The following is a 57,671-nucleotide window of genomic DNA, read 5'->3' as shown; positions in this document are numbered from 1 at the left end:
TGGTTTTTCGGACAATACCTTGTTGGGTCACAAATGTGAGGTAGTGGCTCTGTACGTACTCCTTGTTGTCTTCGTCGGTGAGGCGTTTTACTCGGAGTACGGTGGTGATACTGCTTTCGGGGTCGAGGTTGAGGATGTTTTGGATAGCCCGTCCTTTGGAGTTGCGGGAGGCTTCCGGGATCTCAAAGACGCGTATCCAGTGGACACGTCCGAGATCGGTAAAGAACATTAGGGTCGCATGGTTGGATGCGGCGTAGATGTATTCGATGAAGTCGTCGTCCTTGGTGTCGGATCCTTTGGCTCCGACTCCTCCGCGCCCTTGTGCACGAAATGCCGCCAGTGGCGTCCGCTTGATGTACCCGTGGTGGGAGATGGTGATGACCATGTCTTCGTCGGAGTAAAAGTCCTCAGGGTTCATGTCAGCGGTGGCGTATACGATGTCGGTGCGGCGGTCATCTCCGTACTTGTCGATGATCTCCTGGATCTCCTCGCTGATTACACCGTATAGCTTGTTTTCGTCAGCCAGGATTGCTTCGTAGTACTTGATCTTTTCGCTAACCTCCTCGTACTCTGCACGGAGTTTCTCGATCTCCATGCCGGTGAGCTGTCCCAGGCGCATCTCGACGATTGATCGAGCTTGGATCTGTGAGAGGTCAAAGCGTGCCATCAGCTTCTCTATTGCTTCGCTTTGGCGTGCGGATGCCTTGATGAGTGCCACCACTTCGTCGATGTTGTCGGCGGCAATGATTCGGCCTTCTAGGATGTGCAGACGCTCTTGGGCTTTTTGGAGGTCATAGCGGGTGCGTCGTGTCACCACGTCCACACGGTGTCGGACAAACTCGCGGATCAGATCCTTGAGGTTCAGTAGCTGTGGACGGTTGTCGACGAGGGCGATGTTGTTGACGCTAAAGGAGCTCTCCAGTGTGGTGTATCTAAATAGCTTGTTGAGGACCACTCCCGGTTGGGCATCGCGCTTCACATCGATCACGATCCGCATGCCGGTCTTGCCACTGGTCTCGTCTTGGATGTTGCTGATACCTTCGATCCGCTTGGTGGTGGCGAGTTCGGCAATGCTCTTGACGAGGTCTTTCTTGATCACACCGTAGGGGATCTCGGTGATGACGATCTGGCTGTGTGTCCCCTCTTCTTCGATCTCAGCACGTCCACGGAGTACGATGCGTCCGCGTCCGGTCTCAAAGGCATCTTTCACACCTTGGTAGCCGTAGATCACGCCTCCGGTTGGGAAGTCGGGGGCTTTGACATACTGCATGAGCTCTTCTATCGTGATGTCACCTCGCTTGTCGATGTAGGCCAGGGTGCCGTTTAGGACCTCGGTCAGGTTGTGTGGGGCCATATTGGTTGCCATACCCACAGCGATACCTGCGGCACCATTGACGAGGAGGTTGGGGATTCGGGTGGGTAGGACGACCGGCTCCTTCACGGAGTCATCGTAGTTGGGCACCATGTCCACGGTCTCCTTGTTGATGTCGGATAGCATCTCCATGGCCAGCGGTGCCAAGCGGCTTTCAGTATACCTCATCGCTGCAGGTCCGTCTCCGTCTACGGAGCCAAAGTTGCCGTGCGGATCTACCAGGGTGTAGCGCATCGACCAGGGCTGTGCCAAGCGTACCAGTGCCAAGTATATGGAGCTGTCGCCATGTGGGTGAAACTTACCCATCACGTCTCCCACGGTGCGGGCACACTTTTTGTATGGCTTGTCGGGGGTGTTCCCCATTTCGTTCATTCCGTAGAGGATACGCCTGTGTACGGGCTTGAATCCGTCTCGGACGTCCGGCAGTGCCCGGCTTACGATCACGGACATGGCGTAGTCGATGTACGAGGACTGCATCTGGTGCTCCAGGTTCACCGGTACTATTTTACCCTTGTTCTGATTCTCTTCTTGCATCGATCTGTATTTCGTATACTGTTGTCTTGTTATCTTGCCACTTGGCTTTTTTATCCAACTTCAAAGATAGCAAAAATATCCCACTTGGCCTGCCTGTATGTCGTCCTTTTCCTCCCTCTCGGGGCTCTGTGTGGATGGGCATGCGGTGGCTGTAGGTGAGCGATCTGCTTGCTCTTTTGGGCCTTTTGAGTCAAGCCATTGGGTGGGGGTGGGTTGCTCTTTTCTTTTCGAGAAAACATGTTGCCGTGGTACAAAAAAGTAGGCGGGATCCGGATGCCGGGTCTCGCCTACTTTTGTGAGGATGTGAGAGTCGTTGTCTCACCTCTTTTTTTGCTACTGAGGAGTGGACTTTTAGTCCTCAATGTTGATAGCGATTTGTCCTCTGTAGTATCCGCACTCTCCGCAGATGGTGTGGTACACATGCCATGCTCCGCAGTTGGGGCAGCGGGTCAGAGTGGGGGCAGTTGCTTTGTCGTGCGTTCTACGCTTTCTTGTTCTGGTTTTGGATTGACGTCTTTTAGGATGTGCCATCTCTATTACTGTCTATTTTAAGGGTTACTATTGTTTGTTCTTTATCTTGGATCGGAGGTCGTCCCAGATGCTGTCGTCCAGCCGAGTGGTCTCCTCTTGGTCGTTTTCGTCCGGGAGTTCGTTGACCAAGTACTTTACCATCTCCGGGTCGCACTCCTCCAGATGCTCATGGGTGTGCTGCGTGGGTAGGTGCAGTGCAAGCAGTGCGTAGACGAGCCACCCAAAGTCATAGACGGGGTCCATGGCATTGAGGAGGATGTGTTCGTCGTTTTCGTCATCCAGTTTTTCTCCCAGCTCTACTGTGGCCTCTTCGTGCACTTCCATCGGGAGTTGCATGGGAGCCAAGCAACGGTCGCACGGTAGAGTGACCGCTCCTTGGTAGTCAAAGGTGAGGTTGTAGAAGTGGTTGGGCATCGGGGTGATTGTCACCACCAGGTCTACGTCTCCACCTGTGATCACGGAGCCATCGGTCTCCTCAAAGAAGAGATCGGTCAAGTGATACTCCAGCTTCTCCACATCGGTCTTGATGTGGGTGAAGTCGATCACGTAGGCGTTGTTCTTGCTCATAACTCACACTGTACTAAAACGTCTGCAAAGTTACCCAAAACTCTCTAATTGCCCAACCCTCATTTTCCCCCATCGGTTTTGCTCGTGGACTTTTTAGAGTCCAAGTCCGACGTTGGGGTCGTGGGGTGGTATCTCTCCTTGTGTTCTGCTGTTTAGGCTCTCAAAGGCTTCTTTTTCGGTCACGTTGGCGGCTTCGGCTAGGCGACGGACGATGGCGTGCTCTTTGGGGGTCATGTTCTCAAAGGCCTCAAATTCGACCTCATCAAACTCGTCTTCATCGGCGTACACCCAGACCGGTATGCTGATGTTGAGGTCAAATGCATCTCTGGATTTTTGACCCGGTGTTGGCCCGGTGAAGGGGGCAGTCTTTCCGGAGCCGGACAGGAATTTGCTACGACTGGCGTGGAGTAGGAGGATGTTGAGGTCAAAGACTGTTTCGGACTGATAAAACTCAAAGTAGCCCTTGAGTCCAATGGGGTTGGAGATGCCGGTGAACTTGGCTCCATCGCGGATCAGCTTGTCCCACGGGGTTGTGTCGTAGTAGTAATAGTAGTAATAGTTGTATCCGGACTTGAGCTGTGATTTGTCTTGGCTGGTGGCATTTTTCATCCACCTGATGTTTTTGGCGAGGAAGAAGTGCTGGTGTATCTTTTCTTGGCCGTTGGTGGCAAATTGGTAGGTGATGTCTTCTCCGGCTTTGTTGAAGTAGCGGATGAGCATCCCGTACTGAGTGTGCCCGGCGTTGTACTTTTCGGGGACAAAGGTTTGGTCTGTCCAGGTGCGACTCTTGGGGTCTTCGGGCTTGGGGTAGGGCTTTCCTTCGTGAGCGGGGTCGCCACCCTTACCGATGTTGCCGGCTACGATGAAGCCTGGCTGGCCACTGGGGCTGATGGTGAGTCCTTTGCCGGGGACCAGCTCGAGGACTACTTTTTGCTGAGCGGCTCCGTACTTGACCCCCTCGTTGTCAGCGTTGGCGTGTGGTGCCATGCCGTGAAAGTGGGTCTTGAAGAGGGTGATCTCCATGCGAGTGGGGTCGTCGTGTAGCTTGTTTCCGGGCTCGTTCTCCGGTGCCTGAGGCTTGCAGGAGGCGACTAGTAGTGTGGTGATTGCACTGAGGATCAGTGTGAGTATGGATGTGGTGTGAGCTATTTTCATGATACGAATATTATGGATTGGTGTTGGTTGGGTGTTTCAAAACTTGTACCGCACTGCGACTTTGATGTCTCGTCCGGCGTCGTGTGCGTAGTAGCGTGCAAGGTTGGTGTACTCCTTGTACTCGCGATTGAGGAGGTTGTCGACTTGGAGGAGTAGCTCCAGTCGTTGCTTTTGGCCCATGGATGTCTCTGTGCCTGCCTTTAGTCCAAATAGATGATAGGCCGGTGGCGCATAGGGAATGAGGTCGGTCTCCGGGTCGAAGCGTTTTTGGCGAGCGACGTAGCGGTGCTCGAGTGTGATGTAGCTCTTTTTGCCCCAGGGTAGGTCGAGCTCGACTTCTTGGCTGAGCCTAAAGGGGGGAATGTAGGGTAGGTATCTGCCTGTGGTGCGCTCGCCGGCCCAGATCATGCCGGTGAGGAGTCGGTAGTGAAAGTAGGGTAGAGGGGTCCACCGTAGGGAGAGATCGGCTCCGTGTAGTGTGGCGGAGGTCTGCCTGTTTCGGAAAAGCGGATAGGCGCCACTGATGACGGTGAAGTACTCTCCGGTCGGCTCCCTGTATATGTAGCCGTCCACCCACTGCAGATAGCCCTCTAGGCTGACCTCCAGCTTGCTCGTGTCGTAGGTGAGTGCGGTGATCCACTTGGTGCTTCGCTCACTGCGCATGGTGCTGTCACCCTGTAGGTAGATGCCTCCTGAGGCATCTACTCCGTCGCTCCACAGCTCACCGACATGTGGGGCTCTCCAGGCAGTGCCGAGTTGGCTCCTGGCGTGGAGGTGCTCGGAGAGGTGGTAGTGTGCACCCAGGGTGTAGGTGGTATTGGTGTAGTGACGAACCCCACCATAGTGGCGGGAGTAGGCATCGATACCGGAGGCGTTTAGGTAGAGGCCATCCAGTCGTATGCCTAGCTCGGCGCCCCAGCTATCGGAGTGGTACTTTTGGATCCCATAGAGACCTCCGGTCAGCTCTACATAGTTGGGGATGAGTGGCACGACTCCTGTCTTGGGTCGGTTGTGGTTGTTGCTGTAGGCTCCATGTAGGCCGATCTCGCTACTCCAGTGAGTGTGATAGGCTTTTTTCCAGGATAGATCGGTCTGGATGTTGTCCAGCGTGAGCGCCACACTTGGGATATTGCTGCGGTTCATGCGACGGATGTGGTACTCGTTTTGTCGATCTTGTTGGTAGGCTATGAGGAGGTCCATCCGGCCCAGCTGTGGGGTCTGGTAAAAGCCTTTGGCCTGCAGGTAGTGGTGTTGGGCCTGGTGCATGGGGTAGGCTATGACCCTGGAGAAAGGGTCAGTCTCGGGTGGCCGACCGAGCTCTATGCGTTGCTTGAGGAGATCGGCGCTCCCCATCTTCGCTCCGAAGAAGGTCCCTTCGCGGTGCCGGATCAGGCTGTAGGTGACCTCTACTCCCTGTCGCTCTTTTTTCCACCCGATGGTCCCCTGTAGGTTGATCTCTCGTGACCCGGTGTTGTTGAGGAGGTAGTGTGCAGTGGAGCGGTCTCCGGCATTGCCGTAGCCGGCTTGGATGCGGTAGGCCATGGAGCCGGCTCTGTCCAGTGTCCCGGCGACAGATGCAGATGCTCCCATCGCATGTCCATTGGTGGAGTAGTGGCTGTCGACTATCCCGGATGTGGTGGTGCTCTCGTAGGGCAGTGGCTCGGGGTTGACCACGATCACGCCTCCCAGCGCATCACCGCCATAGCGTACCGACTCTGCGCCCTTGAGTACCGCCACCTCTCCAGCGGTGCCCATGTCGATGAGGGGGGCAAAGTGGTGGTTCCACTGCTGATACTCTTGGCGGACACCATTGTTGATGATGAGGATCCGATTGCCACTCATGCCGTGGATGACTGGGCTTGAGGTCGTAGTCCCGGAGCTAATGAGGCTGATGCCCTTGACCCCGGACAGTATCCCGCCGAGGTCGCTGTCGATGTGTCGCTGCAGCTCTGCGGTCCGGATAGCCTCGCCGATGGTCGTGATCGGTACCACGGGGGCCGTGCGCTCCACGGAGACACCGGCCAGGGTCTCTGTGGCAAACTTTAGACGGACAACCATGGACGGCTGTCGCCTCTTGAGTGAATAGAGGGTGTGGGTCTGAGACTCATACCCTATGAATGAGAATGTGATGCTGTCTCCGTCCAATACCGACTTGGGGAGACGAGCGTATCCATCGAGGTTCGTGCCTGTGCGGTGACCCTTGGTCGCAACCAGCACACCCGGAAGCGGGGTGCCACGATCTGCATCCAGTACTCTCACTTGCTGTGCTTGTGCAAAAGCAACGTGGATGGATAGCAGGGCGACCATCATAGCCACACGCTTGGCAATCTTTTTTGCCATCGTATGTGTGGGTAAAATGAGTTAGGTAAAATCAAGTGATTGGTACGACAAGTCGTGTACAGACCTGCCGTGATGAGTGGTCCTAACTCAAGTGGGGAGGAGCACGAAGTGCGGAGGAGTGCCCGCAAAAAGAGGGAATGGTGGAATCCTGATAGAACAGGTCGTCTCTCTCGACAAAGGTGAGTGCGACCACCTCTCGGCTTGGAGCAAAAGAGTCAAAGCTGTTGCTGACAAAAAGGTCCAGCAGGCAGGCTGTCTCTCCGTCAGCGATCATGTGGGGGCTGCTGCCCAAGCTATGGACTTGCTCTAGATGCACCCTGTGCTCGTGCGACAACGAGTGCACTCCGAGTGTAATACCCAGAGAGCAAAAAGTGCCTAGCAGAAATAGGGCCAGCACAGTGATCTGTCGGTTGTCGCTTCTCATATCAAGCCGGTTCTTTGCCAGCAAATATACTATTTTCTTCTGAGTGAATTGTGTCCTCTCGCTTCCATATTTCTCACAGCAGCCTCCGACCCGGTGAGGCTCAGTCCGGTCTAGTGAGATTTTAAGCGTTTTTGTGACCTTTTTCCTCAGGCTTTTGTGGCAAGGCTTTGTGTGCTGACTCAAGCGGTATAACTACTGTTGGAGTGAGATCTTATATGAGGAATTTTTGGGGTAAAAAAAACTTGGCGTATAGGTCAAAATGGTGGGTAAAACAGCCTAATAGCCATTTTCGTACTGAAGTATAGGTCAAAATGGTGGGCGAAGTAGAAGAAAAAAACAGATACCTTTGTTCGTTGACCTATAAGTCTATAATAATAAGGGAGCGAAAGAGAATCTCTTTCGCTCCCTTATTTAAGGAAGATCTACGGGTCAATACATATAACCGATGGACAGAAAGACGGTATGAGACTGACCATAAGGGGTCACATTCTTGTAGTTGTCAGCTGCCATCTCATCTGCATCCTTGATGGGGAAGCCATACTTGTATCCGGCACCGAAGAAGAGCATATTCCCATACTTCAAGGGGATGCCAAAGTCGCACCTTACGAGCGGTCCAGCACTGATCAGGCTGTAGTCGGAGTGAAGGTCACCAGTAACACATCCACTCAGGGAAGGAATGACATATACAGACTTTAGGTCAAGCGGCACCTGCAGACCCGCAAAAGCATTGAAGCTAAAAAGGGTCACTCGCTTGATGAACTCCTGAGGTACCTCCACTTCCTTGCGATCTTTCAACAAGAAGCTCGGATCCTCCGTTATCAGTGCCGTATCATCCACGAGGCAGGGCTGATTGAACCCTACAGACCCGCCATAAGTGAAGTACGTCCCGAGGGATGAGCGGAGCCCGAGGTAGGAGCCCATCCCAAAGTGTGGCGTTAGGTTTTTAGCCAGATCCGCAGTGTAGATAAGCTCGCCTGACAGCGCACCCGTGACCATCTTATGTGGTGGCAGAGCGAGGACTTGACCCCGGTCATCCTTAATGACCAGCTCACCCTTGCGGTGAGGATCGTAGTACTTCACCACCTTATCTATGTCCTCAAACTCCCACTTCAGTCCTCTCACATAGCTACAGAGCTCCGGATCATCGGCAAGGAATCTGACCACTCCGCCTCTAAACTGAGATCCTTCATAGTTGATCCCGTGTACCAGAGCAACCTTTCTTAGGATACCTCCGCGTTTCTCCAAGAATAGTGGGAAGCTGGGCTTTACCACAGCCATACTTCCTCCACTACGTATGATCCGCTGCTCGTTGCCGATGAGGAAGATGTCCCCATTCTCATCAATCTTGTACGAAGAGGCCAGGAGGTAGGCCGTAAGCTCAGGTCCCCTATCTACGAGAGTCATCCATGCGGCATTGCTTTGCAGGAAGGTGGAGAACTTTTTGTACTCAAAGCGATAGCTCGAGTCCGGTTTCTTGGGGTTGCTTAGCTCGATGCCTTTCAGGTCCTCGGACTTGAAGGTGCCGGCTGAATGGGCGAGGGCGAGGTCATCGAAGAGCTTGAGCTCCTTGTCCCCCGACATAGGCATCCTAAGATACCCTGTGTAGGTAGCTCCTTCCTTGGTCTCCAATTGCGCCTTGCAGACATCCCTTGGCTCCGAGGTGAAGAGCTTCATCAAGCCACAGCCTGAGAGAAGCATCATAAGCCCGATCAGGATCGATAAGTTATATGCCAGTTTCATAATAATAACGAAATGAATAGGATAGGTAATCGACTATCTATGCAACCTGTATTGCAACTCAATAACCACGTTACAAAGGTAATAAAAAGAGGCGTATAGGTCAAAATGGTGGGCGAAGTAGAAGAAAAAAACAGATACCTTTGTTCGTTGACCTGAAACGTAGCCGGCTCTGCAGGGGTGCAACCGGTGAGGGATACGGTCAATGGAGTCAGAACAGTTTACACTGACAGGGGAGGAGTACTATTGCCCCTCCTCTTTTTTGGATGTAAACTGGGCGATATCCCTATGCCTAAAAAACCCATCCACGAATCGTTTCTTGTGAGCTTGGGACATTCCATTATGCGCTCTAAGACGGCTTTTGAGTGCAGTAAATAGCCCTTCAATGGCGTTATTGGTTTTAGGGATCTGTATATCCGGATGTTCCTCGTAAGTAAAGAGTGTAGGGAGGTATTGACGAAAGGAAAAGTGGGCTGATCTAAGTGATTTGTGCGTGTATTGCCATTTGCCGTTTTCATCATTTATGGTCTTCTCCTTGAGAAAAGTATCCCACTTGGTCTCCCACTTTTTGAGCTGCGAGCAGAATGTGATACGGGATATCTTTCCTACACTCATAGCAAGTGCCAGAAGCTCTTGAGACGCAGGTAGTTTGGGTCGAAGAGTAAGTTTTCGTCGGACGATTGCGATAAAGTGATACTGGCACATTTGTGTGGGAAAATGCTTCAGTGCCACGTCAAGACCGACTCCTCCATCAGTTACCACTGCCAATATCTTATAGCCCCCTTCCTCTATCTTTTTAAGGGCTGTTGCATAGTCCACTTTGCTTTCGTGAGAGATCCACTCCCGATAGAGTACGCAACCACTTTTATCGTCCAACGCAACGATTAGTTCTTGGTTTCTACCCCAATACGTCGCATCTATGTGAATAACTCCCTCGCTTAATATGGGCGTCTTAAAGTCAACTGAGACCTCCTGAAGTCTCCGTTTTATCGTGCTCGGACTTACTCCAAGTGCTTCCGCGATTTTAGCCTGCGATAAGCCGTACAAGTCCCATATCTGCTCCTTACTTATGTGCCTTTTTCCTGTGAACGATGAGCCACAGTTCTTGCACAAATATCTCTTGTGTGTACCCCTGCGTCCATGACTAATCACACTGAGGCTCCCTCACTTCGGACATTTTTTGGTTCATTTTTTCGCCTTTTCAAATGCTCAAAGATACGATAAACTCTGGCTTATCCCCCTGTATCACCCACCGTTTTGACCTATACATTCGCGTTGGCTCACTTTTAACACTTCAAAGCTTTTCAAACCCTTATATGTCTCTCTATACCTAGAAAAGACCTTTAACTCACCCTCCATTTTGACCTATAAGTCAAAAACTTTTGGGGAAGAGGTGATAATCAGGCGCTTATAGGAGCCTTTGAGTTTCACGGATAGAAGCGATCGGTTTCACGGATAGAAGCAAAACTTTTCACGGATAGAAGAAAGCGCTTAGACGGAAAGAAGAAAAATTTTGAGCTTTTTTGGAGCGTAAAAAGCAGAGCAGATTTTGGTACAAAATGGACAAAAGAGAGGGCGCGTCAAAACCGTTGTTTTGGCGCACCCTCTCTTTGGGTGAGCAGGTGAGTCGCGCAGACATCACCGCTCCTAGTCGTTGGGCAAATGTAACGTGCCCCCTAGTCCTACTCTACTCTCGTAGCTCTGCTCAAAAGAGTGCTGAGACCGGTAGGGTGAGAAAGGTCAGGGTCATCTGATCATCTTCCTCGACAAAGTAGCCGATCGTCTCGTCGTCTATGAGGGTCATGTCGGAGTAGGCACTCATCCCCGGATTGACGAGGTATGGCTCCGACCACTTTTGCCGGGTGGCGTCGTATCGGTAGATCACTCCGTCCCATCGAGAGCGTGGTCCTTTGGGCAAGGAGTGGAGCAGTCCCACCTTCCCATCGTGTTTTACGAGCAGAGGCGCACCGTTGCATGCGGGGTCGTGCAGTCCGGCATAGGCTTGTGTGCCGGTCTCGCTCCAGGTGACTCCATTGTCCGTACTTACTCTGAAGATTCTGTCGTTGCGGTGGGGGTTGCGTATGCTCATGAGGATCGTGCCGTCGGGCATAGCCAGTACTTTGGACTCATCTCCACCGCTGTAGGCGCACTCGGATACTTGCCAGGTCTCGCCCTCGTCATCGGAGTAGATGAGGTAGTTGTCCAGCTTGTGCGCTTGTCCGGTGCGGATTGCGGCGACAAACATGATCCGTCCTGTCGCAGAGACTGCTCCTTGTCCGGAGGCGCAGAAGGAGCTGAGAAAGCCTTTTCGGACCGGATCCGGACACTCTGCCCCGTAGAGGAAGTGGGTGATGTCTCTTGCCTCCGACCAGGTGGCGCCATCGTCGTCGCTGGTCATGACGTAGGTGGGCATGGGGTTTTCGGGCGTGGAACCCCAAAGTCCCGGCCCTCCGATGAAGACCATCACGATCTTGCCACTTGGGGCTTGGACCAGTGCCACATCTCCGTAGCCATGTCCGTAGCCGTGCCCCTCGATCACAAACTGTGTGCCGGTCCAGCTCTTGCCTCCGTCAAAGCTCCTGCGGATGACAATGTCTATGTCGTGAGGTATGTCGATCTGGTTGTACTTCCGTCGATCTGCGGCGGCGATGAGGGTTCCCTTTTTTGTCTTGAGAAGAGCGGGTATCCGGAAGTTTTTGCTACCGGTGTCTCCGGGGACAAATAGAGGCTTGTACTGTGCAAATAGGCGTCGCTCTGCAGTGAGTCCGTACCTATTCCCTTGCTTGAGTGCGATGGACTTTTTGCCTACACGGGCCTGCTCCAGCTTCACGGTGAGGGTATTGCCCGGACGTGCATCGTGCGGGATATTGACCACGATGTATGCGACGGCTCCGGGCTTGGCCTCAAATCTCAGGGTGGGGTAGCCACCTGTTGTTTTGGCCTGGCGGTAGGCTATCCGTCCCTTGTAGTCGTCGAGGTCTCGTACGTCTAGGGAGTCGGCTAGGAGTACCTGTGGCTGTAGGTTGCTGTCCGTGGCTCCGGACAGGGTCAGTTCGATCGGCTCATTCGCCAAGTTTTGGGGTAGGCGGAGTGCAAATAGGGTGCGACGCATCGCTCCCGGCTCCATGCCGTGCCGACTGGGGTAGACGGTGATGCTGTCGCTCTGTGCAAAGAGAGATAGCCCCGTGAGTATCCAGACGATAGAGGTGGTTAGGAGTCGAAGCATCTTGTCTATAGGGCTAGGTTGTCTTTCTCTATGTCCTTGAAGTAGCGGTAGGTCCCCACCTTTAGTTCGGCGCAGGCCTCCTCATCCACCACGAGTACGCCCTTGCGGTGTAGCTGGAGTGCGGAGATGGTCCACATTTGATTCACAGCTCCCTCCACTGCGTGGTAGACTGCGCGTGCTTTGCCATGTCCGTTGGCGAGGATCATGACCTCCTTGGCATCCAGGATCGTGCCTACACCGACGGTCACTGCCGTGCGGGGTACTTGGTTCAGGTCGTTGTCAAAAAAGCGAGAGTTGGCAATGATGGTATCTGTCGTCAGAGTTTTCACTCGTGTGCGTGACGAAAGTGAGGAGCCCGGCTCGTTGAAGGCGATGTGTCCGTCCGGACCGATACCGCCAATGAATAGGTCTACTCCGCCTACGGCTTTCATCGCATCCTCGTAGGCTTGGCACTCTGCCTCAATGTCCTTGGCGTTGCCATCTAGTAGGTGTGCATTCTCGGGCTTGATGTCTATGTGGCTGAAAAAGTTGGTCCACATGAATGTGTGGTAGCTCTGCTCATGATCTCTGGGGATGCCGATGTACTCGTCCATGTTGAATGTAATGACGTGCTCAAAGGAGACCTTTCCCTCCTTGTGCATCCGGATCAGCTCCTTGTACATTCCCAACGGGGTGGAGCCTGTGGGGAGCCCTAGTACAAAGGGCTTCTCGGCTGTCGGTCGTGCCGCGTTGATTCGATTGGCTACGTGAGTGGCTGCCCAGAGGGCAAGCTTTTGTTTATCGGGTTGGATGATTACTCTCATGGTCTGGTCTTGTCTGTTTTGTTTTGAAAAAAAAACTATGGTTAGGGTCGTTATTCTGCAAGGATCTGCTCAGCCAGTGTCTTGCCCATCTCCCAGGCTTTGGCCTCAGCCTCGGCATCCATGCCACACATCATCATCACCGGGTCGGTGGCGATTGGCCAGCGAAGTTGCTCAGCGGCTTCGGCAAACTTTTTCTCTACCGCACAGTTCCAAGCACCGGAGCCAAAGAAGCCCAGGGTGCGCTGTGGGATGCCTCGCTGTGCGATCTTGGTGATGATGTCGGAGATGGGTGGCCAAAACTCTAGGTTGTACGTAGGGGAGCCAATGATCACCCCCTTGTACCTAAAGACATCCGCAAGAGCATAGGAGGAGTGTCCGGCACCAAGGTGGTGGAGGCGTACTTGCTTGACACCGTGACTACTGAGTGAGCGTGCGATCAGCTCTGCCATCTGCTCGGTATGACCGTACATTGAGCCGTACAGGATCGTCGCTCCCACTTCCGGCTCGTACTTGCTCAGGCGGTCGTAGATGTCCAGAATCTCTGGAATGTGGCGACGCCATATTGGACCGTGAGTGCTGCAGATCGTCTCGATCTCGAGTGTGGCTGCTTTTTTGAGCGTCCTTTGGACCTGGGGACCGTACTTCCCGACAATATTGGAGTAGTAGCGATAGACCTCATCCAAAAATTTTTGGCGATCGACCTCTTCATCCATTATTCCACCGTCCAGGGTCCCAAAGGAGCCAAAGGCATCGGCACTAAAGAGTGTCTTGGTGAGTGGATCGTAGGTGAACATTACTTCCGGCCAGTGTACCATAGGGGCCATTACGAACCTTAGGGAGCGACTGCCGATATTTAGCTCTGTCGTCTCGTCCACTTCTAGGGTTCGTTGGTCAATGCCCTCAAAGCCCTTGAGCATCGGCATGGTGCGTTTGTTGCCCACGATCACAATGTCCGGGTACTTATTTTTGAGGAGGGCGATGGATCCCGAGTGGTCCGGCTCCATGTGGTCGACGACCAAGTAGTCCAGTGTACGACCGTCCAACACTTGATCGAGGTGATGCAAAAAGATGTCCGCATAGCAGACATCCACGGTGTCCACAAGGACGGTCTTTTCGTCCATGATCAGGTAGGAGTTGTAGGCAACCCCACCCGGTATTGGCCAGAGGTTCTCGAAGAGTGCTTTGGTGCGATCGTTCACACCGAGGTAGTAGGTGCTGTCGTTCACCTTGGGGATATATATCATAATCTATAAAACAAAGTAATAGGGTGAGTAAAAAATGGGCCGGAGTGGGTCGCCAGGTTTTGCACACTTCTCTCCAGTCGTGTCGCTCCTCCTGATCGCCTTGCCGGCTATTCTCCATAACTACACAAAGATAACACTATTTTCCGCAACCACCGTCCGCCTGTATTGAGGATTTTGGGCGTTTAGGACATTGTCGGCTCCTATTTGTCGTGAGGTGATTTTATCAGCAAAGTGTGAGTCCGAAGCACCTTGTGTGTTTGTGTCAATCGTTTTGGAGCATTCTATATAGATGGTACCTTTTTGTAGTGGGTTATGAATGCCTGAGTATCCAGTCTCTCAGGATCACGGCGTGGTTGCAAGTGGCCGAGCGTGCACCGTAGACGAGGGTCACATTGCCGTGGGTTAGGAGTTCCTTACAGTGCTTCGCAAATGTTTCGGCCTCGGGGTTGGCATCCAGCTCTTCTAGGTATTGATCCTGAAATTTGTCAAAGTTTTCCTCTTTGTGCCCAAACCACTTGCGGAGCTCGGTGGATGGGGTGATCTCTTTTGCCCACTCATTGATGGCGGCCATCTCCTTTGTGACTCCACGTGGCCATAGACGGTCAATCAATATGCGATACCCATCCTCAGGTTTTGCGTCGATATATGCGCGTTTGATGTTTAGTGTTCCCATTTTTCTTTGTTTGAAATCTACTGTGTTCCGACCTCCAGGTCTATGGATGGATAAATATAGTGATAAGTTGTGAGCAGTGAGTCTTTCTGTTCCGATGTGAGTTTGTCACTCGTATTTGTGTGGTGTGATGCAATTTTGTGGTCAAGTTTCTTGGTGGGTAAGAAAAATGGTGGTATCTTTGCCATCACAAATAGGATGCTTGGGTAGGCCCAAGTCTTGGTGCGATCCTGCTTTTATTGCCCGGGTGGCGGAATTGGTAGACGCGCTAGTTTCAGGTACTAGTGGTAGCAATGCCGTGCAGGTTCGATTCCTGTCCCGGGCACTTTTGATCAAAGATGGATCAAGCATCAAAAATCCTTTGCGCAGGTGGCGGAATCGGTAGACGCGCTACTTTGAGGGGGTAGTGCCCGTTTTGGGTGTGTGAGTTCGAATCTCATCCTGCGCACTCCTTATTATACTGGTTGTTTGGGTCTTTTGAGCTCGGGCATCCTGAAACGAAAAACGGAAGGTCTGTGCAGACAGAGCTTCCGTTTCTTTGTGTGTCCTAAAACGATCCGATGGGGACTTGAGACTGATGTCAGTACACACGCACATCTCTCCTCTGCTCCGGTGGAGTAGAATAGAAGGCTTTTGCGAAAAGACGCGTGCTTGTAGGGTTGGTGCGCCTCGTGGCTCGGTGGTGGGCTATTTTTCCCTCTTGGCAAATGCTATGGGGAGGAAAGACTCGGGACGGTGAAAGTCGGGATGTGGTGCATCGACCTTGTGCCAGCTGGCGTAGTGGGGGATGGTGGTGTCGTCGCCACACTTGTAAAAATTGGCGAGGATACCGGTCGGGATTTCATCGGGGCTTTGGATGCCGAAGAGGTTGAAGTCCAGCTTGACCGATACGGTGAAGTAGTGTATGCCCATGGGACGCTCAAAGAGGACCCCTGTCCTCTCACTGCTGGATCTGCTGATGTAGCTGTATTGCTTGGCAGTGAATGGGGTTTGCTCGTTTCGGTCGAGGCGATATGAGGCATCGCAGGTGCCGATGCAGTTGAACTCAAAGTTGTAGTACCTCTCGTCTCCAGGAAAGCGGATGAATGCCTCTACGCAACTGTCTCGGTGTACCGGATCACCGTCTTTTCCAAACTGTGCTCTCAGCCCTTTGCCTCTGCTTTGGAAGCGGAGGTATATCCCAGTGTTGGTGTAGGCTAGATCTACTGCCGTGACGGGAATGTATCTGTACTGATCCGGCCAGCTGTTGTACATGATGGGTAGCCTGAGCCCCTGCTCCTCCATGATGATCTCGTTGGAGGAGAGGTCAAGTGAGTCAAGTACTGGAATGTAGGGAATCGTGAACTTGGATGTGTCCATAGTGGCGGGTTTTTTATAGGTGGTCTTTTGTCACTTTTTCTTGGCCGGTGTGGTGGTTGGGGCTACTTTTGTCCTTTTCTCGTAGTGCTTGCAGTAGTGGCTGATGCCACAGTCGGGGCACTTGGGGTTGCGTGCTGTGCAGATGTATCGCCCGTGAAGGAGGATCCAGTGGTGCGCATCCGCCAAGTACTGCTCCGGGATGACCTGCATGAGCTTTTCTTCGACCTTGAGAGGGGTGTTGGCGGATAGGGGCACGAGGCCTATTCGGCGAGAGACTCTGTAGACATGTGTGTCTACGGCAATGCGTGGTTGGTCGTAGATGGCACTGAGGACGACGTTGGCTGTTTTGCGTCCCACACCCGGGAGCTTGACCAGCTGCTTGGGGTCGTCCGGCACGGTGCTGTCGTAGGTGTCGCAGAGCATTTGTGCCATGCCGACAAGGTGGTTGGCTTTGCTATTGGGGTAGGTGACGCTGGAGATATAGGGTAGGAGCTCTGCCGCAGTGGCTTTTGCCATGGTGCAGGGATCCGGGTATTTTTCAAAAAGTGCGGGAGTCACTAGATTGATGCGCTTGTCGGTGCACTGAGCAGAGAGCAGGACAGCTACGAGCAACTGAAAGGGGGTGCTGTAGTTGAGCTCAGTCTTGACGACCGGACGTTCCTTGCGAAACCATGCCAGGACGCTTTCTACTCGCTCACTTTGCTTCATCGTACGGACTCAAATTGCTGTAAGAAGCGGATATCGTTTTCGGAGAATAGCCGGAGGTCATTGACGCTGTACTTGAGGTTGGCGATTCGCTCAATCCCCATGCCAAGTGCGTAGCCGGAGTACTTCTCGCTATCGATGCCACAGGCCTCGAGGACATTGCGGTCTACCATGCCACAGCCCAGAATCTCTACCCACCCGGTATGCTTGCAAAAGCCACAGCCCTCGCCACCGCAGATGTTGCAGGAGATATCCATCTCCGCAGATGGTTCGGTGAAGGGAAAGTAGGAGGGGCGTAGCCGGATCTTGGTCTCGGGGCCAAACATCTCTTGGGCGAAGTGTAAGAGGACCTGACGGAGGTCCTGGAAAGTGACATGCTCCGCCACATAGAGTGCCTCTACCTGGTGAAAGAAGCAGTGTGCGCGTGCCGAGATTGCTTCGTTGCGGTAGACACGACCCGGGCAGATGATCCGGATGGGTGGCTCTTGGTGCTCCATGATCCGGGTCTGGACGGAGGAGGTGTGTGTGCGTAGCAGTATTTCCGGATGGTGTCCGATAAAGAAGGTGTCTTGCATGTCCCTTGCCGGATGATCTGGGGCAAAGTTGAGCGACTCAAAGACATGCCAATCGTCCTCTACCTCGGGTCCCTCGGCGATGTTGAAGCCCAGCCGGCTAAAGATACCGATGATCCGATCTCGGACGATGTTGAGTGGGTGTCGAGATCCGAGTGGGAGGGGGTAGGGTGTCCGGCTGAGATCCAGTGCATCCAGCTCCGATGAGTGGTTGTCACTATCGAGCTGTGCCCTGAAGGCCTCTATGCGATCTTGTACAAGGGTCTTGAGCTGATTGAGCTGCATGCCGAGCTCTCGTTTGGTCTCTTTGGGCATCTCTTTGAACTCTTTGATGACTTCGTTGAGTGCTCCCTTTTTGCTCAGATACTTTAGACGCAGTTCCTCCAGTAGCTCGAGGTTTTCGGGTTGGGTGAGGGCGTTGATCTCTTGGGTTATTTGTGCTATCTTTTCTTGAATCGTCATGGTTGCGTATACAAGGAGTTGCGGTTCTGGTGAAGTAGAACCATGTCTGCGAAGTTACCCTAAATATTCCAAAGTTCTTTATTTTTTCGAAAAAAACCTTTGTTCTCGGGCTTGTTCTCTCTCCGTGGGGTGTCGTTAGCGTTTTTTGAGGATGCTGTTGAGTACACGTGCAGAGCAGATTACCTCATCGGCTTCGGAGCGAATCTCGACATTCCAGAGGTGGGTGCTCCGTCCTCTGTGGATGATGGTGGCTATGCCCTTGACCACATCGCCTTCGTGTGCGGTGCTGATGTGGTTGCCACTGACCTGCATCCCCACTTGTATTTCGTTGTTGTGCAGGAGTACCAGCGAGCCATATCCGGCGAGAGTCTCGGCCAAGGCCAGAGAGGCACCTCCGTGTAGGATGCCCATCGGTTGCCGAGTGCGTCGGTCTACGGGCATAGTAGCCTCCACGTACCCTTCGGACAGCTTGGTGACCGTGATTCCCAAACTTTCCATTAGGGTATTTTTTTGCATTTGATTGATGAGGTCGACCGAGATCTGCTCCTCTTTTTCCTCGGGGTATAGGAGGTACTTGTTGATGAAGTGCCTTATCCCATCTTCATTGTTGGACAGTGTGACGTAGTCGGCCACCCTCTTGACGGCTTCGGAGGCATTGGCCATGGCCACTCCCAGTCCGGACATTTGGATCATACGCAGGTCGTTGTAGTTGTCACCTACAGCCACGACTTCTTTGCGTGGGATCCCTAGGTCTTTTAGGAGAAAATCCAAGCTGTACCCCTTGTCTACTCCATTGGGTACTACCTCGATGAAGCTCTCTGCGGATACGAAAAATGAGAGTCTGTTTTCAAAATGAGCCTCCAGCTCGCTCTTGAGGGACAATAACTCCTCTCCATCTCCCACCAAAGCACATTTGAGTGGTGCTCTCGTCAGGGCGTCGGGTAGAGACTTCACTTCGCGTATCGGCATCTCAAAGTCTATCTTGCTCTCGGCCTGGATGTGTCGGTTGTCCTTGTCCTCGGCTATAATCTCCTCTCTCGTGTAGGTGATCATCTCCACCCCTTTTCGTTGCTTGACGATCTCGTACAGCTCGTTTACGATCTCGAGGGGGATTGTTTTGCGTCCGAGTACTTGTCCATCTGCACAGGAGGTTATTTTTCCTCCGTTGTAGGACATCAAGTAGCCTCCGTACTTGTCCATTTGTAGCTCACGAGCTATCGGAGCTGCGCCATAGGTCGGTCGGCCGGTGGCGATCACCAGGGTCAAGCCCTCGCGTTGCACTTCCAGGAGTGCGTTGTAGGTGGATGGGTGTATCTTTTTCTCATCATCCAGCACCGTCCCATCCAGATCAAGTGCCAGGATACGGTACGCAAAAGGGTACGACTTCTTGTTATACTTAGGGTTCATTATTTGGTTGCTCTAAAATAAAACGTTACAGAGCCAGTACATTCAGCACCCGGTAGTCGCTTTCTTGCATTATCTTGTCGTCTTTTATGGCTCTCGAAAAGGGGACATTGATGAGCTGGTCGTTTTGGATGCCGATCATTACGTTGCGTTGTCCGTCCAGCAGTGCATCCACGGCGGCGACACCCATTCGGCTGGCCAGGATACGATCCTGTGCGCAGGGGCTGCCTCCTCGCTGTATGTGTCCCAAGATCACGACTCGGGCCTCATACTCAGGATGAGCGGCCTCTATTCGCTCAGCCACGCCCATCGCTCCGCCTGTCTTTTCGCTCTCAGCGACAAGGATGATGGCGCTGTTTTTGCTCTTCCTAAAGCCACTGCTAATCATGTTGTTCATCTGCTCCTCGGAGGCTTTGTACTCCGGAATTACAGCTACCTCTGCACCACTTGCTATGGCACCGTTGAGGGCCAAAAAACCGGAGTCTCTACCCATCACCTCCACGACAAACAGTCGGTCATGCGAGCTTGCGGTGTCGCGCAGCTTGTCCACCGCCTCCATGATGGTGTTGAGTGCGGTGGCGTATCCTATGGTCCGGTCGGTGCCGGATAGGTCGTTGTCGATAGAGGCCGGTATGCCGACGATAGGGATGTCGTACTCGTTGGCAAAGATGCGAGCCCCCGACAGAGAGCCGTCACCGCCGATCACCACGAGGGCATCTATTCCCTCCTTCACCATGTTTTCGTACGCCTGCTTTCGTCCCTCTTTGGTCATGAATTCTTTGCTCCTTGCTGTCTTGAGCTTGGTCCCTCCTCGTTGGATGATGTTGCTGACATTCTCTGTCTGCAACTCCTTGATCGCCCCATCGATCAGCCCCTTGTACCCTCTGTAGATTCCTTTTACCGTCAGGCCATAGGCGATCGCACAGCGGGTCACGGCACGGATGGCGGAGTTCATCCCGGGAGCATCACCTCCACTAGTCAGGATGCCGACACACCGGATGCCACGGTATAGTTTGGTGCTTGGAGCTATTGTGTTTAGGTCTTTATCTTCTTCCATGGTAGTATTCATTAGTTGTGTGGGATCACATTGTTATTCTTTGGTTAGTCTCATGGCCACCCACTCACCGGAGGGGTTGGTTAGGTCGCATGTCACCCAGCCCAGTCGTAGGAGTGCCTCCTCTATCATCGGGACATCGGTGCCCAAAAATCCACTCAGTAATAGTTCGCCCTCGGGTCTGAGCGCGGCCACATACCGCCCGCAGTCCTCCAGTATGATGTTGCGATTGATATTGGCCAGGAGGATATCCACCGGTGCCAGCCCTTTCAGCGTGTCAGCGGTGCCACGTTTCACCTCTATTGAGACGTTGTTTTGCTCGGCATTGTACTTGGCATTTTCGACAGCTGCATCATCGATATCTATGCAGAGACAGTGCTTGGCCCCCCTTTTCATCGCATATATCCCCAGTATGCCACTGCCACAGCCCATATCAATCACTTGCTTGCCACTCGTGTCGATCTCGCTCAGCAGACGCAGCATGCCGAGGGTGGTCGCATGGTTGCCTGTCCCAAAAGCCATCCTGGGGTCAATGATCAGCTCCTGCTCCACCGACGGCATAGGGTCATGAAACGAAGCTCGCACCCCCAGCTTGCCCGGAAGGACCTCCACCGGAGCGTAGTAGTGGCGCTCCCATACCTTGTTCCAATCCTCGGACGGGACCAAGTCGTACTCGTAGCCGATCTTCAGAGACTGTAGTAGAGGATGCGACTCCACGAGCTCTCTCAGGCTCTTGGTACAAAAGTTTGGCTCCTGTATATAGGCACTGTACACGCCACTCTCTTGTACAAAAAAGGACTCATACCCCATCTCACCCAGCAGATAGGAGAGGGTGTCTTGGAGATCCGTAGAGGCCTGTGAAGGCAGGTCAAAGTTTACTTGTATGTAGTTCATGGAGGTCAATGATCGTCTAAAAAAAGTCCGATAATGCCAGTGTCCTACAGCTGGATGGACTGTACCCCAAAGTTACACAAATTGGTATTGATGGAAAAAGGTATTTCGCCCCCCTCCGATGGCTCAAGTGGAGGGGGATTTTTTTATCACCGTATTTTTTCTATCCGTCTAAACGATTGCTTCTGTCCGAGAAAAGTTTTGCTTCTATCCGTGAAACCGATCGCTTCTATCCGTGAAACCTGGGGCTGCTTGCAATCAATTGATTCTCTGTTGTTTGTAAAACTCTAAAAACCGCTCTAAAAACCGCACTTTTTCCAGCGTGTGTTTTTGGTGATTTTGGGCTACTCGAAGCACCTTTTTACCCAGTACTCTGGCAGAAAAGCTCCAAGTCCATCCGTCTTCTCGGTCGGAAGTAGGGTTGTCGCTTCGGATAAAAATCAGTATCTTTGTAAAAGACAGAAACAGAAAATAAAAATGTAACTTACTAAAATAGATAAGATTATGAGCAACAAAAACGGACTGAAAGTACTGATCGGCGTGGCAATCGGAACGGCCATAGGAGCCTGCATCGCTTACTTTTCTGATGAGGAGAAGCGCAATAAGTTCATCGACGATATGTCCGACAAGGCAGAGCGTGCCGGCGAAAGCCTGAAAGACGTCTACTATGAGGGACGGATCCGCGCTCGCAAGGCAGGACGCGATCTCAGCCGTAGATTTGCGGATGCCAAGGAGGACGCTCAGAATGCCCTCAACGACGCCATGGATTCGGCACTGAACCTGGGAAGAAAGAGTAGAGAGTCCTTTGAAGAGCTCGCAGAGCTCACCAAAGAGGAGCTCGAGGAGATGAAGAAAGAAGCCCTCAAGGAAGGCAAGGAAATCTCCAAGAACCTCAAGGAGGCACTCGACCAAAAGGATTGAGCTCTATCCGGCACTACAAAAAAAACAGAGGCCTGCAAGTGATACTTCCCGGAGAGGATACCGGTGGTCTCACTTGTGGGCACTTTTTTGGGTACAGCCGTGACGCACAACCACGTCCGGACCTCATGCAGAACTACCGACAGACAAAAAAAGATAATGGCAAAGACGTTTAGATCACTCATCGCAGAGACAAAGCAGGATCTGCTATCGCTTGCAGACCACTACTCGGAGCTCTACCGGCTGAAAGCCCTGGAAAAGGGAGTCCCCAAGGTCGTCCGCTGGAGCTACTTGGCATTCATTGGGGTGGTGGTGGCTTTCTTTTTCCTTTTTTTGTGCCTGACCCTTGTATTTGGGCTTAGCCTCCTTTTTGTACACGGAGCCCCGGAGACAGCGCTGCAGAGCCTGGCACTCGCCAGTCTGTGCTTCACAGGGGTGCTGCTGCTGATCATCGTCGTCCTAATACTGCTGCGCACCAAAGTGTGTGGTCACTACACCGCCAAGATCATCTCCAAGAGGCTTGATGCCCTTGAGCAACGTGAGCAAGATGCGGCCGCCATGCAAACTTCCCCGACCGAGCAGGCAACGATCGCAACCGGTACCGATACAGATATTGTACAGCTGGACTAAAAAAGGACCCCGGCAAGATAAGTGAGACACCATGACCCATACGACCGATAATAACTACAAAGAAAGGCTACAGGCGCGACAAGAGCGACTGGAGAGAGAAATGATGGAGAGCCGCATGAGGCTGGGTAATAACCTTGGCTACCTCGCCCAAAATGGCCCGGTAATGATCGGTGCAACAGCCACCGAAGCCATCGCCAAGCGAAGCCCACGACTGGCTAGAATAGTGGGAGGACTGGGCTTGGGCGTGTACCGACCTGAGACCCGACTCATCGCACCGACTGCTCCAAGCGATCGCGACCGAGTCGAAAGACCTAAGACCAAGTCAACCGACAAACCAACTTGGCTCAAACTGACCGAAAACCTGATCATCCCCCTCGCAATCACCCTGGGGCAACAACAACTTCTCTCCTTTGGCCTCAGGAGAGGTGGTAGATTCGTGGGGTCGGCTCTAAAACTGGTGACAAGAGGACTTTTCGGAAAACGCTAGAGACAAAGACTCCTACTCAAGGGGAGGTGATGTCGCTCAACCAACTCGGCAAAAGTGGAGAGCAAATGATGAGCCAAGAGGTCCGGGCGCATGCCTAGGGCTATACCGGCTCGCCGATAACTCTCCGCAAGCGTGCCGATCTCCTCATCTGTCTCCAGTAAGAACGACCCCGGCTCCGGACAACTGCCCCAAGTATAGCGAGGGGATAGCCCCACTGATATACCGGCCCGGCGGAGCTGATCCAATAGACCGGGCTTGCCTCTAAAGCCATGGACCCACCAGGCTGTGTGCCGTGTGCGTGAGCGGTGCTCCGCCAAAAGCAAATCCCATCCCCCTACGATATGAAAGACGACCGGCAGACCTAGCTCCTCAGCTAGATCCAACTGCCAGCTGACCAGCTTGGACTGCTCGGAGAGCGACAAGCCGGAGGAGCGATTGTCCCACCCCAATTCCCCCAAAGCAAGCAAGGGAGCAGAGGTCTGCTCCCGTTTTGCAAAAATAACTTCCCTAAGGTACTCAACCCCTCGACCTAGTACCTGCTTGGCCTCTTCGACCTCCATGGGATGGATGCCGGTGGTGTAGTAGTCGGCCCTGGGACAAGGCTCCTCACTCAGATAGGTGCTTTGGACGATGATCGTGTCTGTCCCCCGATAGTACTCGCAACCGGTGCGGTGGGTGTGAAAGTCCAGCAACCGGGTGGTCTTGCACTCCGGCCCATCAGGCCGAGACACTGTGCTGCGATCGACCGGTGTCATGGCACAGGGTCGTACCCACTTCCACCAAAAGGATTGCAACGAAGTATCCGCCAAATGGCCAGCGCAAGTCCCTTGATAGGGCCGTGCTTGCGGAGTGCTTCAATCGCATATTGGCTGCAGGTCGGTGTGAACCGACACACCGGTGGCAAGAGCGGGCTGATATACCGCTGATAGCCTCTGATGGGTAGGATGAGGAGAGCGACGATGTATTGGGTGATTTTAGCCATCATCTTAGCCATCATCGTGAAGTCTTTTCAGCAGTTTGTCGAGTGCGATCCGAGTACTTTTTTCGGCTTGAGCATATGAGCAGACTTCGTCCGAGAGGTAGACAAAGCCGACCAACAGCGTCCCGAGACCCAGGGCTTGGACAAAGTCGGTGAGGCTGTGTTTGTTGGTCCGATAGCACTCTCGGTAGAGACGTTTGATCCGGTTGCGCGCCACAGCGTGCTTGTGTAGGCGTTTGGGGACGCTGAGGATGATCTTGACCGGAGGAGTGGATACAGAGGTGGGGACAAGTGTATAGACCACTCGCACGGGATAGCACACAAAGCCCTGCTTGCCTGCAAAGAGGGTGTTGATCTCCTCTTTCAGGTAGAGACGCTCCTGCTTGGCTAGTCCGTTGTGCATGGTTTAGTGCTTTTTGAGCACGTCTGCCAGCGCCGCGGTCATGCTTGGGTATTGGGGAGTGGGTGCGACGATATCCACCCTTAGTCCTTGCTCCTCCATGGCTTGCTTGGTCCCTTCGCCCAGACAGCCCATCAGACGATCGCCTTGGACAAAATTGGGGTGGTTGTGAAACAGGGAGTTTACGCCATTGGGGCTAAAAAATAAAATCCCATCAAAGGCATCCAGCTCCTCAGGTGTAAAGGACGAGAAGACGGTACGCGTAATCACGTAGCGGTCATACTCTATTCCCTCTTCGTCCAGTCTGGCAAAAAGATCCTCCTTTTGCCCCTCGGTGGTTGGGATCAGGAAGCGTTCTTTTTTGTGCTTGAGGATCATATCCAGCAGCTCCTCGTGGTTGCCACTTGTCTCCGGTGTATATACCTTGCGCTTTCGTACCGTGATGTACTTTTGGAGGTAGCCTACGATCATCTCGGAGAGGCAGTAGTACTTGTAGTTGTCCGACAGCTCGATCCGCATTTCCTTGAGGAGCGTGAAGAGGTGGTCGGTCATTGTCCTGGAGGTCAGCACGAGTGAGGTGTAGTCCGCCGGGTCTATCTTTTGGTCACGTAGCTCTCGTGTGGTGAGTGGCTCAAGGGTGAATAGGGGCCGAAAGGTCAGCTCCAGACCGTACTCCTTGGCTAGGTCGAAATAGGGGGACCGAGGGGATGAGGGTTTGGGCTGAGATATGAGGATACGTTTGATATATTTAGACATGGAGTGGGCGTTGATCTTGTTGCTTGTACATCGCACAGCTATCCCGCAACTGCATTTGTGAGGAGTAGTAGGGGTAGCAATTCGCACCCGCAAAGGTACCAAATAATATGCAATGGGTGTCTTCGGACTCTACTGAGGACCGTCACACCTCGCCAGACCACCCACACTCTGTAGATAAAGTACAGCAAACCGATCATGATGCTCACGGCCTGGCGGTGATGGGGCAAAAAAAGTAGGACCAGCAGGGGAAGTAGCTGCATGGAGGCCCACCATGCCGACAAAAAGACATAGCCCGGAAGCCACAACCGTAGCTCATCCGAGTCACCGAAGGAGAAACTTATCCAAAATTGCAACAAGAGACTAAGTGAAAACAGCCCAAAGGCATACAGCGAGTGCCTGAGTGTCTCGTCCCAAAACCGAGCTGCGCTCAGTGTGTCTCCCATTGTCTGCCTCAGGAGTAGCGTGACCAGTATGCCTACCAAAACAGATCCCACAAGGATGCCCATCGCCAGTATGATCGGCCGGGGTGTATACTCGGAGACGCTGCGGATGTTTCGGGGGCGCAGGGTGACCAGCTGTAGTGCCTGCATACGTCCCTTTGCCCCCATGACAGTATAGAGTGTGGCCATCACCGAGAGGAGCAGGAGGACCACTACGATGAGGCTGTCCCAGTACGCCGGTGCTGAGGTGATCGGTACGCTCTCGTACCGCTCTGCAAATGTGGGCCAAGTGAGTAGTTGCATGCTCTCTCCTCGGGTCACCGCTCACCCATCGGCCTCACTTCCACAGATCGGTGGGTAGTTGGGCCAGTGCTTTGTCCTCTGCAGCGTGCATCGCAGTCTCCTCCTCGGGGGTGCCATCATCCAGTCCACAGAGGTGTAGGATGCCGTGAATCATCACTCGCATCAATTCGGTCCGAAAGTCTGAGTCGTAGTCTTCGGCATTGATTCGGACCTGATCCACGCTGATGACAATGTCGGCAATGATGAGGTCGTCCTGGGCTTGTCCAAAGGTGATGACATCGGTGTAGTAGTCGTGTCCGAGGTATTTTTTGTTGAACTCCAGGATGGTCGGGTTGTCACAAAACTGAAAAGCTACATCCACTACCTGCATGCCGTATCCCTTGGCCACACCACGCAGCCAGTTATTCACCTTGCGCCGGCGAAAGTCGGGGACCCGGATCCCTTCACCCTGACTGTAATAACTAATTGCCATATATTCACCCTTTGAGATTATCGTTTGCTGAGCGTCCCTGGGACGATTGCACCGAGTAGGACACTCCCACTGGGACAAAGTTAATCCTTTTTCCTTGAATCCCACACTTTGTCAAAGGTCTCGGATCTAAAAGTCCGCCCTATGCGGTCACAAACTATTTTTCCCCGACGAAAAACTCAAAATCACTATGTGATTTATTCAAATCACATAGTGATTTCTTCGCGTCACAGTGTGATTTGAAGAAATCACTTAGTGATTTTATCTTTTTCATGGGAGATGAGTGACTTTTTCTCCGATGTTGCTGTTTTTTGCGGGGGGGCTTTTGCTTTTGTGTGGTGGCGAATACGTGGGGCTCTTTGGGGATAAAAGGAAGGGTGTGTCCGAAACATTGTGTTTCGGACACACCCTTTTTTCTCTGTGTCCCGCAATGGGGTTGTCGCGGTGCTTTTTTTACTTTTCCAGTGTCAGCTCGCTCATGAGGTTGGAGGCTTTGCCCCACACATCGATGAAGAAGAGGACGTAGCGAATGTCAACGGCGATGCAGCGTTGGAGTACGGGCTCAAACTCGATGTCGCCACTCATGGCCTCCCAGTTGCCGTCAAAGGCGAGCCCGATGAGGTTGCCTTCGCCGTTGAATACCGGGCTGCCGGAGTTGCCTCCGGTGATGTCGTTGTCGGTGATGAAGTTGACGTGCAGGTCTCCATCCTTGGGGTCGGCGTAGGGCTTGCGTGTCTCCGGATCGGCGAGGAGTGCGAGAATCTCGGGCTGTACAGCATACTCGTAGACGTCCGGGTCTTGTTTTTCGAATACTCCGTTTTGGGTGGTGAAGTAGTCGAACCATGCTGCGTCATAGGGTCGGTAGCCTTGTACGGAGCCGTAGCTGAGTCTCATGGTGAAGTTGGCGTCGCTGGGGAGTGCTGTGTCGGGCCACATTTCTTGTAGGCCTTTGAAGAAGAGTCGCTCGCCCTTGATGTAAGCTCCGACGTGAGCTCGGATGACCTTGTTTTGGGTTTGGATGGCTTCGCTGAAGCTTTTGATCAAGGTGACTGCCGGGTCGGTGTCGTAGGCTACTTGCAGTGCGTCGTAGTTTTGGAGGGCACGGAGTACTCGATCTTGGGTGACGAAGACGGAGTTGTCGTAGAGGTATTCGGCGTACTTTTCGTAGCTGCCGTCAAAGTCGTTGTCGATCTTGTCGTAGATATCGGGTAGGGCGTCCGGGCTGACGTTTTGTCGAGCTATTCGTAGCATTACGGGCAGTGTGGCTTTGCCGACCTCGGGGCTAAAGTCTTTGTAGAGCTTTTCTGCCTCAAAGGCTGCCGGATTTTTGGGTGGCATGGCGGTGAGTGGTCGTAGCTCCATACCGCTGACTGCTTCGGTGAGTATGGTGATGTCGTGCTGGGCTTGCCCCATTGCTTGGAGGGGGATTCGCAGGCTGTCGAGTACGGTGCCGTACTCTGCTCGGCGTTTGGGGTTGGCGTTGACCCAGGTGGCAAACTCTTTTTCGATCTTTTGTTTGTTGCCAACGACATTGAGGCGCTTGAGCCCTCGATTCATGCCGATGAAGTTTTTCCAGTAGTTGGAACTACGTGCGTACTTGGAGGCGTATTGGATGCGTGTGGCTTGGTCTTGGTCCATGTATCTTTTCCAAACCTCTTGCTTGGCACCTCGGACGAGGATGGTGGGGTCGTTGGTGTTTTTCATTCGGTCGAGGACGCCCCATGAGCTGAGGTATCGGCTGGTGCTACCCGGGAAGCCAATCGTCATGGCAAAGTCGTGCTCTGCCACTCCTTTTAGGGAGATTTTGGCGAAGTGACGTGGGGTGTAGGGTTTGTTGGATGGATCGTAGTCGGCCGGCTGGTTGTTTTGGTCGGCGTAGACCCGAAAGACGCTAAAGTCGTTTGTGTGGCGTGGCCACATCCAGTTGTCGGAGTCGTGTCCAAATTTTCCGACGGAGCTTGGTGGGGCAAAGGCGAGTCGTACGTCGCTAAAGACGTCGTAGATGACGAGGTAAAACTTGTTGTTGGCATAGAAGGGGTAGATCTCGGCACTGACATTTTTCTGTCCTCTGTAGGGGGCTTGGATCTTTTGGAATGCTTCGAGCTGTGCTTGGAGGCGGTCCATCTCGTCGGAGTGGCCCTCTGCTGCCGCCATCACTTGATCGGTGACGTCGATGAACTCTCGGAGGTACTGGACTTTTAGCCCGGGGATGGGGAGTTCTTCGCTCTTTTGGTGTGCGACAAAGCCGTCCTGCAGATAGTCGTGCTCGACACTGCTCTGGCTCTGGATGGCTCCGTAGCCGCAGTGGTGATTGGTGAAGATCAGCCCCTCGTTGGAGACGGTGATGCCGGTGCATCCTCCGCCAAATATGACGACGGCGTTGGCAATGCCCGGGTCGTTGAGGTCAAAGAGCTTGGTGGGGTCGATTTTGAGCCCGAGAGCTTTCATGCGCTCGATGTTTTCTTTTTTGAGCTCATTGATGAGCCACATGCCCTTGTCTGCACGCACCGCTGGGACGACCATGGCGCAGAGTGTGAGCGCAAGGAGGATTCGTTTGATTGCTTTCATTTTGTCAGAAAAATAGGTTTAGTGGATTGTATGTATGTGTGTTGCTTGGACTTAGTGGCGTGTCGGGGTGTGAGCTTTGGCCAGGATTTTTCGCCAAAGCCCGGGTGCCAAGAGCCCGGTGCCGACCAGGCCCATGGTGGCTATGAGCCAGAGTGATCGGAGCAGGAGTCGGATAGGGAGGCTGTCGGGTGATAGGCTCATGCCAATCCGATAGATCGGGACAGCCAGGAGTAGGAAAAATAGGATCTGTACGGTGTCGTATCGGATCGGGTGGTAGATGCGCCCCAGGAGGTAGGAGAGGAGTAGCATGGTGGTGTTGCAGGCTACGGCTGCCCAAGCGCAGGCGATGATGCCATACCGAGGTACGCCCCAGATGATGATGCTGACGGTGAGCACCAGACCGATGACCGAAAAGATGGCCCCGAAGTAGGTGCGGTCGCTGAGCTTGTACCAGATGGAGAGGTTGTAGTAGATCCCAAAGATGATCTCGCTAATCATCATGTAGGGGACGATGATCAGCCCCTCGTAGTAGTCCGGACGTACAATGTGCTTGAAGATGTCCATCCAAAACATGACGAAGAGGAAGATCAGGACAGCGAAGAACACAAAGCCATTCATCGCCACTCGGTACGCTGTCGGGGCATCCTGTGCTTTCATCTTGGCGAAGACAAAGGGATCGTAGGCAAAGCGAAACGCCTGCAAAAACATCACCATCACCACGGAGATTTTTAGGTTTCCCCCAAAAAGCCCCACCATGCTCATTCCCTCTTCCGGGTTGTCAAAGAGGCCGGGGATGAGGATCTGTCCGGCCATCTTATTGAAATTGCCGGCCAGCCCCAGCAATACGAGCGGTATGCAGTAGGCCGCTATCCTGCGTACCAGCGCCTTGTCGAAGCGAGCTCGAAGTGCCGGCCGGAGTACCGGTAGCATCACGAGGGCTTCTATGCCGGAGGCTAGGAGGTTGGAGACAAATATGTAGCCTACACCGTAACCGGGTAGGTATAGCCAGGAGGGTAGTGCGACTCCCCGAGCGTCCAGATAGGGCAGTAGGACGAGGAATAGGAGGTTGAAGAAGATATTGAGCCCTACGAAAAGGAACTTGTAGAAGGCAAACCGGAGTGGCCTTTTTTGGTACCTAAGGTAGGCGAAAGGGAGCGACATCACAGCGTCCAGGCTGACGATTGCGATGAACATGGCCACGTAGCCACTGTTGTCCGGATGCCCGATGGCGGTCGCTATATCCTCGACAAGGAGTAGCCCTATCAGCATGAAAGTGGCTACCGCTCCGGAGAGGATCCGTAGGCAGGTCCCGTAGACTCTGTCGGGCTCCTCCTCTGTGCTCATGAAGCGAAACAGCCCCGTCTCCAGTCCCAGTGTCAGCACCACCAGCACCACACTCACCCAAGCGTAGAGGTTGGTGACGATGCCGTACTCCGCAGTGTCGGCCAGTACTCGAATGTAGAAAGGTGCCAGCAACCAGTTGAGAAACTTGCTGACGATATTGGTCATCCCATAGATGACGGTATCTTTTGCTAGCCCTTTGAGTCCGTTTGCCATAATAGTCGTTGGTCAGTCTGCAAGGTTTGCGTGGTCGGCACGATCTTGGTGCCGATGGGGTATATAGCGGAGTGGGGCTCCGTCCTGCTGAGTGTTTTAGTCAAAAAATCCGGCCTGCCTTGGTGGTAAGTCCAGCTCATCTCTGCCAAAGTGACGGTAGGCCAGTGAGGTGACTTCGCGTCCCCTCGGTGTGCGCTTGAGGAAGCCCTCCTTGATCAAAAAAGGCTCGTATACATCCTCCACTGTCCCGGTATCTTCACCGATGGCTGTGGCTATGGTGCTGAGCCCCACCGGTCCGCCGCCAAACTTATCCATGATGGCCAGCAGTAGCTTGTGGTCGATCTGGTCGAGTCCGTGCCTGTCGATATTGAGTGCTTCCAGGGCAAAGCAAGCAATCTCCTTGTTGATCCTGCCTGTGCCTTTGACTTGGGCAAAGTCTCTCACGCGTCGGAGTAGGGCGTTGGCGATACGTGGGGTGCACCTGCTTCGCTGTGCGATCTCCGTGGCGGCGTCCGGTGTGCAGTCGACACCTAGGATGCGTGCACTTCGGAGGACGATGTTTCGGAGGGTTTCAATGTCGTAATACTCCAAGTGCATATTGATCCCAAACCGCGCCCGCAGTGGAGCAGTGAGCAGGCCACTACGAGTGGTGGCGCCGATGAGGGTGAACGGCTCCAGCTCGATCTGTATGCTTCGTGCACCCGGGCCTTTGTCGATCATGATATCTATCCGGTAGTCCTCCATGGCTGAGTACAGATACTCCTCCACCACAGGGGGCATGCGGTGTATCTCGTCTATGAAGAGGACATCATTTTTTTCCAGCGAGGTGAGTACTCCTGCCAGGTCGCCGGCTTTGTCAAGGACGGGACCCGATGTGACCTTGATGCCCACACCCAGTTCGTTGGCTATGATCTGGCTGAGCGTGGTTTTGCCCAGTCCGGGTGGCCCATGCAATAGGACGTGGTCCAGCGACTCGCTGCGGAGCTTTGCCGCCTGCACAAAGACTTGGAGGTTGGACACCACGGACTCTTGGCCCTGAAAGGTCTCAAACGTCAGCGGACGCAACAGTTGGTCGGTGTCGTCACTTGTCCGGGCGGAGGAGCCGGGTCGTAGCTCTTGTCCCTCCACTCCTCGGATATCAAACTCCTCCAGACCCTCTATGATTCGGTCGTCGTCTCGTCTCATTTATCGTCGGCCAGGTCAAAGTCTAGTTGCCTTCTGCCCAAGTCTGCCCGTGCGACGCGTACTCGGATCTCGTCACCGAGAGCATAGCGTCGTTTTTTGTTGTACCCCACGAGTGCATAGGTCTTTTCGTCCAGCTCGTAGTAGTCGTCGTCCAGCTCGCGTATCGGCACCAGTCCCTCGCATCCGTTGTCGGTCAGCTCCACAAAGATCCCAAAGTCCTTCACACCCGAGATCACTCCATCAAACTCTTGCCCCAGTCGCTCCTGCATGTACTCCACTTGCTTGTACTTGATCGAGGTGCGCTCTGCGTCTGCTGCGAGCTTCTCCATCTCGGAGTCGTGCTTGCAGATCTCATCCAGTTTTTTCTTGTTGGCGGCGGGCATACCTGCCATGTACTGAGTGAGTAGTCGGTGCACCATCATATCCGGGTGTCGACGTATTGGGCTTGTGAAGTGTGTGTAGTCTGCAAATCCGAGCCCAAAGTGTCCGATGTTCTCTGTCTGGTAGGTGGCTTTTGCCATGGATCGAATGGTCAGGACCTCGATCATGTTTTCCTCCGGTTTGCCACTGATGGCTTGTAGTAGTTGGTTGAGTCCGTTGGCCACACTTTCGTCATCGCCGGTGTAGTCCAGTTTGTAGCCGAGTCGTGATACGAATTCGGAGAGCTCGTGCAGTCGGTCTTCATCCGGTCGGTCGTGGACACGGTAGACAAAAGGCAGGGGCTTCTTGGCACTGCCCAGCTTGGCGACAAACTGTGCCACGGCTTGGTTGGCCAGTAGCATGAATTCTTCGATCAGCTTGTTGGCATCCAGGCTGTGCTTGATATAGACCTCCAGGGGTTTGCCTTTTTCGTCCAGCTTGAATGCCATCTCGGTCCGGTCAAAGTCGATTGAGCCCTTCTCCATCCGGCGTTTGCGGAGCTTTTGGGCCAGGGAGTTGAGGAGGCGTACCTCATCGGCGTAGTCTCCCTCCTCACCTTCGATCATGTCCTGGGCCTCTTGGTACGCCATGCGTCGGTCGCTATTGATCACGGTACGTGTGATGCGGTAGTTGAGTACCTGGGCCTCCTCATCTAGGTCAAAGATGACAGAGTATGCCGGTCGATCTACACCCGCACGCAGGCTGCAGAGGTCGTTGCAGAGTCGCTCGGGCAGCATAGGCACGGTACGGTCCACTAGGTAGACGCTTGTGGCGCGCTCGGCCGCCTCCTTGTCGATCAGATCTCCGGGCTTGACGTAGGCGGTGACATCGGCTATGTGTACGCCTACCTCCCAGTGTCCTTCTTTGGTACGACGTACCGATAGTGCATCGTCGTAGTCCTTGGCATCTGCAGGGTCTATGGTGAAAGTGGTGACGCTCCTAAAGTCCTCTCTACGGTATTCGTCCGAAAAGGCCACTTTCTCGTCCAGTTGCGCAGCGTACTCCTCCACATCGGAGGGGTAGGTGTAGGGTAGCCCGTACTCGGCGAGTATGGCGTGCATCTCAGTGTCGTTGTCGCCCGGGGTGCCGATGATGGCGATGACCTCGCCCACGGGGTTTTTGGCACGTTCGGGCCATTCGAGTACCCGTACCACCACCTTCTCGCCATCCTTGGCGCCGTTGAGGCCACGCTCGGGGATCAGGATGTCGTTGCCTAGCTTGTTGCTGTCGGTGAGCAAAAAGGAGAGTCCGTTGTTGATCGACATCACGCCCACAAATGTGCTCACCACACGCTCGACGATCCGGATCACCTCCCCCTCCGGCTCTTGTCCTCTGCGGGTCGCTAGGAGCTGTACCTCTACTCGGTCACCATCGAGTGCGTGGCCGGAGTTGCGCTCCGCTATGCGTATGGGGTCGTTGCCATCGTCTGGGAAAAAGAAGTTGTGCCCCTTGCCGGCTTTTCGTCCAAAGGTCCCCTCCAGTACTTTACTCTGGGGCTGGTAGAGGTAGCTCTTGCGGGATTTGCCTCGTCGCACCACTCGTTCGGTCACGTATTGCTCGAGGACCTCCTCCACGAGGTCAAACGCTAGGGCATCTGCAGCCCCGATCTCCTCTCCTACCTTGCGAGCATGGACATCCTTGCCCGCATGGTTGCGAAGGTACTGCAGGACTAGGTTGCGGATCTGCCCCAAACTTTTGCCGGGATTGGCTTTGGCTCGCCTCCCTTTCTTTATCTCTTTTTTGCCTTTTCTCATCGCTCTGTTTCAAAAAATGAATCCCCCCACACCTCCTACAAAGGTAATAAAATAGAGGAACTGTTGCACAAAGGTGGATTCTCTCGTCCTTTTCAACCAAAATATTGCCGAAGGAGTGCTTTTTATAGTTGAGAAAACAGGCTCAGGGAGGTCAAAATGCCGGGTGTGGCTAAAGTCAATCTCTTTGAAAAACCCAAATCCCCTATCACGATTTGAACCCCCAAAAATAGCTCAACGATCTTCAGAGATCCACATTCTACATCTTTCTTCTGTCCGTCTAGGCGATCGCTACTATCCGTGAAAAGTTTTGCTTCTATCCGTGAAACCGATCGCTTCTATCCGTGAAACTTGAGGTCTTTTGCAAGTGTTTGATTATCAGTGCTTCCACGAGTCGGTTTTTCGGCTCTGAAAATCGCCTTTTCCCCGTGCTTTGGGGACCCTTTTTTGCTTGTTTTTTTGTACTTTTGTCGCAGTGAAAAAGAGTCGCCACCCGTCTTCGATGTGGTGTCTCTTGTGTTGCTCTCCCCACCCCTATAATAATGTATAGTCAACTATGAAAGTGATCACAGACGCACCGATCTACCGGCTTGCTCAGTTTGCCCTGTCTCTGGCTGTTGTCTTGGCCGGATGTGGCGGTAGTCGCACTGTCTCAAAACGTGCCCAAGAAGAGATGCAGCAGGCGGAAATGCAGCAGGAGGAGCCGGAGGATGCCTACACCGAGGTGGTGTCGGAGGACAACCTCCAGGCGTCCGGGCTGATGGATGTCTACAAGCATGATGGTAAGTACTACTTTGATATGCCTACGACTCTCCTAGGACGGGATTTTTTGGTCCTCAATCGTGTGCTGGAGGTGCCACCCGAGCTGAACAGCCTGGGTGTCAACAAAGGAACCAACTACGAGAATATACTTATCCGTCTACTCCTTGATGAGGAGCGCGAAAACCTGCTTGTCCAGGAAGTCAAGCCTATGCCGGTCGTGCCGGAGCGGGATGCCATCCGTGAGTCGGTCCTCCAAAACTTTAGGTCTCCGCTGATGGGCAAGATGGATATCACCGCCTTTTCGGCAGACTCCACTCGACTGCTATTGGATGTGACCGACTACTTTGATGGCTCCTCGAGTTTTTTCAACCACCTTTTTGACAAGATCGAGGTTGGGGGGATGGTCCAGTCGGATCTGTCGAGGATCGTGCGTGCCAGCTCTTTCCCGACCAATACCACTATCGTGAGTGACCTATCCGGTAGTGCCAGCTCTCAGAGTGGTGAGGACCTGTACATGACGGTGCGGGTCAGCTCGTCTTTCGTACTGTTGCCGGAGGAGCCGATGTCGGGGCGCATCCTCTGCCCTCGTGTGGGCTACTTTACGGTACCTCGGTCGTACTACTCCGATACGCAGGACATGGTCCACCGTGATGAGGTGATCACGCGGTGGCGCTTGGAACCCTCCGATACTGCGGCCTACCTGCGTGGCGAGCCGGTGGAGCCGGTTAGGCCCATTGTCTTTTATATCGATGCCAGTACCCCCAAGCAGTGGCGTAGCTACATCAAGGCGGGGATAGAGGCGTGGAATGTGGCTTTTGCCAGAGCCGGATTTGTCAACGCTGTACGAGCGATGGAGGTGGACAGTACGCTCAACAAGGATGATCTGACCCTCTCCGGAATCAACTACGTCGCCAGTGATGTACAAAACGCCATGGGACCCTCTGTCTACGATCCACGCAGTGGCGAAATCATCCAAGCTGATGTGATCTGGTGGCACAACGTCCTCAATATGTTGCGCAACTGGATTGTCCTCCAGACCGGTGCTACGCAGACCGGTGCGGATAAGTGGATCTTGCCGGACGAACTGCTGGGTGAGGCGATGAAGTTCGTCGCATGTCACGAGGTAGGGCACTCCCTGGGCTTGAGGCACAATATGATCGCCTCGTCCGCCTATACGGTGCAACAGCTGAGGGATCCTGCCTTTACCTCCCAAAACGGCACTTCGGCAAGTATCATGGACTATGCCAGGTTCAACTACGTGGCACAGCCCGGTGACGGTGTCACCCAGTTCTCACCTAGGATCGGCCCGTACGACCTTTTTGCCATCGAGTATGGCTATCGCTGGTACCCAACCCATGAGGCCGAGAAGCAGGGTCTGTGGCGACTCTTGAGCACCCACAGAGGTCCACTCTACAGATACAGTGAGGCGCAAAACCTACTGACGGCCTTGGATCCTCGAGCACAGGTGGAGGACTTGTCCGATGATCCGGTGCAAGCCTCTACCTTGGGGATTGCCAACCTCAAGCGGATCCTCCCTCGACTCCTCGAGATCACCAAGATGCCTGATGAGCCGGGGCAGGGATACGATGAGGCGGGCCTACTCTACAACAACCTGATAAGTCAGTGGAGTGACTACGTGCGCCACCCGGAGACACTAGTCGGCGGACTGTACCTGGAGTACACCACTCGAGCCGACACCGATACCCCCACCTACGCTTTTGTACCCCGTGAGAAGCAAAAGGAGGCCGTGGACTTTTTGCTAAAAGAGGTCTTTGATGATGTGGATTGGCTCTTTTTTGCCCCAATCACTGAACGGACATTTGCGCTAAAAGGCAGCCCTGCCGGCGTGACCGAGATGGCTCCATCGCTTTTGCTCAAAAATGCCCAAAGCTCTACGCTGATGGCTCTACTCGATGATCAGAGGCTGGCCCGCATGAGCCAAAATGAATGGCACAATGGACAAAAGGCCTATACCCCAACCGATCTGACCGACAGACTGTACCACTTTTTCTTTGACAAAACCCGCCGGGGGATGCCCCTCTCCGTGAAGGAGCGTATGATGCAAAAAAACCTTGTGGACATCCTGCTGGGAGCTTCTGCCGTAGATCTATCGCTGGGGATGGACTTTGGTCTGGTGGAGCAGGGGCATGCCCGAGACCTGAGTGTCGAGAGGAGCATCGACTTTGGTGGATCGGGTGCCGAGCGAGTGTCGGATGCCCTGTCGGTCAAGCGCGAACTGCTGATCCGTATTTATAGGACCATTCGCCCCCTCTGCACGACCGGATCTCGTGCGATGCAGGGCCACTATATGGACTTGAAGCTAAGGATTGAGAAAGCTCTTGGCCTCAAGGTGAGTGCTTGAGGTGAAAGTGTCCTCTGTCCACCGTGATGTGGCGACAGGGCATCTCCTTCTCAAGAAAAAAAGTAACTTTGTGAGGTATAGTGATCAACAAAGTATAGTTTTATGAGACGATTGTTTTTTACTCTGGCACTGGGGCTACTGGGTACTGTGGCCTTTTCTCAAGCTCCTGCTGATTCGGAGGTTGGTTTTAGGCACGAGGTGAAAGTCAACCTTTGCACCACCGTCATAGCTCATTGCCCTGAGCTAAGCTATGAGTACCGGTTTACCGAAAACACGACGGCCGGTGGACGACTCATCGTTTCGTTTGCCGAGGATGACCTCTATTTGCCTCTGAGGGGTTGTTACGCTATGGGGATGCCCTATTTTCGCTGGTACTTTCCGAGAATGTCGACATCATACCCGTTTTTGGATCCAATCGGGTCCGGCTTTTTTGTGGAGGTGAATCTCGCTCTGGCTTGCTATCGCACCAATGAGGACTCCACGGTGTCCTCTGCCACCTCCAAGTCTGAGCCCCAGTCCCCGTGGTTGTTTGGGACAGGGATTGGCGCCGGCTATCGCTGGGTGACAAGAAAAGGCTGGAGTGCGGAGATCTTTGGCGTAGTGGGACGCAACGTCATCCCCAATGCTAGTCATGAAGCCTATGGCACTACCGGGCTGACCATCGGCTACACTTTCTGAGACAGAGCACGCACAGCCCTCTGCGCCGGCAGGCTCTGTCCGTAGTGGCGACTGCCCCAACCCAAAGCGTCGTTCGACCACAGCGGTATGGTCGAGCGACGCTTTGGACTTTGGATACCTAGATGTTGGTAGCTACATGTGGTGATCGACCGTGTAGCGAAAATGGGAGGTGAGCTCCCGATACAGGCACTCTTTTACTTGACTGTGAGTGCTTATGATTTGTTGCTTGCGAGGGTTTCTGTGTCATCCAAAGTGATTATTAAAGAAAAAGATACGAAATAAAGCCCCCTTTTCTTTGCTAACTATTGATATTTGGGCTAAATTTGCATAGTATATGATTCTTTGAAGCAATTATAATAATCTAAAAATTAATAGTTCTACTAGATCAACTATGTGGTTATACAACTCATCTATTGGTAGAAAAGTCGTGATGAGCCTCACGGGGCTTTTTCTTGTCTTTTTTCTGCTCTTTCACGGGACGATGAATGTGGTAGCGGTGTTTTCAAAGTATGGATACGATCAGATCGTACACTTCTTGGGCACAAATGCGGTCGTCCAGCTGATGGTTCCAGGTCTGGCACTGTTTTTTATCATCCATATCGTTTATTCGATCCTGCTCACACTCCAAAACCGCAAGGCGCGTGGCACTGATCGCTATGCCGTAGTCGGCAAGAGCCCCGTGGAGTGGACGGCAAAGAACATGTTTGTTCTCGGGCTGGTGGTGCTGATCGGTTTGGCATTGCACTTGTACCACTTTTGGGCAAAGATGCAGCTGATGGAGTGGACCGGCCGTGAGGCGGAAAATGGCTACGAGTTGATCGTCAAGCTCTTCTCTGATCCGGTGTACGTGATCATCTATCTGGCTTGGTTTGTGGCAATATGGATGCACTTGACCCATGGCGTATGGAGTGCTTTCCAGAGCATAGGCTTGAATAACGGTATCTGGTATTCGCGCCTCAAGGTGATTGGCATTGTCTTGGCGACAGTGGTGTGCCTGATGTTTGCTTTTGTCGCTATTTCCTTCTATGCACACAGCTTGGGCTACTTCGATAGTATCGGACAGCTTTGGCAGCTGGGTGTTCATTGAGGTGATAGAGCTAGGATAATCATAAAAACTGAATGCGTATTATGGAAAATATAAAGAAGATAGATGCAAAAATCCCTGAGGGACCTCTGGCAGAGAAGTGGAGCAACTACAAGGCTCACCAAAAGCTGGTCAACCCGGCCAATAAGCGCCGTCTCGATGTGATCGTTGTCGGTTCCGGTCTGGCAGGAGCCTCAGCAGCCGCCACACTGGCTGAGCAGGGATTCAATGTGGAGTGCTTTTGTATACAGGACTCTGCACGCCGTGCTCACTCGATCGCCGCACAGGGAGGGATCAACGCCGCCAAAAACTACCAAAATGATGGTGACTCCGTATATCGTCTCTTTTACGACACAATCAAGGGTGGAGACTACCGAGCAAGAGAGGCCAATGTGTATCGCTTGGCCGAGGTCTCCAATGAGATTATAGACCAGTGTGTGGCGCAGGGTGTGCCATTTGCTCGTGAGTATGGTGGTACACTGGCCAACCGCTCCTTCGGTGGTGCTCAGGTATCCCGTACCTTCTACGCTCGTGGGCAAACCGGACAGCAACTCCTACTCGGCGCCTACTCCGCACTGATGCGTCAGGTAGGACTGGGCAAAGTGAAGATGTATGCCCGTCACGAGATGGTGGATCTCGTGATGGTGGACGGTCGTGCGCGTGGTATCATCGTACGTGACCTCGTTACCGGCAAGCTGGAGAGACACGCAGCGCATGCCGTGGTGATCGGGACCGGAGGCTACGGAAACACCTACTTCTTGTCCACCAACGCCATGAGCTCCAATGGCTCTGCCGCATGGCAGTGCTACAAGCGCGGGGCCTACTTTGCCAACCCCTGTATGGCACAGATTCACCCCACATGTATCCCACAGCATGGAGACTTTCAGAGCAAGCTGACGCTGATGTCTGAGTCCCTCCGAAACGATGGACGTATCTGGGTCCCCAAGCGCAAAGAGGATGCTGTCGCCATCCGCGAAGGCAGGCTAAAGCCTACCGACATCAAGGAGGAGGACAGAGACTACTACTTGGAGAGAAGGTATCCTGCGTTTGGCAACCTCGTGCCTCGCGACGTGGCATCACGTGCGGCCAAAGAGCGCTGTGACGCCGGATATGGCGTGGGTACCGGCTTGGCCGTCTACCTCGACTTTGAGGACGCAATACGTCGTCTGGGCAAAAATGTGGTCGCCGAAAAGTATGGTAACCTCTTCCAGATGTATGAAAAGATTACGGCCGACAACCCCTACGAGACCCCGATGATGATCTTCCCGGCCATCCACTACACCATGGGTGGCTTGTGGGTAGACTACGAGCTGCAGACCACTATACCGGGCTTGTTTGCCATCGGTGAGGCCAACTTTAGTGACCACGGAGCCAACCGCCTTGGTGCATCGGCACTGATGCAGGGACTTGCGGATGGCTACTTTGTCCTACCCTACACGATCCAAAACTACCTGTCGGATCACATCCAGGAACCCCACTTTAGTGTCGATCTGCCCGAATTTGCCCAAGCCGAAAAGGGTATCCGTGACCGAATCAATAAGATCATGAATATCAAGGGCAAGCGCAGCGTGGATGAGATCCACAAGGAGCTTGGACACGTCATGTGGGAGTATGTCGGCATGGGTCGAGACAAGGAAGGACTGGAGACGGCTATCCAAAAGTTGGAGGAGATCCGCAAGGAGTTTTGGTCCAACGTCTATGTCCCCGGACAAGCCGATGACCTCAATATCGAGCTCGAAAAGGCACTCCGACTGGCAGACTTCATCGAGATCGGTAGCCTGATGGCACACGATGCACTTGACCGTGAGGAGTCTTGTGGTGGTCACTTTAGACTGGAGCACCAGACCGAGGATGGTGAGGCGCTCCGCCACGATGATCGCTTCATGTACGTATCGTGCTGGGAGTACCAGGGCGAAGGCAAGGCCCCCGTCATGTATAAGGAGGACCTCAACTATCAGTTTGTGGTGCCGCAAACCCGTAACTACAAGAAGTAATCCCCGTAACTACCCTATTTTTTAGAACCCGTAAGTACAATGGATAAAGATATAGATATAAAAGTAAAGGTGTGGCGGCAGCGTAGTGCTTCTGAGAAGGGGCGCTTTGAGACCTACGACCTCAAGGGGGTCTCGCAGTCTGCTTCTTTCCTCGAGATGTTGGATATCCTAAACAACCAGCTCGTACACGAGGGCTTGGAGCCTGTGGCCTACGACCACGACTGTCGCGAGGGTATCTGTGGGACTTGCTCACTGTATATCAACGGCCACCCACACGGTCCCGACACCCAGATCACCACTTGTCAGCTCCACATGCGTCACTTCAACGACGGCGACACCATCACGATCGAGCCCTGGCGCTCTGCGGGATTCCCCGTGATTCGGGACCTGATGGTGGACCGCTCTTCATTTGACAAGATACAGCAGGCCGGAGGATTTGTCTCGATCAACACCGGCGGTACACCCGATGCCAACTCCATCCCCGTGCCCAAGGACAAAGCGGAGCTATCCATGGATGCCGCTGCATGCGTGGGCTGTGGCGCTTGCGTCGCCGCTTGCAAAAATGGATCTGCCATGCTCTTTGTGAGCGCCAAGGTAAGCCAGTTTGCCCTACTTCCGCAGGGTCGTCCCGAGGCAAAGCGCAGAGCCAAGGCGATGGTGGCCAAGATGGACGAGCTGGGCTTTGGCAACTGCACCAATACCCGTGCCTGTGAGCTGGAGTGCCCCAAGGGCGTCTCTGTCTCCAACATTGCACGGCTCAATCGTGAGTTCATCGGCGCAAAGTGCTCCGACTGATCCGCCCATGACCCGGCTCCCGAGGAGGAGTCAACCTAGACAATCGGTGAGGGTGTGCCAAGGTATTTGGCACACCCTCACTGCGTTTCCAGGCCCCTTTTTCCCGGAAGTCCTCTTTTGGGTGCGGCCTCTCCACTTCCCCTCGGCATAAACAGTGGAGGCAAAAAACAAAGGTCAAGGAGACAAACTCCTCTCTATGTACTTCCAAACTATTTCCTCCGGCAGAAAAAGATAAAATCACACAGTGATTTGTTGAAATCACTAAGTGATTTATTCACGTCACAGTGTGATCTGAATAAATCACTGTGTGATTTTATCTTTTTCTTGGGGCGAGAGATCTTTTTATCCGACCTTGTCGTTTTTTTCTCCGGACAAAAGGAACTTTTTCCCCTCGACTGACAAACCAGGATGCTCACCGATGCCCCAAAGAAATCACGAAGTCTTCGGCTCGAACCACAAATAGCTTTAGCGTGCGGAATGGAGGTCGATCAAGGTTATTTGCTCCTTTGGTAAATTTTTTTATCTTTGCGCGCCAGAGTGAAAAAGGGAGGCTTGCGCCCCCGATGGTTACAACTTTCACGAAATGACTAAACGTATGAAAACAAACAATTTCTACCGGACACTCCTTGGTGTCCTCGCTACTGTCCTCCTCATCTCCTGCGGAAATAAGGCGGACAATAACCCCGACAACAAGCAAACTTTTCCCGCAAAAGGGGCGATCTACCTCCACCCTGTCCCCATCGAGCATCAGGCGGACAACGACCTCTCCGCAGAGGGCATCCTCTTTTTGGGAAATGGTGAGGCAGAGCTTATTTCGCTCTACAAAGCACCCAAGGACAAGATTGGCACCTATATGCCCTGCAAGGTGAGCTACGACCCTACCCAAAAGGTGCTGACAATGATCATCCCTAACCTCGAAGCCGCAGAAGGTGAGGCGAAAGAGATGGTAGTGCGGGCTAAGTACGACGAGACTAAGGACACCCTTACCCAAATCTCAAGTGGGCCAAGAGACGAAAGACTGGTGCTGCGTCGCAGTCACCTCAAGCAGTCGGACCTCACTCTGACCCAACGAAGCAAGCTCTAATGGCGGACTTTCTCTCCCATCCGTCAAGATTTTGGCTCGGATCTGAGCCGCAAAGATTTGGTCGATTGGTTTTTTTTTTATGTTTGTGCACTAAATAGGGTGACGAAAGGGGGCTTCCCCACAGGTCACGCATAACTTTTTCAAATTTACCAAAGCATGAAATCCAACAAATTCTACCGGACGCTACTTGGTGTCCTCGCTACTGTCCTCCTCATCTCCTGCGGAAACAAGGCGGGCAATAACCCCGACAACAAGCAAACCTTTCCAGCAAAAGGGGCGATCTACCTCCATGAGTTTTCTGCAGATGTTCAGAAAGAGGACGGTATGTCAGCTACCGGGATATACTTTGCCGGAAATGGTGTGGCCGAACACTTTGTGCTCCAAGTAGCCCCCGATGATAAGTCAGGCTTCTTCAAGACCTGCAAGGTGAGCTACGATCCTACCCAAAAGGTGCTGACGTTGACCGTCAGTGATCGCAATGAAGCGGGTAAGGAGATAGAGGTGAAGGAGCAACTCAAGTACGACGAGACCAATGATACCCTGACACAGATCAGCAGTGATCCAAAGGAGGCAAAAGTGGTGCTGAAACGGAGTAAGCTGAAGCGCTCTGAGCTCAAGCTGACCGAGCACAAGCTCTAAGGAGACTTGCCCCCCCCTCCCCGAGAGGCACAGTCGTTGTGTCGCCGGAGCCATAAAATGAGTGCCGACCCCGAGAGATCCGGGGTCGGCACTTTTTTTTGTAACTTTGGGCGTATGGCTCGCAAACTATCGATAAAAGAGATGAAGCGTCTCACCCGCGAGGAGTACCTCTGCTCGGAGACACTTCCTATCGTGACTGTGGTGGACAACGTACGCAGTCTGCACAATGTCGGCTCGATCTTTCGGACGGCCGACTCGCTCGGACTGCGTCGGCTCGTCCTTTGTGGAATCACCGGCACACCTCCTCACCCGGAGTTGCACAAGAGTGCTCTCGGTGCCGAGGAGGTGGTGGAGTGGGTGCACTATGAGCGGACGGCCGATGCGCTCCGGGAGCTACGTGCGTGTGGCTATACGACCTTGGCACTGGAGCAGGCCGAGGGTAGTCTCAAGCTGGGAGAGACGGATCTGGACGCGATCCTGGCGCAGGCCGAGGGGGTCGCACTGGTTTTGGGAAATGAGGTGGACGGGGTGTCACAGGATGTGATAGACCTGTGCGACTACTGCCTTGAGATACGCCAGTACGGCACCAAGCACTCGATGAACGTGAGTGTCGCCGGAGGGATTGCCCTTTGGAGCCTTGCCCATCTATTTAGAAAGAAACAATGATGAGCCAATCACTTGCCGTAGTCATAGTCGCCGGAGGATCCGGCACACGGATGGGAGCCAACTGCCCCAAGCAATACCTTGACCTAGAGGGTCGTCCGATACTCTGCCACACTGTCCAGGCTGTCTCCGACCTTTTGGAGCCGGCCGACAGTGTCATCGTCGTAGTGCCTCCTGCCGATTGCCCGGCTGTCTGCCAAATGATAGCTGACCACTGCACTGTGGCACAGGAGCTCAGGATTGTCCCAGGTGGGGCATCCCGTGCCGACAGTGTCCAAAATGGTCTCCAAAAAGTACCGGAGCATGCCCATACTGTGGCGATTCATGATGGGGTTCGGCCCTTTGTGACGGCCTCCCTGTGGTCTCGGTTGATGGCGGCTCGGATGAGAGGCGATGCCTCTGTGATACCGGCACTTCATCCGGTGGAGTCGGTGAGGATAGTGGAGTCGGATAGCTGCACCACAGTGCCGCGGGATACGGTCTACTTGGTGCAGACACCACAGCTCTTTGCGCCACGGCTCCTCATGGAGGCCTACTGGAGGTACATGCTTGATCCGCATGAAGGGCTGACCGATGATGCCGGTATCGTCACAGAGTACATGCACATCGTGCCGACAGTGGTGGAGGGGATCGACACCAATATCAAGATCACCACACCCAGAGACCTTGCCCTAGCTCGGTGGATTGTCTCCTCGGAGTCATCCGACCCCCAAGCCTAGATCTCCCCTTTTGGCAACTCAGCATACCATACTAGATGCCCCTCTCGTCTGCCTCAAGGGTGTAGGTGAGCGCCGCGCCAAGCTCTTGGAGCAAGACCTGGGGCTCCGCACGTACCGAGACCTGCTGGAGTACTACCCGTACCGCTATATCGACCGCACGCGCATCTATCTTGTGCGGGAGCTACACCAGCAGATGCCCTATGTGCAGTTGCAGGGAGTGATCCGGTGCGTACAGGAGGAGGGGCGAGGACACAAGCGCAGGCTACATGCCTACCTGCAGGATTCCAGCGGAGTCGTGGAGTTGGTGTGGTTTCGGAGTGTCGACTACTTCCGTGGGACGGTGCGTGTGGGACAAGAATATACCGTCTTTGGCAAGCCCACCTATTTCAACGGAGGCTACTCCATCTCCCATCCGGAACTTGACCTAAAAGGCGCCCCCGGCAGTCCTGTGGGTATGCTCTACCCCATGTATCACACCAGTGAGCGGATGAAAAAAGCACGTATCGCCAGCAAGGAGATCAGCGCACTTGTCCGTGAGGTGCTGCGTGAGGTACTCGGGGCTATCCCCGAGACCCTTCCCGACTACATCATCTCTCACTACGACATGCTCTCCAGGAGTGACGCCATCCGAGCCATGCACTTCCCAAACAGTACGCGCGAACTGGAGCGTGCTCAATTGAGGCTCAAGACGGAGGAGCTTTTTTACCTTCGGATGAAGATGATCGCTCTCAAGATGAGCAGGCAGCAGCGGACCGGGGGGTATCTGTTTGCCAAGGTGGGGCCACACTTTCACCAACTCTATGATGAGGGGTTGCCCTTTGAGCTCACAGGTGCTCAGAAGCGTACCTTGCGTGAGATACATGCCGATCTGCAGAGTGGACACCAGATGAACAGACTCCTACAGGGGGATGTGGGGTCGGGCAAGACAGCGGTGGCTCTTCTCGCCATGCTGCTCGCCGTCGACAATGGTATGCAGGCTTGCATGATGGCACCTACCGAGATATTGGCCCAGCAACACTATCGCTCCATTACTCGCCTGCTCGATGGGCAGAGTGTCTCGCTGGCCCTCCTTACCGGATCGATGCGCAAGGCCGAGAAAGAGGAGGTCACTCGTCGACTCTCGGCGGGTGAGATTGATATCCTGGTGGGGACCCATATACTCATTCAGGACTATGTCCGCTTTAGTCAACTCGGTATGGCAGTCATCGATGAGCAGCACCGGTTCGGAGTCTATCAGCGTAGTGTCCTATGGGACAAGAGCCGGCACTACAGCCCGCATATCCTGATCATGTCGGCCACACCTATCCCACGGACCCTGGCCCTGACCATGTATGGGGATCTGGATGTCAGTGTGCTGGACGAGCTACCTCCCGGGCGTACCCCGATAGAGACCAGGCATGCTTTTGAGCGGACCCGCCTAGAGGTCTACACCTTTATCCGTGACCAGCTACGACAGGGCCGTCAGGCGTATGTCGTCTATCCGCTGATAGAGGAGAGCGAAAACCTCGACTACCGGAGCGTGGAGGAGGGGTACGAAAAGCTACGCACCTCCTTTGCCGCTCATCGTGTGGGTATGGTGCATGGTCGCTTGCCGGCTGAGGAAAAAGAGAGGGTCATGCGTGCTTTTTCGGCCGGAGAGCTTGATATCCTTGTGGCGACGACGGTGATAGAGGTCGGTGTCGATGTGCCCAATGCTTCTGTCATGCTGATCGAGAGTGCGGAGCGATTTGGGCTATCACAGTTGCATCAGCTCCGTGGCAGGGTGGGGCGAGGCACAGCTCAGAGCTACTGTATCCTCATGACTGCGGATGGAATCTCGGAAAACTCCATGAAGCGGATCCAGATCATGTGCGACTCCTCGGACGGCTTTTATATTGCTGAGGAGGATCTGAAGCTGAGGGGACATGGCGATATGGAGGGGACGGCTCAGAGTGGCGACAGCACGATCCTAAGGGTCGCCAACCTCTCCGAGGATGGTCGTATCGTCACCTTTGTCTCCCGTCTCACGGACCATATCATTCGCGAGGACCCCACTCTCGCTTTGCCCCACAATGCGCTCATCCGCCAACGACTGTCCGAGATCATGGCGGACGAAAAGGACTGGCTGCAGATCAGTTGAGTCCATTCTGTAGTGTGGGGAGCTTTGGCCCGGCTCAAGTGGATTGAGGGGCTTGAGTTTTTGGTGCCTTTTTCGAAATGGTCTCTTTTCCCTCTATCCGTCCGAGCGATCGCTTCTATCCGTGAAAAGTGTTGCTTCTATCCGTGAAAAGTGTTGCTTCTATCCGTGAAACTCAAGGTCCTTTGCAAGTACCTGATTATCTGTGCCTTGAAAAACACGAAAAATAGCCCGAAAAGCAGCCTCTGAGGAACAACGATTTTTAGCTTTTTTCGCCCTCTGTTTCGATGGGTGCCTAGGGGTGTTTTGCCCAAAATTTTGGCAAAAAAAAGAGTCGCTTTGTGGACTATTCTGGTTAATTTTGTCGGGTATGGAGTTCCGAAAAATTATAGAGATACCGGTGGCAGAGCATTTGTACCGCCATGCGGATGGGATTACGCTGTGGGGGTCCTGCTTTGCGTCCGAGTTGGCCGAGTACTTGGAGCAGGATCTGTACTCGGTGTGTCGTTCGCCGTATGGGGTGATGTACAACCCCCTGAGTATTGCTCGGGGGCTGACGGAGGTGCTGGAGGGGGTACCCCCGAGTGGCGAGTCCCTTTTTTGCCATGATGGACTGTGGCACAGCTATATGCATCATGGTGCTTTTTCGTCCGAAGAGCAGTCGGAGGCGCTCGTCCGTATGCGGGAGGCCTTTGAGAGTGGGCGTGAGGGGCTTTTGGGGTCGCGGCTTCTGGTGATCACGCTCGGTACAGCCTATGTCTATACGACAAAGGCAGGTGAGATTGTGAACAACTGTCACAAGCTCCCTGCCTCGTTATTTGAGAGACGGCGGGTGTCGGTGGATGAGGTGGTGTCGGCTCTAGGTCAGGCCCTGAGCCAATGGCAGGCCCTCTGCCCGGATCTGCGGGTAATCCTGACGGTCAGCCCGATACCCCACTACGCAGATGGAGCACATGAGAGCCGGCTGAGCAAGTCGGTCCTCCTTTTGGCAGTGGATGAGCTGACTCGTCTCCCGCAAGTGGACTATTTCCCGAGCTACGAGATTATGCATGATGAGCTGCGAGACTACCGCTTTTATCGCGAGGACTATGCCCACCCATCTCAGCAGGCTGTGGACTATATTATGCAACGCTTTGCGACGACCTATTTGGCACCGGAGCCCGACCCGGAGTGGGACAAGCTGAGAAGGTTATTGCGCCACAAGCCTCTGACAGACTCCCCCATCAAGCGACAAGAACACTATCAACGGCTCTTGGAACGGCTGGAGTGCTTTGCACAAAAGCGTCCGCATCCTTTGGTCCTGAGTGAGCTGAAACGACTAAAACGACTAACCAACGAATGACCCAATACCAAATTTCGCAAATAGCTGATATCATAGGTGCACGGATAGATGGTGCAGGAGTAGGGGTGATCACTAGCCTCCTAACCGACAGCCGGACGCTGGCGGACCCCACAGGTGTCCTTTTTGTCGCACTGGTGACGGACAAGGACGACGGACATAGGTACATCGCCAACCTCTACGACAGAGGCGTGAGGTACTATCTCGTGAGCCGGGAAGACTTGCCGAGGATAGAGTGTCCGGAGGCGACGTTTTTGGTCGTGGAGGATACTCTGCGAGCTTTACAGGACTTGGCCGGATACCACAGGTGCACTCTGCGCTATCCGGTCGTGGGGATCACGGGAAGTAATGGCAAGACGACCTTCAAGGAGCTCGCCTATCAGCTCCTACGCACGCACCATACAGTGGGACGATCGCCTAGGAGCTACAATTCGTCCATCGGTGTCCCCCTCTCTCTCTGGTCTCTGACACCGGATATGGAGCTGGCTCTCATCGAGGCCGGAATATCTATGCCGGGTGATATGGATCTGCTGGAGCCCATGATCAAACCACAGATAGGGGTCTTGACCCATATGGGGGAGGCGCATCAGGAGCACTTCGGGTCAATGGAGCAAAAGCTGGATGAGAAGCTCAAGCTCTTTAGGGGCAGTGATTGCCTGATTGTCGACAAGGACTCAGCGTTGATCAAGGCAGGGATCGCCCGAGTTGGACTAGGGTGCCGTATTATCGGGTGGAGCAAAAGCGACCAATCGGCCGAGCTTTTTATTCGGGATCTGATCCACGAGCCAAGTCACACGACTATCGATTGTCTGATCGGCGGTGTGCCCCATCTCTATCGAGTGCCTTTGCTGGATGAGGGGAGCCTACAGGATCTTTTTCTGGTGCTGGTATTGCTCCACGAGGTGGCGGCGGATGTGCTGGAGGACCGGGGAGCTTTTGAGAAGCTGTATCCGGTGGATATGCGTCTGGAGGTACTGGAGGGGGTGTCCGACATGCTGCTGATCAATGATACCTACAGTGCCGACTACGACTCTCTACGTATAGCCCTGAGCTATATGGAGCGTCGCAACCTGGATCATCGCCCAAGAAGTGTGGTCTTGTCGGCGTTTCGGGAGAGTACCAACGCTCCTGCCACACTCTATCGTAGGATAGGGGAGATGCTCTCGCTGCACAAGCCGGACAACATCATCGCCATAGGCTCGGAGGTACTGCCTCACCTATCCGCACTGGGAGAGGGGGTTCGCTATTTTGCAAGCGTGGAGGAGTTTTTGGCATGGGGACCGGCTGAGCACTTGGCCGGGCATATTGTCTTGCTCAAGGGGGCTCGCGTAGCACACTTTGAGCGGATTACCAATGCTTTGCTTCGTCGGGTGCACCAGACCATATTGGATGTGAATCTCAGTCGGCTTGCCTACAACCTCAACCTCTACCGCGGACGACTCCCCAAGGGGATGAAGGTGACCTGCATGATCAAGGCTTTTGGCTACGGTGTGGGAAGCTATGAGATCGCCAAAGTGCTGGAGGGACAAAAGGTGGACTACCTGGCTGTAGCCGTGGCAGATGAGGGAAAGGAGCTGAGAGAGCAGGGGATCAATGTCCCGATCATCATCATGAATCCCGAGCCATGCGCCTATCGGCAAATGATCCGCTACCGACTGGAGCCTAATCTTTACTCTCGGACGATCCTTGAGAGCTTTATCCACACAGCGGAGTCCCTCCACGAGCAGGACTATCCGATACACCTCAAGTGGGATACCGGGATGCACCGCTTGGGCTTTGAACTACACGAGGTGCCGTCTGTCCTGAGGATGCTGAAGGAGACTCGGACTGTCCGTGTGGCGAGTATCTTCACCCACCTATCGGTCGCAGATGATCCCACAGAGGATGAGTACACACGAGCCCAGCTGGAGTTGATGGATCGGATAGATGCTGAGATGCGCTCGGGCCTATCCTATCATTTTCTCAAGCATGCACTCAATACCGCAGGTGCCATACGCTTCCCGGATTACAAGAGTGATATGATCCGGCTAGGGGTGGGGTTGTATGGCCTGTCGCCTCTGGAGAGTGATCCACTGGGTCTTCAGCCCGTGGCGTCTCTGCGGACGCTTCTCCTCCAGACCAGAGAACTGCCGGCTGGTGCCACAGTGGGCTATGGACGAAAAGGAAGGCTCAACCGCCCATCGCGTATAGGGGTTATCCCGATAGGATATGCCGATGGACTCCCCCGTAGCTTGGGCAATGGTGCCGTGAGCTTTAGGACCGAAGATGGGACACTCGTCCCAACCTTGGGCAATATCTGTATGGATACGACGATGCTCGACCTCACCGATGCTCCATTGGCTACCGAAGGATCCACTATCACCATCTTTGACGACACACTGCCCATCACCCGCATGGCCGATGCCTCTCGGACCATTCACTACGAAGTCCTTGCCCGGCTATCCATGCGCATCAGTCGCCACTATTTTTCCGAATAACCCCCCTATACCCGATGAATACCGATACAGTCTATCACTGCGAATCCTTTGACATCCTTCGCTACCGAGTAGCCGGCTGGGAACGACTCTCCAGACGCGAAAGAGCCTATCTCTATCAGTTGTCCGAAGCCTGCCTCTGGGGGCGAGACATCACCTACATGCAGCACCATCGACTGGGGCTGGTCGTGCGTGAGCTAATGGAGACACTCTGGAGCGAACCCTCCAACCGCACTCCGGAGCTGGAGCAGTACCTTGGAGCGATTTGGCTCCACAGTGGCCTGCACCATAGCTATACCGAAGAAAAGACCCTGCCCGGCTTTTCGCGTGAGTGGTATCGTGAGGCGTTGAGGCAGTTGCCGTATGATGTGACCGAATACCTCGATGCGGTAGGTACCTCGTTTGATGAAGTTGAGGCCCTTATTTTTGACCCCACAGTGGATCCTTTTCGTAGGGCTACGGGACAAAAGGAGACTCTGCTGGAGCGATCGAGTGTCCACTTTTATGACCGAGGTATCTCCACAGCTGAGGCAGAGGCTTATTACGACGAGCACCGGGAGGACTATAGCATTGCGCCCGGGCTCAATACCCGACTGATCCGAAGGGCTGATGGTACACTCACCGAGGAGGTCGCCTCTACCTCCGGACTTTATCGGACAGCATTGATACCAATCGTCTACCACCTAAAGCAAGCAATCAGCCTGGCGCCCTCCACTGAGACCCAAAAGGTACTCCAAAAACTGGTGGAATACTACGAGACCGGTGACTTGGAGTGTTTTGCGACGTACAGCAAGCTGTGGGTAAAGCTACTGGAGGAGGTGGATATGATCAACGGCTTCATCGAGACCTACACTGATCCGCTTGGGTTCAAAGGTTCGTGGGAGGGTATCCTGCAACTTCTGGATCACGAGGGGACCAAGCGCACCGCCAAGGTAGTCGACTTGGCGGAGCAGATGGAGCGGGAGTCGCCGATCGATCCGGCCTTCAAGCGTCGGACTATTGGCGCGATGAGCAATAGAGCTGTGCAAGTGGTGACTCTCGCCGGAGACTCCTATCCATCCTCGCCATTGGGGATCAACCTGCCCAATGACGAAAGGATACGCGCAGAAGTGGGCTCCAAGTCCGTCACTCTCACCAATATCTCCGAGGCTATCTCCGAAGCTCGTCTTGGACAGTTGGTGCCACGCTTTTACTATTCAAAAGAAGTCCGGGAGCGTGTCCTTCGCTATGGTACCATCACCGACACCGTCCACACTGATCTCCACGAGGGGTTGGGGCACGGGTCGGGCAAGCTGCTGGAGGGGGTCTCTGGAAATGCTCTTGGAGAGCATGCCTCTGCCATAGAGGAGGCTCGAGCCGATCTCAATGCGCTCTACTTCATCGCACACCCTCGACTCGTGCAGGATGGTGTACTCCCCACTCCGGATGCCTACAAGGCACTCTACGACCGGTACCTCACGCGTGGAATACTCACGCAGCTCACCAGGCTGGGTGACGAACTGATCCTCCGACAGGCACACATGCAAAACCGTGCCCTCATCGCGTATTGGGCTCTCGATCTCTGTCGTGATACGGGTGCGGCAGAGCTTACTCTCCTAGAGGGCAAGCACTACGTCCTCGTCCACGACTATGACGAGCTGAGACGAGTGTTTGGAGTGCAGTTGGCCGAAATTCAGCGCATCAAAAGCACCGGAGACTATGCCGCCGCCGACCGACTGATACGTACCTACGCCACTCAGGTTGACCCTGAGTTGCATGCAGAGGTACTGAGCCGAATGGCCGACCTGGGTGTGGCGCCCTATGTTGGCTTTGTCAATCCCCGGATTCGCCCGACGGATGGTGGAGACTATCTCCTCACCTACGATGAGGACTACTTTGGCCAAAACCTTCGCTACAGCAGGCAGTACCGTTGCTTGGTGGAGTCGATGGCGGAGCATCCTAGGTCCAAAGAGGGGCCTGAGGGTCGCTGGCACTCGCTCCTCAACAATCTCCGCAACCAGCTTCGCCGACACATGGACGGCATCGCCTCCAAGAGCATGCGCGATGGCGGAGTGGGCTACGAGATCAACTTTGGGGTCAATCTCCTGCACCTTCACACTATTGGCGACACTCTGCCACACAACCTCGATCTGGCCACCCTCATGTGGAGCAAAAATGTGCGTGAGATGAAACTCCTAGCCCTGCTTACTATTCCTCGCTTTGAGGTCACCCCCGATCTGTTGCGCCAGTGGTGCCGGGATATTGGAGAGTTGGAGCTCGCCGAGTTTTTTGTCCTCAAGCTAGTCGCTCCCTCCCTCTATGGTGAGTCTTTGGCTCTCTGGATATGGGAGCAAAAGGAGCCCACCGAGATGATGACGATCCTCCCCTACATCATCATCAACCGCCTAGCCCTAAACCAAAAAGTAGATACAGCCCTACTCGAAGCCCTTGATCGTCACCTCTCTCAGGACCTCTCCGAGGGCAATCTCGATCTAGCCACCTATGCACTCCGTGCCCTCAATGCGCTTGCCGACCATCTCCCCCAAGCACGCCCCAAGCTCCGTGAGCTGGCAGAGCGGCTGACCAAGGAGCAGACCGTCGATACCTATCCCTACTTGGTCGGGGTGGACCTACTGGATCAGCTCAACGAACTAGACTAAGTCATCATGAACGTACAGATAGACCCCACTTGGAAAGAAGCCCTGGCGGATGAGTTTGCACAGCCCTACTTCACCGAACTTGCGGAGAGAGTCCGGCAAGCCTACACCACCACGACTGTTTTTCCCCCCGGATCACTGATCTTCAATGCTTTTGACCTGACCCCACTCGATCGGGTCAAGGTCGTCATCCTCGGGCAGGATCCGTATCACAACTATGGGCAAGCTATGGGGCTCAGCTTCTCGGTCCCCGATGGCTGTCCTATCCCCCCCTCACTCCAAAATATCTACAAGGAGATCGCCACCGATGTCGGCATACCGACTCCTACCAGTGGTGACCTCACCCACTGGGCGAGACAAGGGGTGCTTTTGCTCAATGCCACCCTCACCGTCCAAGCCCACTCACCCAAGAGCCATGCCGGGTGGGGATGGGAGAGGTTCACAGATCACGTCATACAGGTATTGTCGCAGCGTAGGGAGCACCTTGTATTCCTGCTATGGGGAAGTGATGCCCAGCGCAAGGAGATGTACATTGACCCCGCCAAGCACTGTATCCTCCGCAGTGTACACCCCTCTCCGCTCTCTGCGTACCGGGGCTTTTTTGGCTGCCAACACTTCTCCAAGACCAACTATTACCTCGTCTCTCACGGCATCACCCCCATTGCGTGGTAGGGAGCGGGAAAAATTGGCCACCGAGGCTCCTCATAAAAATACCGGAAGAAAACGTTGGACAAATCAAAAAACTTTTGTACCTTTGCCAAGCGTTAGCAGTGAAAGACCCTCGGACGGTTGATCACTTCGCGATACGACACTAGTTTGGATCCTTAGCTCAGTTGGTTCAGAGCGTCTGTCTTACAAACAGAGGGTCGTAGGTTCGAATCCTACAGGATCCACCAAACAATACAGAGTTCACGATATTTCGGATCCTTAGCTCAGTTGGTTCAGAGCGTCTGTCTTACAAACAGAGGGTCGTAGGTTCGAATCCTACAGGATCCACAAGCCTTGCAGTAGCAAGGCAAGCGGGTGTGTCTAGGCAGTGCTTGGACACACTTTTTTTGTGCTCGTGCAGGAGGAAGAGCCCTTTTGCTCATCTGAGACCAATGTGCTGAGGCTCTGCGCAGGGTGTACAGCGAGAGACCTTGTGGTGGGTGCGAGGTGGAGATTTTCCTGTATTCAGCTGACTTTTAGTGCGTTGTGCTGTCTTCTGGCCTCCTGTAATCTTGCTTTTTGGGGGACTGAAAAGGTGGGTGAATTTGGGGTGCTTTTTTCTGGAGCGTAAGTATCTGTCTTTTAGTTGCTTACAGGATTCTGTTTTTTTACGGATAGAAGCGATCGGTTTCACGGATAGAAGCAAAACATTTCACGGATAGAAGCGATCGCTTAGACGGATAGAAAAATTTGCTCGGCCGTCCAAAAGGTATTTTTGGGGTAGGGTGATCCGGGTTGATTTTTGGACTTTGGATCTTAGGGCTGACAACAAGTACCCCCATCACCTCTCCTCTATTGAGTGAGTAGGGTGATGGGGGTGTTATTTTTGTGTCGATTCCCTAGCGGTGCAGTGCTACAGTCGCTCGATGGATTTTTTTCGGGCAAGCATGCAGGCCCCTACCACACCGGCATAGCGTAGCAGGATGGACTGCTTGATGGCAGTGTCTTGGTTGACCATGTTGAGCGAATACTTGCGTATGGCGCTTCGTACGGGTTGCATGAGGTAGTCTCCGGTCTTGGCTAGGACACCTCCGATGACTACGACGTTGGGGTTGAAGATATTGATTAGGCTGGCGATGTGCATCCCGAGATGCTCTCCCACCTCCTCGAGGATCTCGATGCAGAGCATATCCTCTCGTCTGGTGGCCTCGATGAGGTCTAGGAGGGTGATCTCCTCCAGTGGCTTGTGTAGGTCGCTCTTGCTGGAGCTCAGGATGGAGTTGTCTCCCGACTTGATCCGATCCATGAACTTCCGATAAAAGGCACGGCCACTAGCTTCGGTCTCGAGGCAGCCTTTTTTGCCACAGTGGCAGAGTACTTCGTTGTTGTACGCATGGATGTGGCCAAACTCTCCGCTGAATCCGGACTTGCCGGTGTAGGGTTTCCCATCCACGATGATGCCGAGACCGAGTCCCCAGGTCATGTTGACAAAGAGCATATTGCTACCGCTATCCTTGTAGTGGGTCATGTACTCCCCAAAGGCGCATGCTCGGGAGTCGTTGTCGATGAAGGTCTCGATGCCGATCTTGTCGGAGAGGACCTTGGCCAGTGGGACCTCGCTGAAGTTGAAGTAGGTGTAGCTGTAGCCGGTGTTGGGGTTGAGCCGGCCGTAGATATTCATGCCTACGGATACTGTCTTTTTGCGATCTTCTGGGCCGTTTTTGTCCAAAAACTCATTGACCACATCGCAAAGGAGCTGTAGGCACTCCTCGGTGTTTTCAAACTTGAATGGCCTTCCCATCTCATTGCGGATCTGGTCGCCACAAAAGTCCATGAGCATCAGGTTCATCTCTTCGGTGTCGAAGTCGACTCCCAAAAAGTAGCAATTGGTTGGATCCAGACCGTACAAAAAGGGGTGGCGTCCACCGGAGGTCTCCAGCTTACCATAGCTTTTGAGGATGCCGGTGTCGACAAGCTCATTGACCATTTTGCTCACAGTCGGCACGCTCACCTCAAGATACTTAGCCAGATTGGGCAGTGTCTCGGGTCCAATATCTACGATGTGCTCGATGATTCTTTTTTTATAAAACACCGCCTTGGTGTTGGTGTCGAGCATTGTCCTGAAAGTTTCTAGCTTCATACGGTCACTATAAAAACAAGATCCAAGGGAAATAGGATTAACAAATGTAGATAAATATTCTCAACCAAGCACAATTGAAGTTGAAGTTTTTTAGAAACTAGTCTGCGCGAGATGAGGAGATTTAACTTACTGTTTACTGTCTGTTATTTCTTCATAATCCACGTACTCTCCGCCATTGAGGTCTAGGTTGGCCCCCTTTATTAGGTCTTCTGACTTTTGTGGTGGGTTGTCTGCGCGCTCTGTGGCTCTCTGATGATCTTGTTGCTCTTGGTATCTTCGCTGAGCTTCGCGCTGGAGGGATGTGATATGGCTGATGGCGCGCAAGACCGGCCACAGTCGATATACGGCAAGTCCTACGAGTATCAATAGAAGGATAAGTAATAAATCCATGGTGCGTCGATGGTTGGTCCAATAAATCTTTCAAATATAATATTTTTTGCTGACAATGCGGGTGCTGTCCGGCGGTGGATAAGTGGGCTTGTGAGGTACTTTGGGGATTTTTTGATACTTTTGTATTGGCCTCCTGTGTTTGTGTGGCAAATGATGTCCTTACTTGGGTCAGCTCTCGGCATGCCGAGATGGCGGTGTGGCTTTTTCGGATGAGACGATTGATCAATATATCTCTTGGCAAACGACTGGGCATGATCTTGTTGCTCTGGTCGCTTTGTGCTTTGGGGCTTGTGGCGCAGATCGTCACGACAGGTAGCCCCTACGGCCTGGATGAAGGTGGGGGTACGCTGAGAAGTGCGGTGGGGCTCCCGATCGTGCGCTTGGGGGGATTTGACCAGGACTCGGCACGCTTGGCGATGGAGCAGAAAAATAGCTCTGACCTGCGTACCCTGACTTTTGCACACAAGCAGGTGGTGGATGTGCCCTTTGCCGACCGAGCACTCCACTTTAGGCGGGGTGATGCGGAGGTGTGGCAGATGCGTGTCTCCTCGCGGGGGGCGGAGGGGCTGAGTTTTTTCTTTAGCGACTTTCGATTGCCACGTGAGGGGCGACTGTATATCTATGCCACGGGCAACAAGCAGGTGGTGATCGGCCCTTTTGGGGCGGAAAACAACAATCGGTACAACGAGCTCTCCACGATACCGATCTCTGCAGATGATGTGGTCCTAGAGCTCCAGCTACCATCCGGTCACGTGCCGGAGTTGCGCTTGAGGGAGGTCAATCATGCACTGATCAAGATTCAAAGTGAGTTTGGCGGTGCAAGGGCCAATAACCTCGCCTGTACACCTGATGTTGCGTGCTACCCACCTGTGGCCGACATTGCGCGAAGTGTGGTGCTGATCTATGTGGGTGGTACTACGGCGGGGACGGGATGGCTCACCAATACAGCGAAAAATGATGGTACCCCGTATATCATGACTGCCTCTCATGTGCTGACCGGGAACTTTAGGTACCACAACTACAGTGAGCGGGCGAGACGTACGGTGGTGGTCTTTAACTATGCGACGCCGGTCTGTATGTCGGGTGTCGCTCCATCGGTCACCCAATCACTCTCCGGGGCAGAGCTGGTGGGTGTGGATACAACGACAGATGCCTGCATGCTGCAGATGCAACAGCACCCTCCGGCCGGCTATCGACCCTACTATGCCGGATGGCAGGTGAATGGCTTGCCCTCC

At 53.7% G+C, this 57,671-nt stretch carries 48 protein-coding genes and 4 tRNA genes (2 of these 52 cut by a window edge); 22 read left to right on the top strand and 30 right to left on the bottom strand.

The features are described 5' to 3' along the window. The 12 genes from gyrA to AC1EK1_RS04520 all read right to left on the bottom strand — a co-directional run. Positions 1 to 1,906: the 5' portion of a DNA gyrase subunit A gene (gene gyrA / locus AC1EK1_RS04575; RefSeq protein WP_480306605.1), read on the bottom strand. 701 nt of this gene lie to the left of the window's left edge; the window shows 1,906 of its 2,607 coding nt (coding positions 1–1,906); the start codon lies at positions 1,904 to 1,906; the stop codon falls past the left edge of the window. Positions 1,907 to 2,257: 351 nt separating this feature from the next. Next, positions 2,258 to 2,437 carry a 50S ribosomal protein L32 gene (gene rpmF, locus AC1EK1_RS04570; RefSeq protein WP_480306604.1) on the bottom strand — a complete coding sequence of 60 codons (180 nt, stop codon included), beginning with the start codon at positions 2,435 to 2,437 and terminating at the stop codon, positions 2,258 to 2,260. A gap of 27 nt (positions 2,438 to 2,464) precedes the next feature. Then, on the bottom strand, positions 2,465 to 3,004 hold the full coding sequence (locus AC1EK1_RS04565; RefSeq protein ID WP_480306603.1) for a YceD family protein: 540 nt from the start codon (positions 3,002 to 3,004) through the stop codon (positions 2,465 to 2,467). Between the two features lie 93 nt (positions 3,005 to 3,097). Next, the gene (locus tag AC1EK1_RS04560) at positions 3,098 to 4,159 is read right to left on the bottom strand and encodes a hypothetical protein (protein WP_480306601.1); all 1,062 of its coding nucleotides are present in this window, start codon (positions 4,157 to 4,159) and stop codon (positions 3,098 to 3,100) included. A 36-nt stretch (positions 4,160 to 4,195) separates the two neighbouring features. Continuing rightward, entirely contained in the window at positions 4,196 to 6,499 is a 2,304-nt protein-coding gene (locus AC1EK1_RS04555) for a TonB-dependent receptor (RefSeq protein ID WP_480306600.1), read from the bottom strand. An 82-nt stretch (positions 6,500 to 6,581) separates the two neighbouring features. Continuing rightward, positions 6,582 to 6,923: a hypothetical protein gene (locus tag AC1EK1_RS04550; protein WP_480306599.1), complete on the bottom strand. Its 342-nt coding sequence runs from the start codon at positions 6,921 to 6,923 to the stop codon at positions 6,582 to 6,584. A gap of 429 nt (positions 6,924 to 7,352) precedes the next feature. Then, positions 7,353 to 8,663 carry a hypothetical protein gene (locus AC1EK1_RS04545; RefSeq protein ID WP_480306598.1) on the bottom strand — a complete coding sequence of 437 codons (1,311 nt, stop codon included), beginning with the start codon at positions 8,661 to 8,663 and terminating at the stop codon, positions 7,353 to 7,355. A gap of 240 nt (positions 8,664 to 8,903) precedes the next feature. Continuing rightward, positions 8,904 to 9,812: an IS256 family transposase, variant Zn-binding type gene (locus AC1EK1_RS04540; protein WP_480306597.1), complete on the bottom strand. Its 909-nt coding sequence runs from the start codon at positions 9,810 to 9,812 to the stop codon at positions 8,904 to 8,906. Between the two features lie 553 nt (positions 9,813 to 10,365). Beyond that, positions 10,366 to 11,886 (bottom strand): sialidase family protein, encoded by a 1,521-nt coding sequence (locus AC1EK1_RS04535; protein ID WP_480306865.1) that lies wholly within the window; start codon positions 11,884 to 11,886, stop codon positions 10,366 to 10,368. A 5-nt stretch (positions 11,887 to 11,891) separates the two neighbouring features. After that, entirely contained in the window at positions 11,892 to 12,689 is a 798-nt protein-coding gene (nagB, locus tag AC1EK1_RS04530) for a glucosamine-6-phosphate deaminase (RefSeq protein ID WP_480306863.1), read from the bottom strand. Positions 12,690 to 12,739: 50 nt separating this feature from the next. After that, a complete protein-coding gene (locus AC1EK1_RS04525) occupies positions 12,740 to 13,933 on the bottom strand; it encodes an FprA family A-type flavoprotein (protein WP_480306861.1) in 1,194 nt (397 codons plus the stop codon). A gap of 310 nt (positions 13,934 to 14,243) precedes the next feature. Then, positions 14,244 to 14,606: a DUF488 domain-containing protein gene (locus AC1EK1_RS04520; RefSeq protein WP_480306859.1), complete on the bottom strand. Its 363-nt coding sequence runs from the start codon at positions 14,604 to 14,606 to the stop codon at positions 14,244 to 14,246. Positions 14,607 to 14,844: 238 nt separating this feature from the next. Here AC1EK1_RS04520 and AC1EK1_RS04515 point away from each other — a divergent pair. Further along, positions 14,845 to 14,928, top strand: a tRNA-Leu gene (locus tag AC1EK1_RS04515). A gap of 38 nt (positions 14,929 to 14,966) precedes the next feature. After that, a tRNA-Leu gene (locus AC1EK1_RS04510) sits at positions 14,967 to 15,051 on the top strand. A 239-nt stretch (positions 15,052 to 15,290) separates the two neighbouring features. Here AC1EK1_RS04510 and AC1EK1_RS04505 read toward each other — a convergent pair. From AC1EK1_RS04505 to prmA, 6 genes are all read right to left on the bottom strand, one after another. Further along, entirely contained in the window at positions 15,291 to 15,962 is a 672-nt protein-coding gene (locus tag AC1EK1_RS04505) for a carbohydrate-binding family 9-like protein (protein WP_480306857.1), read from the bottom strand. Positions 15,963 to 15,992: 30 nt separating this feature from the next. After that, a complete protein-coding gene (gene nth, locus AC1EK1_RS04500) occupies positions 15,993 to 16,670 on the bottom strand; it encodes an endonuclease III (protein WP_480306855.1) in 678 nt (225 codons plus the stop codon). After that, positions 16,667 to 17,701 carry a phenylalanine--tRNA ligase subunit alpha gene (locus AC1EK1_RS04495; protein WP_480306854.1) on the bottom strand — a complete coding sequence of 345 codons (1,035 nt, stop codon included), beginning with the start codon at positions 17,699 to 17,701 and terminating at the stop codon, positions 16,667 to 16,669. The genes nth and AC1EK1_RS04495 overlap by 4 nt, the downstream gene beginning before the upstream one ends. 135 nt (positions 17,702 to 17,836) lie before the next feature. Then, the gene (locus AC1EK1_RS04490) at positions 17,837 to 19,108 is read right to left on the bottom strand and encodes a Cof-type HAD-IIB family hydrolase (RefSeq protein ID WP_480306852.1); all 1,272 of its coding nucleotides are present in this window, start codon (positions 19,106 to 19,108) and stop codon (positions 17,837 to 17,839) included. A 25-nt stretch (positions 19,109 to 19,133) separates the two neighbouring features. After that, on the bottom strand, positions 19,134 to 20,162 hold the full coding sequence (pfkA, locus tag AC1EK1_RS04485) for a 6-phosphofructokinase (RefSeq protein WP_480306850.1): 1,029 nt from the start codon (positions 20,160 to 20,162) through the stop codon (positions 19,134 to 19,136). Positions 20,163 to 20,195: 33 nt separating this feature from the next. Continuing rightward, positions 20,196 to 21,053 (bottom strand): 50S ribosomal protein L11 methyltransferase, encoded by an 858-nt coding sequence (gene prmA, locus AC1EK1_RS04480; protein WP_480306848.1) that lies wholly within the window; start codon positions 21,051 to 21,053, stop codon positions 20,196 to 20,198. Between the two features lie 501 nt (positions 21,054 to 21,554). Between prmA and AC1EK1_RS04475 the strand changes: the two genes are divergently transcribed. The 3 genes from AC1EK1_RS04475 (at position 21,555) to AC1EK1_RS04465 (ending at position 23,085) form a co-directional block, all read left to right on the top strand. After that, positions 21,555 to 21,971 (top strand): YtxH domain-containing protein, encoded by a 417-nt coding sequence (locus AC1EK1_RS04475; protein ID WP_480306847.1) that lies wholly within the window; start codon positions 21,555 to 21,557, stop codon positions 21,969 to 21,971. Between the two features lie 156 nt (positions 21,972 to 22,127). Continuing rightward, the gene (locus AC1EK1_RS04470) at positions 22,128 to 22,598 is read left to right on the top strand and encodes a hypothetical protein (RefSeq protein WP_480306846.1); all 471 of its coding nucleotides are present in this window, start codon (positions 22,128 to 22,130) and stop codon (positions 22,596 to 22,598) included. Between the two features lie 31 nt (positions 22,599 to 22,629). Then, positions 22,630 to 23,085 carry a hypothetical protein gene (locus tag AC1EK1_RS04465; protein ID WP_480306844.1) on the top strand — a complete coding sequence of 152 codons (456 nt, stop codon included), beginning with the start codon at positions 22,630 to 22,632 and terminating at the stop codon, positions 23,083 to 23,085. On the opposite strand, the gene AC1EK1_RS04460 is transcribed toward AC1EK1_RS04465, so the two are convergent. From AC1EK1_RS04460 to rnr, 10 genes are all read right to left on the bottom strand, one after another. Next, the gene (locus tag AC1EK1_RS04460) at positions 23,082 to 23,840 is read right to left on the bottom strand and encodes a TatD family hydrolase (RefSeq protein ID WP_480306842.1); all 759 of its coding nucleotides are present in this window, start codon (positions 23,838 to 23,840) and stop codon (positions 23,082 to 23,084) included. The genes AC1EK1_RS04465 and AC1EK1_RS04460 overlap by 4 nt on opposite strands. Then, the gene (gene yidD, locus AC1EK1_RS04455; RefSeq protein ID WP_480307252.1) at positions 23,837 to 24,082 is read right to left on the bottom strand and encodes a membrane protein insertion efficiency factor YidD; all 246 of its coding nucleotides are present in this window, start codon (positions 24,080 to 24,082) and stop codon (positions 23,837 to 23,839) included. Before yidD ends, AC1EK1_RS04460 begins: the two co-directional genes overlap by 4 nt. After that, positions 24,072 to 24,467 (bottom strand): ribonuclease P protein component, encoded by a 396-nt coding sequence (locus AC1EK1_RS04450; RefSeq protein ID WP_480306838.1) that lies wholly within the window; start codon positions 24,465 to 24,467, stop codon positions 24,072 to 24,074. Before AC1EK1_RS04450 ends, yidD begins: the two co-directional genes overlap by 11 nt. Positions 24,468 to 24,470: 3 nt before the next feature. Then, positions 24,471 to 25,220, bottom strand: a complete 750-nt coding sequence (locus tag AC1EK1_RS04445; protein WP_480306837.1) for a uroporphyrinogen-III synthase — start codon at positions 25,218 to 25,220, stop codon at positions 24,471 to 24,473. A gap of 38 nt (positions 25,221 to 25,258) precedes the next feature. Beyond that, positions 25,259 to 25,963 carry a DUF4271 domain-containing protein gene (locus AC1EK1_RS04440; protein ID WP_480306836.1) on the bottom strand — a complete coding sequence of 235 codons (705 nt, stop codon included), beginning with the start codon at positions 25,961 to 25,963 and terminating at the stop codon, positions 25,259 to 25,261. 34 nt (positions 25,964 to 25,997) lie between these two features. Then, entirely contained in the window at positions 25,998 to 26,435 is a 438-nt protein-coding gene (gene ybeY, locus AC1EK1_RS04435; RefSeq protein WP_480306834.1) for an rRNA maturation RNase YbeY, read from the bottom strand. A 450-nt stretch (positions 26,436 to 26,885) separates the two neighbouring features. Continuing rightward, on the bottom strand, positions 26,886 to 29,000 hold the full coding sequence (locus AC1EK1_RS04430) for a S46 family peptidase (protein ID WP_480306833.1): 2,115 nt from the start codon (positions 28,998 to 29,000) through the stop codon (positions 26,886 to 26,888). 51 nt (positions 29,001 to 29,051) lie between these two features. Further along, a complete protein-coding gene (locus tag AC1EK1_RS04425; RefSeq protein ID WP_480306831.1) occupies positions 29,052 to 30,557 on the bottom strand; it encodes a lipopolysaccharide biosynthesis protein in 1,506 nt (501 codons plus the stop codon). Positions 30,558 to 30,653: 96 nt separating this feature from the next. Continuing rightward, on the bottom strand, positions 30,654 to 31,742 hold the full coding sequence (gene ruvB / locus AC1EK1_RS04420; protein ID WP_480306829.1) for a Holliday junction branch migration DNA helicase RuvB: 1,089 nt from the start codon (positions 31,740 to 31,742) through the stop codon (positions 30,654 to 30,656). Beyond that, positions 31,739 to 33,916, bottom strand: coding sequence for a ribonuclease R (rnr, locus tag AC1EK1_RS04415; RefSeq protein WP_480306828.1), 2,178 nt, complete (start codon positions 33,914 to 33,916; stop codon positions 31,739 to 31,741). The genes ruvB and rnr overlap by 4 nt, the downstream gene beginning before the upstream one ends. Positions 33,917 to 34,469: 553 nt before the next feature. Here rnr and AC1EK1_RS04410 point away from each other — a divergent pair. The 16 genes from AC1EK1_RS04410 (at position 34,470) to AC1EK1_RS04335 (ending at position 54,254) form a co-directional block, all read left to right on the top strand. Continuing rightward, positions 34,470 to 37,037 carry a zinc-dependent metalloprotease gene (locus AC1EK1_RS04410; protein WP_480306826.1) on the top strand — a complete coding sequence of 856 codons (2,568 nt, stop codon included), beginning with the start codon at positions 34,470 to 34,472 and terminating at the stop codon, positions 37,035 to 37,037. A gap of 102 nt (positions 37,038 to 37,139) precedes the next feature. Further along, positions 37,140 to 37,715 carry a hypothetical protein gene (locus tag AC1EK1_RS04405; protein ID WP_480306824.1) on the top strand — a complete coding sequence of 192 codons (576 nt, stop codon included), beginning with the start codon at positions 37,140 to 37,142 and terminating at the stop codon, positions 37,713 to 37,715. A gap of 391 nt (positions 37,716 to 38,106) precedes the next feature. Continuing rightward, positions 38,107 to 38,802 (top strand): succinate dehydrogenase cytochrome b subunit, encoded by a 696-nt coding sequence (locus AC1EK1_RS04400; protein WP_480306822.1) that lies wholly within the window; start codon positions 38,107 to 38,109, stop codon positions 38,800 to 38,802. Between the two features lie 41 nt (positions 38,803 to 38,843). Beyond that, complete coding sequence (locus AC1EK1_RS04395; protein ID WP_480306820.1) at positions 38,844 to 40,793, top strand: fumarate reductase/succinate dehydrogenase flavoprotein subunit; 1,950 nt, start codon at positions 38,844 to 38,846, stop codon at positions 40,791 to 40,793. A 39-nt stretch (positions 40,794 to 40,832) separates the two neighbouring features. Next, on the top strand, positions 40,833 to 41,588 hold the full coding sequence (locus AC1EK1_RS04390; RefSeq protein ID WP_480306818.1) for a succinate dehydrogenase/fumarate reductase iron-sulfur subunit: 756 nt from the start codon (positions 40,833 to 40,835) through the stop codon (positions 41,586 to 41,588). 595 nt (positions 41,589 to 42,183) lie between these two features. Next, a complete protein-coding gene (locus AC1EK1_RS04385; RefSeq protein ID WP_480306817.1) occupies positions 42,184 to 42,672 on the top strand; it encodes a hypothetical protein in 489 nt (162 codons plus the stop codon). Positions 42,673 to 42,828: 156 nt separating this feature from the next. Further along, positions 42,829 to 43,311 (top strand): hypothetical protein, encoded by a 483-nt coding sequence (locus AC1EK1_RS04380; protein ID WP_480306816.1) that lies wholly within the window; start codon positions 42,829 to 42,831, stop codon positions 43,309 to 43,311. 141 nt (positions 43,312 to 43,452) lie between these two features. After that, positions 43,453 to 43,977 (top strand): RNA methyltransferase, encoded by a 525-nt coding sequence (locus AC1EK1_RS04375; RefSeq protein ID WP_480306815.1) that lies wholly within the window; start codon positions 43,453 to 43,455, stop codon positions 43,975 to 43,977. Then, entirely contained in the window at positions 43,974 to 44,693 is a 720-nt protein-coding gene (gene ispD / locus AC1EK1_RS04370; RefSeq protein WP_480306814.1) for a 2-C-methyl-D-erythritol 4-phosphate cytidylyltransferase, read from the top strand. The genes AC1EK1_RS04375 and ispD overlap by 4 nt, the downstream gene beginning before the upstream one ends. 10 nt (positions 44,694 to 44,703) lie before the next feature. Beyond that, positions 44,704 to 46,812 (top strand): ATP-dependent DNA helicase RecG, encoded by a 2,109-nt coding sequence (gene recG, locus AC1EK1_RS04365; protein WP_480306812.1) that lies wholly within the window; start codon positions 44,704 to 44,706, stop codon positions 46,810 to 46,812. Positions 46,813 to 47,179: 367 nt separating this feature from the next. Continuing rightward, on the top strand, positions 47,180 to 48,151 hold the full coding sequence (locus tag AC1EK1_RS04360) for a GSCFA domain-containing protein (RefSeq protein WP_480306810.1): 972 nt from the start codon (positions 47,180 to 47,182) through the stop codon (positions 48,149 to 48,151). Beyond that, positions 48,148 to 50,625 carry a bifunctional UDP-N-acetylmuramoyl-tripeptide:D-alanyl-D-alanine ligase/alanine racemase gene (locus tag AC1EK1_RS04355; protein ID WP_480306808.1) on the top strand — a complete coding sequence of 826 codons (2,478 nt, stop codon included), beginning with the start codon at positions 48,148 to 48,150 and terminating at the stop codon, positions 50,623 to 50,625. The genes AC1EK1_RS04360 and AC1EK1_RS04355 overlap by 4 nt, the downstream gene beginning before the upstream one ends. Positions 50,626 to 50,639: 14 nt before the next feature. Then, positions 50,640 to 53,261, top strand: a complete 2,622-nt coding sequence (locus AC1EK1_RS04350; protein ID WP_480306807.1) for a dipeptidyl-peptidase 3 family protein — start codon at positions 50,640 to 50,642, stop codon at positions 53,259 to 53,261. A 6-nt stretch (positions 53,262 to 53,267) separates the two neighbouring features. Further along, positions 53,268 to 53,930 (top strand): uracil-DNA glycosylase, encoded by a 663-nt coding sequence (gene ung / locus AC1EK1_RS04345; RefSeq protein ID WP_480306805.1) that lies wholly within the window; start codon positions 53,268 to 53,270, stop codon positions 53,928 to 53,930. 146 nt (positions 53,931 to 54,076) lie between these two features. Continuing rightward, a tRNA-Val gene (locus tag AC1EK1_RS04340) sits at positions 54,077 to 54,154 on the top strand. Positions 54,155 to 54,179: 25 nt separating this feature from the next. Continuing rightward, a tRNA-Val gene (locus AC1EK1_RS04335) sits at positions 54,180 to 54,254 on the top strand. Positions 54,255 to 54,819: 565 nt separating this feature from the next. Here the strand turns inward: AC1EK1_RS04335 and AC1EK1_RS04330 are convergent. Together AC1EK1_RS04330 and AC1EK1_RS04325 are read right to left on the bottom strand one after the other, a co-directional pair. Further along, positions 54,820 to 56,046 carry an ROK family protein gene (locus tag AC1EK1_RS04330; RefSeq protein ID WP_480306803.1) on the bottom strand — a complete coding sequence of 409 codons (1,227 nt, stop codon included), beginning with the start codon at positions 56,044 to 56,046 and terminating at the stop codon, positions 54,820 to 54,822. Positions 56,047 to 56,172: 126 nt separating this feature from the next. Next, positions 56,173 to 56,436, bottom strand: coding sequence for a DUF4834 family protein (locus AC1EK1_RS04325; RefSeq protein ID WP_480306801.1), 264 nt, complete (start codon positions 56,434 to 56,436; stop codon positions 56,173 to 56,175). Positions 56,437 to 56,579: 143 nt separating this feature from the next. Between AC1EK1_RS04325 and AC1EK1_RS04320 the strand changes: the two genes are divergently transcribed. Continuing rightward, positions 56,580 to 57,671, top strand: partial view of a trypsin-like serine peptidase gene (locus tag AC1EK1_RS04320; RefSeq protein WP_480306799.1) — the 5' portion only. It continues 1,233 nt past the right edge of the window; only the first 1,092 of its 2,325 coding nucleotides appear in the window; it begins with the start codon at positions 56,580 to 56,582; its stop codon lies off the right edge, out of view.

The organism is Porphyromonas sp. C0026D3 (genome assembly GCF_056590775.1).
The sequence above is the reverse complement of the archived record's forward strand: the minus strand, read 5'-3'. Positions and strand labels throughout refer to the sequence as shown.

What these genes read in the sequence shown, in the direction of transcription:
- AC1EK1_RS04550 (WP_480306599.1), bottom strand. Translation starts at nt 6,923, where the DNA reads ATGAGAAGCGACAACCGACAGATCACTGTGCTGGCCCTATTTCTGCTA.
- AC1EK1_RS04355 (WP_480306808.1), top strand. Translation starts at nt 48,148, where the DNA reads ATGACCCAATACCAAATTTCGCAAATAGCTGATATCATAGGTGCACGG.
- AC1EK1_RS04445 (WP_480306837.1), bottom strand. Translation starts at nt 25,220, where the DNA reads ATGTCTAAATATATCAAACGTATCCTCATATCTCAGCCCAAACCCTCA.
- AC1EK1_RS04395 (WP_480306820.1), top strand. Translation starts at nt 38,844, where the DNA reads ATGGAAAATATAAAGAAGATAGATGCAAAAATCCCTGAGGGACCTCTG.
- rpmF (WP_480306604.1), bottom strand. Translation starts at nt 2,437, where the DNA reads ATGGCACATCCTAAAAGACGTCAATCCAAAACCAGAACAAGAAAGCGT.
- AC1EK1_RS04325 (WP_480306801.1), bottom strand. Translation starts at nt 56,436, where the DNA reads ATGGATTTATTACTTATCCTTCTATTGATACTCGTAGGACTTGCCGTA.
- AC1EK1_RS04360 (WP_480306810.1), top strand. Translation starts at nt 47,180, where the DNA reads ATGGAGTTCCGAAAAATTATAGAGATACCGGTGGCAGAGCATTTGTAC.
- AC1EK1_RS04430 (WP_480306833.1), bottom strand. Translation starts at nt 29,000, where the DNA reads ATGAAAGCAATCAAACGAATCCTCCTTGCGCTCACACTCTGCGCCATG.
- ybeY (WP_480306834.1), bottom strand. Translation starts at nt 26,435, where the DNA reads ATGGCAATTAGTTATTACAGTCAGGGTGAAGGGATCCGGGTCCCCGAC.
- AC1EK1_RS04380 (WP_480306816.1), top strand. Translation starts at nt 42,829, where the DNA reads ATGAAATCCAACAAATTCTACCGGACGCTACTTGGTGTCCTCGCTACT.
- AC1EK1_RS04475 (WP_480306847.1), top strand. Translation starts at nt 21,555, where the DNA reads ATGAGCAACAAAAACGGACTGAAAGTACTGATCGGCGTGGCAATCGGA.
- AC1EK1_RS04460 (WP_480306842.1), bottom strand. Translation starts at nt 23,840, where the DNA reads ATGACACCGGTCGATCGCAGCACAGTGTCTCGGCCTGATGGGCCGGAG.
- prmA (WP_480306848.1), bottom strand. Translation starts at nt 21,053, where the DNA reads ATGAACTACATACAAGTAAACTTTGACCTGCCTTCACAGGCCTCTACG.
- AC1EK1_RS04440 (WP_480306836.1), bottom strand. Translation starts at nt 25,963, where the DNA reads ATGCAACTACTCACTTGGCCCACATTTGCAGAGCGGTACGAGAGCGTA.
- AC1EK1_RS04565 (WP_480306603.1), bottom strand. Translation starts at nt 3,004, where the DNA reads ATGAGCAAGAACAACGCCTACGTGATCGACTTCACCCACATCAAGACC.
- AC1EK1_RS04505 (WP_480306857.1), bottom strand. Translation starts at nt 15,962, where the DNA reads ATGGACACATCCAAGTTCACGATTCCCTACATTCCAGTACTTGACTCA.
- AC1EK1_RS04350 (WP_480306807.1), top strand. Translation starts at nt 50,640, where the DNA reads ATGAATACCGATACAGTCTATCACTGCGAATCCTTTGACATCCTTCGC.
- AC1EK1_RS04495 (WP_480306854.1), bottom strand. Translation starts at nt 17,701, where the DNA reads ATGACGATTCAAGAAAAGATAGCACAAATAACCCAAGAGATCAACGCC.
- AC1EK1_RS04385 (WP_480306817.1), top strand. Translation starts at nt 42,184, where the DNA reads ATGAAAACAAACAATTTCTACCGGACACTCCTTGGTGTCCTCGCTACT.
- AC1EK1_RS04405 (WP_480306824.1), top strand. Translation starts at nt 37,140, where the DNA reads ATGAGACGATTGTTTTTTACTCTGGCACTGGGGCTACTGGGTACTGTG.
- AC1EK1_RS04525 (WP_480306861.1), bottom strand. Translation starts at nt 13,933, where the DNA reads ATGATATATATCCCCAAGGTGAACGACAGCACCTACTACCTCGGTGTG.
- ung (WP_480306805.1), top strand. Translation starts at nt 53,268, where the DNA reads ATGAACGTACAGATAGACCCCACTTGGAAAGAAGCCCTGGCGGATGAG.
- ispD (WP_480306814.1), top strand. Translation starts at nt 43,974, where the DNA reads ATGATGAGCCAATCACTTGCCGTAGTCATAGTCGCCGGAGGATCCGGC.
- AC1EK1_RS04470 (WP_480306846.1), top strand. Translation starts at nt 22,128, where the DNA reads ATGGCAAAGACGTTTAGATCACTCATCGCAGAGACAAAGCAGGATCTG.
- AC1EK1_RS04400 (WP_480306822.1), top strand. Translation starts at nt 38,107, where the DNA reads ATGTGGTTATACAACTCATCTATTGGTAGAAAAGTCGTGATGAGCCTC.
- AC1EK1_RS04390 (WP_480306818.1), top strand. Translation starts at nt 40,833, where the DNA reads ATGGATAAAGATATAGATATAAAAGTAAAGGTGTGGCGGCAGCGTAGT.
- nth (WP_480306855.1), bottom strand. Translation starts at nt 16,670, where the DNA reads ATGAAGCAAAGTGAGCGAGTAGAAAGCGTCCTGGCATGGTTTCGCAAG.
- AC1EK1_RS04465 (WP_480306844.1), top strand. Translation starts at nt 22,630, where the DNA reads ATGACCCATACGACCGATAATAACTACAAAGAAAGGCTACAGGCGCGA.
- ruvB (WP_480306829.1), bottom strand. Translation starts at nt 31,742, where the DNA reads ATGAGACGAGACGACGACCGAATCATAGAGGGTCTGGAGGAGTTTGAT.
- AC1EK1_RS04425 (WP_480306831.1), bottom strand. Translation starts at nt 30,557, where the DNA reads ATGGCAAACGGACTCAAAGGGCTAGCAAAAGATACCGTCATCTATGGG.
- AC1EK1_RS04490 (WP_480306852.1), bottom strand. Translation starts at nt 19,108, where the DNA reads ATGAACCCTAAGTATAACAAGAAGTCGTACCCTTTTGCGTACCGTATC.
- AC1EK1_RS04520 (WP_480306859.1), bottom strand. Translation starts at nt 14,606, where the DNA reads ATGGGAACACTAAACATCAAACGCGCATATATCGACGCAAAACCTGAG.
- AC1EK1_RS04535 (WP_480306865.1), bottom strand. Translation starts at nt 11,886, where the DNA reads ATGCTTCGACTCCTAACCACCTCTATCGTCTGGATACTCACGGGGCTA.
- nagB (WP_480306863.1), bottom strand. Translation starts at nt 12,689, where the DNA reads ATGAGAGTAATCATCCAACCCGATAAACAAAAGCTTGCCCTCTGGGCA.
- AC1EK1_RS04410 (WP_480306826.1), top strand. Translation starts at nt 34,470, where the DNA reads ATGAAAGTGATCACAGACGCACCGATCTACCGGCTTGCTCAGTTTGCC.
- AC1EK1_RS04330 (WP_480306803.1), bottom strand. Translation starts at nt 56,046, where the DNA reads ATGAAGCTAGAAACTTTCAGGACAATGCTCGACACCAACACCAAGGCG.
- AC1EK1_RS04560 (WP_480306601.1), bottom strand. Translation starts at nt 4,159, where the DNA reads ATGAAAATAGCTCACACCACATCCATACTCACACTGATCCTCAGTGCA.
- AC1EK1_RS04555 (WP_480306600.1), bottom strand. Translation starts at nt 6,499, where the DNA reads ATGGCAAAAAAGATTGCCAAGCGTGTGGCTATGATGGTCGCCCTGCTA.
- pfkA (WP_480306850.1), bottom strand. Translation starts at nt 20,162, where the DNA reads ATGGAAGAAGATAAAGACCTAAACACAATAGCTCCAAGCACCAAACTA.
- rnr (WP_480306828.1), bottom strand. Translation starts at nt 33,916, where the DNA reads ATGAGAAAAGGCAAAAAAGAGATAAAGAAAGGGAGGCGAGCCAAAGCC.
- AC1EK1_RS04375 (WP_480306815.1), top strand. Translation starts at nt 43,453, where the DNA reads ATGAAGCGTCTCACCCGCGAGGAGTACCTCTGCTCGGAGACACTTCCT.
- yidD (WP_480307252.1), bottom strand. Translation starts at nt 24,082, where the DNA reads ATGATGGCTAAGATGATGGCTAAAATCACCCAATACATCGTCGCTCTC.
- AC1EK1_RS04450 (WP_480306838.1), bottom strand. Translation starts at nt 24,467, where the DNA reads ATGCACAACGGACTAGCCAAGCAGGAGCGTCTCTACCTGAAAGAGGAG.
- AC1EK1_RS04545 (WP_480306598.1), bottom strand. Translation starts at nt 8,663, where the DNA reads ATGAAACTGGCATATAACTTATCGATCCTGATCGGGCTTATGATGCTT.